We start from the raw sequence: 57,671 nt of genomic DNA, 5'->3' as shown, positions 1-57,671 counted from the left end.
TGGAGATCGGTGACGGCTTTGCGGTAGTGGAGCAAAAAGGCTCCGAGCATCGCGACGAGATGACCCCGGCGGGCTTTGCCAGCAACCATGCGGGCGGCATTCTGGGTGGGATCTCGTCGGGTCAGGATATCGTGGTGAGCATGGCGCTCAAGCCCACCTCCAGCATCACTGTGCCTGGCAAGACCATCAATACCGAAGGCGAGGCTATCGAGATGATCACCAAGGGTCGTCACGATCCTTGTGTCGGCATCCGTGCCGTGCCCATCGCCGAAGCCATGCTGGCGCTGGTGTTGATGGATCATCTGTTGCGCCATCGTGCCCAGAATCAGGGGGTGTTGACTCATACCCCACAGCTGCGCTGATCGCTGTTGCTGCACATCGACTGATCGCACCCTGTTCGGGGAACAAGTTCGACAATACCAAAAAGGCGACCTTCGGGTCGCCTTTGCTATTTCAAGTGGCGGCTTATCCCGTCAATGCTTGCGGAGAGTGCGGGTCAGCAGATCCGCGGCGCCCGGGTCGGCATTGAGGCGACACCTGGGGGGCGAGAACTTGTTGTGGGGTTTGGGCAAGGCATGAATGGCCTCGTTGACTTTGAGGATCTGTTCTTCGCTCACGCTGTTTTTGGCAAACATCAGGCTGACCGGCTGGTGGTGTAGCAACAGTTGGCAGCTGATAAACTCTTCGGCCCCCAGCTGGGCCAGCCGGTAGCGGGCATATTGCCACTCCATGATGATGCCATCGAGGCGGCGGGCCAGCAGCAGATCGATCATCCGCTCATCGGCGTTGTATTCGGTCGCCATTTTAAGCGCCGGGCAGCTATCCATCTGATGCATGGGGCGGGTGCCGCGCAACTTGCCTATCTTGAGCCCCTTCTCGTTGCACAACGCGGGCAGATTATCGAGCTGCGCCCAGCGATCCTGATGGCCGGGAATCGGGTCATTGCTCAGCAGCACATAGGCACTCTGGCGGTAGGGGGTCGAGAAGCGGGCATAGCTCTGGCGCTCCGGCAGAGGGAGGGCGGCCATCGCCACATCCAGCTGATCGTGTTCTACCAGATGCAGTGCCCGCGCCCAGGGAAGCTCGCGAAACTTGGGGGCAAAGCCCGCCTGGGTAAGGATCTGGCGGGTCAGGCTGACATCCAGCCCATCCAGCTCACCTCGGTTGTTGATTTGGCTGAAGGGGGGCCAGTGACTCCAGGCCACGGTCAGGGTCTGACTGGCCTGCAGGGCAGGGCTTAGCAGCAGAAGCAGCAGGCCAATCCTTGCCTGCCAGCTGCCGCGGGGACGATATGGCGTGGTCATAGCTAAACCTCGTTATTGTGTTCTTTTATCCCGTGCTTTTGCCCTGCGAGCCATGCCTGCGAGGGCTGATATTGTGTTGCCAGTTAATAGTGTGGTGCGTGCTACATCAATCAACGGGATTATTCGGGGGGCAGGAGGGGGATTTTCTCTTCGTGCTGGGAGGAGCATCACATTTTTCTCGTTTATCCCGGGCAACTCCGTTAGACTGCGCCTCTATTCTTTCCCCTTTGCTCTGCTCCCCGGGGAAATCGTTGTTTTCTCAATAGGCCCAGATCTTGTGAGATGGCATCGGCTCAGCAGAGGAGCCCCACCACAAATCCCCGGCGCCCCTATCTCTAGCAGGTAATTATGAGTTTTACTTCCCTCGGTCTGGCCGAACCCTTGTTGCGTGCCGTTGCCGAACAAGGCTACGACACCCCGTCTCCCATTCAGCAGCAAGCGATCCCCGCCGTTCTGGCTGGCCGCGATCTGATGGCGGCGGCCCAAACAGGGACCGGCAAGACCGCAGGCTTTACCCTGCCGATGCTGCAACGTCTGATGGAGAGCAAGCGCAAGGTCTCTCCGAACCGCGTCCGTGCGCTGGTACTGACCCCGACCCGTGAGCTGGCCGCCCAGGTGGGCGAGAGCGTGCGTAACTACGGCAAACACCTGCCGATGCGCAGCCACGTGGTCTTCGGCGGCGTCAGCATCAATCCGCAGATGATGGCGACCCGCCGTGGTCTGGACGTGCTGGTGGCCTGTCCGGGCCGTCTGATCGATCTCTACAACCAGAATGCCGTCAAATTTGACGAGGTGGAGATCCTGGTACTGGATGAAGCAGATCGCATGCTCGACATGGGTTTTATCCGCGACATCCGCCGCATCCTGACCCTGCTGCCGAAGAAGCGTCAGAACCTGCTCTTCTCCGCCACCTTCGCCGATGAAATTCGCGAGCTGGCCACTGGTCTACTGGACAACCCGGCAGTCATTGAAGTCGCCCCGCGCAACAGCACCGCCGAGCGTATCGAACAGCTGGTGCACCCGTGCGACAAGGCCAACAAGATTGCCCTGCTGAGCCACCTGATCTCTAGCAACAACTGGCAGCAGGTGCTGGTCTTTACCCGTACCAAGCACATCGCCAACCGGGTTGCCGAGAAGCTTGAAAAAGACGGCATCAGTGCCGCCGCAATCCACGGCAACAAGAGCCAGGGTGCCCGTACCCGCGCCTTGGCGGGCTTCAAGGATGGCAGTGTGCGCGTGATGGTGGCGACCGACATCGCCGCCCGTGGTCTGGACATCGACAAGTTGCCGCAAGTGGTCAACTTCGAGTTGCCCAACGTGGCGGAAGATTACGTTCACCGCATCGGTCGTACCGGCCGTGCTGGCGCTGCCGGTCATGCCATCTCGCTGGTGGCTGCCGATGAAGGCAAGCTTATCAAGGCGATCGAGCGTCTGACCAAGCAGAACATCCCGTGCGAGCAGGTGGCCGGTTTTGAAGCCTCCCGCGAGACCCTGGACAACATCGCCCGTGGTATCGGTGCGCCGCTTCGCAAAGAGCCCCGCGATCCGAGCGAGCAGCGCCGTGCGCCGCGTCCGCAAGGTCAAGGCCAGCGTCAAGGGGTCGGTCGTTCCGCCTCCAATGGCAATGCGGGTGGTGCCCGTACCGGTAACGGTGGCAAGCCCAAGCCGCAAGGTGGTCAGCGTCCGGCTGATGGTGCCGGCAAACCGGCTCAGGCCCGTCGTCCACGTCGCGCTACCCACAACCAGTAAGCGGCTCGGGAGCTTGACTCCCCAGCTATGCGGTTGACTGAAAAAGCCCTGCCAGATTGGCAGGGCTTTTTGTTTTTTCAGCCATACAATCGGCGCTGTGTGGTGCAGTGAGAGCAACGCTAGATGGCGGAGAGGTACTGCTTTTGCATCGCCAGCCAGCGGCCGTTATTGATAAACGCCAGCTGTACCTTGAGCAGGGCCGCAATTTCCGCCCGGTGCTTTTTATCGAGGTAGAGAAAGACCTGCTCTTTGGTGATCTTCTGCCAGGGGGACGCCAGTGCAGGTTGAGAGGCAGGGCGCATCTTGATGAGCCAGTCCACTTTGCCTCGATGTAGTTGGGCAAGCCCTTGCTTCTCATCGTTCAACCAGATGACCTGATAGTTGCCGAGGAAGCGTTCGCACCACTGGATGCCACGCAGGCAGCCAATCACGGTACCCTTGGCAGGGGGCCAGCTCGGGTTATCCCGTGGCTGACCATAAATCGCCGCCTCCGAGATGGGGGCACCGATCTGCAGCAAGTGGGGATAGGTCTGATCAAAGCCCTTGATCCGGGCCATATCGCCATCGACTGCATGGTCTGCCTCAATCAACTTTTCGCAGCGGGCATAGGTGCAGGGGATCAACTGAAAGTCGATGCCAGCCCGGCCAAACCAGTCATGAATAAAAGGGCGCAATATCGCAGTGTGTTCGACCGCTGCCGCCAGCTTTAGCGGGGTTGCGTGGGCAACGGGAGTCAGCCCGACAAGCAGTAACCAGCCAATCCACTTCATATCGTACTCCTGAATCGGGCTTGTTTAAGCAGCACTGTTGCGACTATCTGTGCAGTGAAGAATAGCCGATGGGGATGGCTGGCAGACCGCTTCGCCAGCTATTCGTGACGGCCGGGTCAGGGGAGCAGCGCCGTGATCAGGATATGGGCCGCGCTCACCAGGATCACCGTGAAGGTCAGCCCCATTCCCGCCACCCGATAACGGAAGTTCTCCGGCGTGCGGCTCATGCCAAATGCATGGCAGAGGCGCCCAAGCAGCAAGGCGCTCCCCAACAGATGGATAAGCCAGGGGGTCTGGTTGCCGGTTTCGACGAAATAGATGAGCAGCAGGGCGAGGGGGACATACTCGGCAAAGTTGGCGTGTACCCGCATGGCGCGCAACATGGCGGGGTCATCCCCATGCCCCAGCGCCACCTTGCGGCTATGGCGGGTGCGAATGGTTCGAATGCTCAGCAACACAAACAGCAGAGCGAGCAGGGCCGCGTAAACAGGCAGTATGGTCATGGTATCTGGCTCCTTGTGTGATGATATCGAGTAGCTGGTGTTCAGAGACGCGATATTGCTCGGCATCTCAATGGCTTGCCTTGAGGGTAGCAGCAAACTGCTTTAGCACGACCGTCATCTATTCACTTGCCATCTGCCAAGCGCAGGCGCAAAACAAACAGCCCTGCCGAGGTGGCAGGGCTGTATTTTGACCGTGTTGATGGTGGGCTGCGCCCCGTCATTACCCCTCGTAAGGGAGGGAGGAGTGGTGCAGCACGATGCGCACCTTGCCATCATCCCCCTTCTTGAAACCCCAGGTCTTGTCGACTGTAGTTTCCTTGTTGTCGCGATCTACCAGATGCACCTTGCCCATGGTCAGCGCCATGTCGCCGTTGATATAGACGGCGGCATTGTCATAGCGATAGCTCTGCCAGTTTTTCAGGGCGAACCCTTTGTCGGTGGGGTAGGCGCTGTTGTTGCCGACAAAGTAGGCCAGCGCCCCCTCGCGGTTGGTGCGAAAGGTCTGCTCGCCACCGGCAAGGGTGGGTTTGAACAGCACCGGCCCTTGCTGGTTGCCATAAGCCCTGTCGAGCACCGACTCGGCGGTCGCCTTGGCGCGCTCAATCCCACCGGCGCGATAGTCATCGCTGATCTTGATAAGCGCCGCGCCCCAACCATCCTGCGCGGCCTTGATCTCCGCCTCGGTAATATTGTTGTTGGCGATTTCGGCTGCGCTAAGTGCGCCGCTGGCGGCAAGCAGGACGAGGGCAAGGGTGCTCCTCTTGAGGTGCAACATCATTGTTTTCAAACTCCTGATAGCGATAAACGAGCGGGCAGTGTAGCGAAGGGGCATGAACGGTTTTTGAACTGATTATTCAGGGTTGTGTAGTAAAAAGGTCGGTATATAGCTGAAGGTTTGGGTGTTTGTTTGGTAGGGCCGCTCTCTTAATTAATGGCGGATGCCTGTATCCAATTGATTTCTTTTCCAACAAAAAGCCCCGTCAAGTTAATTGGCGGGGCTTGGCTATTTGGGTCATTCAGTATCGGGGATTACAGCGCTGGCAGCATTCCAAGGCTGACGCTGATCTGGACGCCGACGATCAGCACGCCCATGGCGGCGGCCACTCCAAGCGCCACTACGCCACCTGGGGCGCGGTAGTGGTGGGCAGGTGCCTGTTTGCGGCTCTGCCATACCAGCGCCACCGGCAGCAGTACCGCGAGGATCGCCAGCGCAATGGCAGCGTAGCCGAGCGCCATGATAAAGCCCTGTGGGAAGTAGAGGGCAAACAGCAATGGCGGCACGAAGGTGATGAGGCCAGTCTGACTGCGGCCCTGCCAGTTGTCCTTGCGGCGGGTTACCTTGGCCATAAAGTCGAACAGTCCCAGCGTCACCCCGAGGAAGGAGGTGGCGAGCGCCAGATCGGCAAACAGGTGCATCGCCTGATTAAACGCAGGCCAGCTCACCAGTTTGCCAACGTTGGCCAGCAGGCTGTCCAGCGCGCCACCGGTTTGCAGCAGGGCTTGCTGGCCGAGCAGACCGAGGATCGCCACCTGCCACAGCACGTAGAGGATCAGCGGCAGGGCTGAGCCCCAGACAAAGACCCGACGCAGCTGTTTTGGGCAGTCACCGAGGTAGAGCATCACGCTCGGAATGGAGCCATGAAAGCCGAACGAGGTGAAGATGACCGGCAGGCCCGCCAGCAACAGGCCCTGACCCAGCGGCATCGAGAGTAGATGCTGCCCTTCGGTGCGGGGCAGCAGCAACGCCAGCACCACCACCATGATCACCAGTTTGACGGTGAACATCAGCCGGTTGAGGTAATCCACCGAGCGGGTGCCGACACAGACCATGCCGCCAAACAGCAGGGTAAAGGCCCAGGCGGCCTGCTCCTGGCTGAGGGTCATGCCTGCATCGGCCAGCGCCTGTGCCAGCAGGCTGCTACCGCCGCTGATGTAGGCGGAGGCCAGCGAGTAGAACAGCATCAGGATACAGAAGGAGGCGATGCGCTTGCCCCAGGGGCCGAGCAGATGATCCGCCAGCTGGTGCAGGTACCACTTGCCGGTGTTGAGGCTTGCCTCTACTTGCAGCATGGCGGTGAAGGCCATCAGGGCCCAGAGGCCGACCATCAACATCAGGGTGGCGGGGCCGCCGAGGGAGGAGGAGGCCAGCGGCAGGGCCAGCATGCCGGCACCTATGGTGGTGCCGGCAATCAACAGGGTACAACCCAGGGTTTTGGTATTCATGTTATCCATCCGAACGTAGCGGTGTCAGTGCAAACAGGCGATGTCAGCAGTGACGTCAACAAGAGGGGGCCGATTGGCGTTATCAGAAGGTGCCTCCGGTGATAGGGCCGGAGGCTAGCAATATCGGAATGGGAACATCTGTACCTAAAACCTGTCAGTTGTAAAAGATGGTTGCCACGTTAGCGGATCAAAATAGCGGAAACAACCCCTTTTATACGGATCTTGTGCTGGCTTGTGGCAATAAGTGGAAATAAATGATGACATCGGTAGCTAATTGCAGAAAAAAGCACCGAAAAAGTGACTGGCCGGGGCTCATTGATACAGATCAGCCAAGTGGCAACTTTACGGATAGGGGGCAGGGAGTGCCTTGTCGTGGCGTTGGCGTTTAGTTGCGGGGTGAAAGGTGTGTGGAGGCCGGTTGTTTAGTCGGCCAGACGGTAGAGAAAACAAAGCGGGCGGGTAGGGTTGTGGGGAAAAACAATAAGGCAGCCAATGCTGGCAGCCTTATTGTCATCTGTTCGCTTTACCCACCCATTGACAACAAATCGGGTCTGCTGCGGTCAGGTTAGCGACGGCGCTTGAGGGTACGGCTCACATAGTGCAGCCCGGTCTGGTATTCGCCGTTCACCGCCTTGAGTGCCAGCTCCAGCGCCTGGCTCGCCAGGGCATCGTGCTGCTGGGGCAGGGAGTTGATGCCAAAGGGGAGGAAGTCGAGCAGCCGATCGTCCCCGAAGGTGGCCATGGCGAGCTGGCTCATATCGATCTCTTGCTCCAACAGGTAGTCGAGTACCCCCTCCATCAGGATATAGGAGGTAGTGATTAGCGCTTCGGGCAGTTGACCCAGCTGCTGGTGCAGATCTTTGATCAGGCGATACCCCTCAAGGCGAGAGAAGTGATCCCCCTCGCACAGGTGGCGAGCCGCGCTGTGACTGGCGACGGTGACGAACTTGTCGGCGGCCATCGCCCGGTCGATGGCGAGGATCTGGCTGCCCTGCGCCTGCAATTTACCGTAAAAGGGGTCGTCCGGGGGCAGGCAGCTGGCCACCAGCAGGGCATCCACATGGCGGCTCACAAGCATCTGGGCCAGCTCTTTTTCGGTGGCGGGCTCATCTTCCGAGCAGACGATGAGCAGCTGATATCCCTGCGCCCGGGCCCCCTGTTCCAGCCGTTTGGCCAGCTTGGCGTAACTGGCGTTCTCAAGGTCGGGCAGGATAAAGCCGAGGGTCTTGGTCTGGCCGCCGCGCAGGGAGGCGGCGCGGCTGTCCGGCTGATAGTTATGGGCGGTGACCACGGCCATCACCTTGTCGCGGGTAGCCTGACTGATGCGGTATTGGTCGGCCTTGCCATTGATCACATAGCTTGCCGTGGTGCGCGAGACACCGGCGAGGGCGGCGATTTCATCCAGTTTCATCATATTGGCTCTGTTTGAGTTGCAAGGCCCACGGTCACTGCCGGGTGAGGGCACCGAAAAGTGTGCGCGGGATCATATCATTGAAAAGCACTCTTTGTGGGTACTTGATCAATTCGCTGAAACGATTCAGTCTGAGTGTAAGTGAAACGATTCAGCCTGTCAGCAACGAAGAGACCCAGTGGCCTGAAAATCGGGCCCCGATCACAGTGAACCGTGTTCGGGTCTATTGTCAGCTGGCGAGTTATCCGAATGTTCAATTGTGACGTACCGGTGTGGCCGGAACCTGATGGAGAGTCTCTATGTTGAAGTTGGCGCGAGAGCAGATCTTGCTGGGGCAGTCGGTGGCGACCAAGGCCGAGGCGATTGCCCTGTTGGCAGGCAAACTGACCGAGGCCGGTCTGGTTGAGGCGGGCTATGTCGATGGCATGCTGGCCCGTGAAGCGCAGCATGCCACCTACCTTGGCAGCGGCATCGCCATTCCCCACGGCACCACCGACACCCGTCATCTGGTGAAGAGCACCGGCGTCATGGTGGCTCAGTTCCCCCACGGCATCGAGTGGGACGAGGGGCAGATTGCCTATGTCGCCATCGGTATCGCTGCCAAGTCGGACGAGCATCTGGGCATTTTGCGCCAGCTCACCCATGTGCTGGGTGACGAGCAGGCGGCAGCCCAGCTCAAAGAGGCCACCGATGCAGACACCATCATCAATATCCTGGCCGGCGCCACTGCCGCCAAAGAGGTGCAATACCTGACCCTGGCCGACTTCCCGGCCGATGATCGCGACCAACTGTTGCTGGGGGCGGCCGCCCGCGCCAAGTCCGCCGGTTGGGGCGATGCCGCCATGGTAAGCGCACTGCTGGCTAGCGAACCTGCCTATCTGGGCGAGGGCATCTGGCTGGCCCGCGCCAATGTTCAGCAAACAGCATCGGCCCAGACCGGCTGGGTGCTGGCCACCCCGAGTAGCGCCCTCATGGCAGGGGAGCAGCCGGTCAGCGCCATGTTGCTGTTGTGCGCCGCAGATAGCAGCCATCTGCCGCAACTGGAGAATCTGGCCAAACTGGCGGCTGCCGGCCAACTCGCTACGCTGGCGGGCGGCGAGGGACTGGCCATGCTGCAAGCGGGCCCCGCGAGCGGTCTTTCCGAAACCTTCACCATCATCAACCCCCACGGTTTGCACGCCCGCCCGGGCGCCATGCTGGTCAAGGTGGCCAAAGAGTTTGAATCAGATATCCGGGTTGCCAATCTGGATGGCAGCGGCGAGGCGGTCTCGGCCAAGAGCCTGATGAAGGTGATCGGCCTTGGCGTCAAATGCGGGCACCGTCTGGCATTTCGCGCCGAAGGGGCAGATGCCGAAGCGGCCCTCAAGGGGATCGGTGAGGCGATCGCCGCTGGTCTTGGCGAGGGGGCACACTGATGAAGATTGTCACCATTACCCTCAACCCCGCCCTCGATCTCACCACCCGCCTCGAGGCGATGAGCCTGGGTGAGGTCAATCTGGTGAGCGAGGCCAACCTGCGCGCGGCGGGCAAGGGGATCAACGTCGCCATGGTGCTCAAGGATCTGGGCCGCGAGGTGGGCGTGACCGGCTGGCTTGGCGCAGACAATGAGCAGAGCTTTGTCTCCCTGTTTGCTGAGCGGGCGCTGGATGATCACTTTGTCCGTGTCGTGGGCAGCACCCGCATCAACGTCAAGATCTCCGAGCAGTCTGGTCGGGTCACCGATCTCAACCTGCCGGGGCTCACCATCCAGCAAGGGGAGGTGAGCGCGCTGGAGCAGGCCATCGACGAGTTGGCTGCGCATGCTGAGTGGTTCGTGCTGGCGGGCAGCCTGCCCAAAGGGGTGGCCCCCGATTACTGCGCCCATCTGATCCGCCTGCTCAAGGCCAAGGGCAAGCAGGTGATCTTTGATTGCAGCGGCGCGGCCTTAAGCGAAGGGATCAAGGCGGCGCCGACCCTGGTCAAACCCAATCTGGAGGAGCTGAGCCAGTGGGCAGGCCGCCCCATCAAGACCCTGAGCGAGCAGGCCGAGTGTGCCCGCGCGCTGCAGGCAAGCGGCATCCCCAACGTGGTGATCTCCAACGGCGCCGACGGCCTGATCTGGTTTGCCACAGATGCCGTCTGGCAGGCCATTCCGCCGCGGATGCAGGTGGTCAGCACCGTGGGTGCTGGCGACTCCCTGGTCGCCGGTCTTGCACATGGTCTCAGCCTTGGCTGGGCGCCGGAGCAGACACTGCGGCTGGCCACCGCCGTCTCGGCACTGGCGGTCAGTCAGGTGGCGGTCGGCTTTGACGATATCAATGTGCTCAACCCTTTACTTGAACAGGTGCGCGTAGAGCGTCTGGATGAGCTGGCACCGGTTCAGTGCAATACCCCCTCAATGGAAAACTCAGGAGATGCCCAATGAAAGCAATCTTGGTTACGGCTTGCCCGGCGGGCATTGCAACCAGCTTTCTCGCTGCAAAACGGATAGAACAGCAGGCCAAACTGGCTGGCTGGGAACTCACCCTCGACGTCGGTTCCAGCGTGCAACCGCGCTAGGTGCCGAACAAAGAGCAGATTGCCGCCACCGATCTGGTGCTGGTTGTCGCAAGCGGCCCGGTGGATCTCGCCGCCTATGATGGCAAGCGGGTCTATCAGGGCAGCATGGATCTCGCGCTGCAGGATCCGGCTGCCTTGCTGGAGGCAGCCGCCAGCGGCGCCAGTGTCTATCGCCATCAAGCCGCCTCCGCCGTTGCCAATGCTGTCGCCAAACCGGCCGCCGCTGGCAAGCGCATCGTCGCAGTCACCGCATGCCCGACCGGTGTGGCTCACACCTTTATGTCGGCGGAAGCGCTGGAGACCATGGCCAAACAGCTGGGTTATCAGATCCGCGTCGAGACCCAAGGCTCGGTCGGTGCCCAGAATGCCCTGACTGCCGAGGAGATTGCCGCTGCCGATCTGGTATTCCTCGCCACCGATATCGAAGTGGATATGGCCCGTTTCGATGGCAAGCCGGTCTATCGCACCAGCACGGGCGCGGCGCTCAAGAAAACCCGCGCCGAGCTGGACAAGGCGTGGAGTGAGGCGAAAACCTATCGCCACAGCGGCGCCAGCCAGCTCAAGAAAGAGGAAAAAACCGGCCCCTACAAGCATCTGCTGACCGGTGTCTCCTTCATGCTGCCCATGGTGGTGGCGGGCGGCCTTATCATCGCGCTCTCGTTTGTGTTCGGTATTGAAGCGTTCAAGGTGGAAGGCACTCTTGCCGCCGCGCTGATGAAGATCGGTGGTGGCTCAGCCTTTGCCCTGATGATCCCGGTGCTGGCCGGTTACATTGCCTACTCCATCGCTGACCGTCCGGGTCTCGCCCCCGGCATGATCGGCGGCATGCTGGCAAGCTCGCTGGGTGCCGGTTTCCTTGGCGGCATCGTGGCCGGTTTCCTGGCCGGTTACAGTGCCAAGTACCTGAGCGACAAGGTACGTCTGCCGAATACCCTGGAAGCGCTCAAGCCGATCCTGATCATTCCGCTCTTTGCCAGCCTCTTTACCGGCCTGGTGATGATCTACGTAGTGGGTGGCCCGGTGGCTGGCATCATGAATGCCATGACCGAGTTCCTCAACAACATGGGCTCTGCCAACGCCGTGCTGCTGGGTGTGATCATCGGGGCCATGATGTGCTTCGACATGGGCGGCCCGGTCAACAAGGCGGCTTACGCCTTCGGGGTAGGCCTGCTGGCTTCCAAAACCTATGCCCCGATGGCTGCGGTGATGGCCGCTGGTATGGTGCCGGCACTGGGGATGGGGATCGCCACCTTCCTGGCCCGTACCAAGTTCATCAAGGCGGAGCAGGAAGCGGGCAAAGCCTCCTTCGTGCTGGGCCTGTGCTTTATCTCCGAGGGCGCCATCCCGTTTGCCGCCAAGGATCCGATGCGGGTCATCCCGGCCTGCATGGTCGGCGGTGCCCTGACCGGTGCGCTCTCCATGCTGTTCGGCTGCGAACTGATGGCACCCCACGGTGGTCTGTTTGTGCTCTTTATCCCGCACGCCATCAGCAACGTTATGATGTATATCGTGGCCATTGCCGCAGGCTCGCTGTTGACCGGTGTCTCCTACGCCATGCTCAAACGCGGCGAAGAGCAGGCCAAACTGGCCACGGCATAAGCCTTGCCACCCGGCAACACGTCATAATCAAGAGCGGCCTGCGTGCCGCTTTTTGTTTTGCCGGTGATATAGGTGAGTTGTGAGGTGGGGATTGCAGGTAGGCTGAGTTTAAAAATCCCAGCCGGGCTGTGCTTGCAGTTCACTGGGAGCGCCTTCCTGTGCCTTGCGGCGGGCGGCGTCGACCCGCGCCTTGCGGTTGCGGCACAGGCGCATCACCTCTTGTTGCTGGGCAGGGGTCATAGTGAGCCAGTTGAAACGCTCTTCGCGATTGCGCAGGCACCCCTTGCAGTAGCCCTTGTTGTTCACTTCGCAGACCCCGATGCAGGGGCTTTGCAACGGGAATATTTCGAGCTGTTCCATTCATTACCTCGCACATCCTGTCACCTTGTTATAACCCAGCGGATCCCCTTTGGAGAAATCCTGCTTCAAGTGATTGATGTCGTTTGCTTTCCCCCTGCAAATTTGGCATCTTCCCCGCCGAGCATGGCTCTTGGCGTTATATGAGGACATATGAACAAACACGCGTACTGGCTGACCGCCGCAGTGCTGGGACTGGCCGGTTGTGCGGGCAACTCTGACAAAGCAGAAGTGCCCAAAAAACAGACCGACAACAGATGCTTTCTTAACTGCGAGGTGCCGGAAAATCTGGGCAAGCAGTATCTGGACGGGACCCTGCCAGAGGATCTGGTGAGGGTGGAGCGGGTCAATAGCCGTGCGCGTGCCGACTACAGCAAGTTTGGCCCGCAAAGCAGACTGGTATTGCAGCGCTCCGGCAAAATGACCCGCCGTTATGGCGAGCTCTATCACCAGCTCTCCCGCTGGGTGGCGGGCGGCGGCAATCCTGCCGACATCACCCGTTACGGTATCAGCCTCGCTCAGCTGGGCGGCGCCGATCGCATGGGTAACGTGCTGTTTACCGGTTACTACTCGCCGGTGCTGGAAGTGCGCCACCGCCCGGATGCCAAGTACAAATATCCCATCTATGCCATGCCCAAATGTGGCGGTCGCTGTCCGACCCGGGCCGAGATCCATCAGGGGGCCCTGGCCAACCGCGGGCTGGAGCTGGGTTACAGCAAATCCCTTATCGACAACTTCCTGATGGATGTGCAGGGCTCGGGCTTTGTCCACTACGGGGATGACGATCGGCTGCAATATCTGGGCTACAGCGGCAAGAACGGCCACGGTTACGTGAGTATTGGTCGGGTACTGATCGACCGCGGTGAAGTGCCCAAAGAGCAGATGTCGATGAAGGCCATCAAGGAGTGGGCCAACCGACAGCCGGAGGAGAGCGTCAAGGAGCTGGTGGAGCAGAACCCCTCCTATGTCTTCTTCGAGCGTCGACCCACCAATGATGTGATCGGCGCCGCCGGTATCCCGCTGCTGCCGCTGGCGGCTGTTGCCGCCGACAAGACCCTGCTGCCGATGGGTACCCCGATCCTCGCCGAAGTCCCCCTGCTCGATAAAGAGGGCAACTGGACCGGCAAGCACCAGCTGCGCTTGTTGATTGCGCTGGATGTGGGCGGGGCGGTGAAGAAGGGGCACCTCGATCTCTACCACGGTATGGGTGAGAAGGCCGGTGTCGCAGCCGGTCACTACAAGCACTTTGGCCGAGTCTGGAAGTTGGGTTTGCACCACGGGCCGACTGCCGCCCCCTGGTTGTAATCCTCTGAGGCTTTGGGCGTCTGTCATCGGGCGCCCGGGCAATGTGAAGAGACAAAAAAGCCGCCGGATTGCTCCGGCGGCTTTCTATTTTGTGCGAGTTGCCAGTCTGTGGCTGCGTCAGCTCTTCTGGATATCCAGCCGGATGGCGCCGACCGGTTTGCAGCAGCAGGGGAGGCACTCCCCCTGGGCGACGAATGCCAGCGGCACATTGGGGTAGTGCACCTTGCCAGCCATCAGCGGAGTGCGGCAGGCGCCGCAATAGCCGCTGCGACACTGGAACTCCACATGATGACCATGGCGCTCCAGGGTCTCCAACACGCTTTCGCCGGGATGGGCGTGCAGCACGGCACCATCCCGGGTATGTACCCGTGGTGCCACGACCGCATGCTGTTCGGCAGGTGCGTGCGGGGCAGGGGTCAGCGTGTTGGTGGCGTCACTCACAGCTCGAAATCACCCAGGTCGTCGGCATTGACTTCGCTGTCGATCTGACCGACCAGATAGGAGCTGACCTCTACCTCTTGCGGGGCGACCTGCACGTTGTCGGATGACAGCCAGGTGTTGATCCAGGGGATCGGGTTCTGCTTGGTGCCGGCAAAGGCTGGCTGCAGGCCGACCGCACTCATGCGCAGGTTGGTGATGTACTCCACGTACTGGCAGAGGATGTCCTTGTTCAGGCCGATCATGGAGCCGTCCTGGAACAGGTACTCGGCCCACTCTTTCTCCTGAATGGCCGCTTCCTTGAAGATCTCGAAGCAGGCCTGTTCGCACTCGGCGGCGATCTCGGCCATCTCCGGGTCATCCTGGCCGGTGCGCATCAGGTTCAGCATGTGCTGGGTGCCGGTGAGATGCAGCGCTTCGTCGCGGGCGATCATCTTGATGATCTTGGCGTTGCCTTCCATCAGTTCGCGCTCGGCGAAGGCAAAGGAGCAGGCGAAGCTGACATAGAAGCGAATTGCTTCCAGCGCGTTGACACTCATCAGGCAGAGATAGAGCTTCTTCTTGAGCTCGCGCAAGGTGATGGTCACTTCGCGGCCAGCGACGGTGTGGGTCCCTTCACCATGCAGGTTGTAGAGGGCGGTCGCTTCGATCAGGTCGTCGTAGAAGTGGCTGATGGAGCCGGCGCGCTTCAAGATCTGCTCGTTGGTCACGATGTCGTCGAACACCTGGGCGGGGGTGTTGACGATATTGCGGATGATATGGGTGTAGGAGCGAGAGTGGATGGTCTCCGAGAAGGCCCAGGTCTCAATCCAGGTTTCCAGCTCCGGAATGGAGACCAGCGGCAGCAGCGCCACGTTGGGGCTGCGGCCCTGAATGGAGTCCAGCAGAGTCTGGTACTTCAGGTTGGAGATGAAGATGTGCTGCTCGTGAGGCGGCAGGGCCTGATAGTCGATGCGATCACGGGAGACATCCACCTCTTCCGGGCGCCAGAAGAAGGAGAGCTGCTTCTCGATCAGCCGCTCGAACACTTCGTGCTTTTGTTGATCATAACGGGCTACGTTGACCGATTGGCCAAAAAACATCGGCTCTTTGAGCTGGTCGTTTTGGGTTTGGCAGAAAGTTGAATAGGCCATGGTTACCAGAATATGTGAATAGAGAAAACAGGGGAGCGGGAGCTTCATGCTCCCGCCCGGTTATCAGTTCTTGCCGTGACTTAGATTTTGCAAGCCCCGCCAGCGCAACCGTCATCTTGCAGGTCGGTCTGGGCATCGTCTGCACCATCACGGGTGTTGTGATAGTACAGGGTCTTGAGGCCGTATTTGTAGGCGGTCAGCAAGTCCTTGAGCAGCTGTTTCATCGGGACCTTGTTGCCTTCGAAACGGGCAGGGTCGTAGTTGGTGTTGGCGGAGATCGCCTGATCCACAAACTTTTGCATGATACCGACCAGCTGCAGGTAGCCGTCAACGCTCGGTTGCTTCCAGAGCAATTCGTATTGATCTTTCAGGCGATCATACTCGGGCACCACCTGTTTGAGAATGCCGTCTTTGGAGGCCTTGACCGACACCAGACCGCGCGGCGGCTCGATACCGTTGGTGGCGTTGGAGATCTGGCTGGAGGTCTCGCTTGGCATCAGGGCGGTCAGGGTGGAGTTGCGCAAGCCCACTGACTTGATCTCTTCACGCAGACTTTCCCAATCCAGATGCAGCGGCTCGTTACACAGCGCATCCAGATCCTTCTTGTAGGTGTCGATGGGCAGGATGCCCTGGGCATAAGTGGTCTCGCCAAACAGCGGGCAGGGGCCGAACTCGCGGGCCAACTGCACGGAGGCTTTCAGCAGGTAGTACTGAATGGCCTCGAAGGTGCGGTGAGTCAGTGCCAGACCAGTGCCGTCAGAGTAGCGGGCACCATTTTTGGCCAGGTAGTAGGCGTAGTTGATGACGCCGATCCCCAGGGTGCGACGACCCATGCTGCCCTTCTTGGCGGCGGCAATCGGGTAGTCCTGATAGTCGAGCAGAGCATCGAGGGCGCGCACGGCCAGATCGGCCATCTCTTCCAGATCTTCCAGCTTCTCGATGGCACCTAGGTTGAAGGCGGAGAGGGTGCACAGGGCGATTTCGCCACTCTCGTCGTCGATGTTGTTGAGCGGCTTGGTCGGCAGCGCAATTTCGAGGCAAAGGTTGGACTGGCGTACCGGCGCCACGCTTGGGTCGAACGGGCTGTGGGTGTTGCAGTGATCCACGTTCTGGATGTAGATGCGACCGGTACCGGCACGCTCCTGCATCATCAGGGAGAAGAGGTCTACCGCTTTCAGGGTCTTCTTGCGAATAGCCGGATCCTGCTCGTACTTGACGTAGAGCTCTTCGAACTTGTCCTGATCGGCAAAGAAGGCATCGTACAGACCCGGCGCATCGGACGGGGAGAACAGTGTGATGTCACCGCCCTTGATGAGGCGCTGGTACATCAGCTTGTTGATCTGCACGCCGTAGTCCATGTGACGAACACGGTTCTCTTCCACGCCGCGGTTGTTCTTCAGCACCAGCAGGCTTTCTACTTCGGTGTGCCACAGCGGGTAGAACAGGGTGGCCGCACCGCCGCGCACGCCGCCCTGGGAGCAGCACTTCACGGCAGTCTGGAAGTATTTGTAGAAGGGGATGCAACCGGTGTGGAACGCTTCGCCGCCACGGATAGGGCTGCCCAGACCGCGGATGCGCCCAGCGTTGATGCCGATACCGGCGCGCTGGGAAACGTAACGCACGATGGAGCTGGCGGTGGCGTTGATGGAGTCCAGGCTGTCATCGCACTCGATCAGTACGCAGGAGCTGAACTGACGGGTCGGGGTGCGTACGCCGCTCATGATCGGGGTCGGCAGGGAGATCTTGAAGGTCGAGACCGCATCATAGAAGCGCTTGATGTAGTCCAGACGGGTATCTTTCGGATACTTGGAGAAGAGGCAGGCCGCTACCAGGATGTAAAGGAACTGCGGGCTCTCGTAGATCTCGCCGGTGACGCGGTTCTGGACCAGATATTTGCCTTCCAGCTGTTTGACTGCCGCGTAGGAGAAATCCATGTCGCGCCAGTGATCCAGATGGGTGTTCAGCTCTTCGAATTCGGTCTGGGTGTAGTCTTCCAGCAGGTGCTTGTCGTACTTGCCCATGTCGACCAGACGAGCCACGTGCTGGTAGAGGTGGGGCGGTTCGAACTGGCCGTAGGCCTTCTTGCGCAAGTGGAAGATGGCCAGACGGGCTGCCATGTACTGGTAGTCCGGAGTCTGCTCGGAGATGAGGTCAGCCGTTGCCTTGATGATGGTTTCGTGAATGTCGGCGGTACGGATACCGTCATAGAACTGGATGTGGGATTTGAGCTCAACCTGGGAGACCGACACGTTGTCGAGCCCTTCGGCGGCCCAGTCCAGCACGCGGTGAATTTTATCCAGATCGATGGGTTCTTTGTGTCCGTTACGCTTCGTCACAAACAAGTTCATTGGCTGATGACCTTCAGTTGATTCCCGAAAAACCATCGCACAATGGTGCCACCCAGGCCCCGGTGGTGTGCGGGAGTTGGGTAGAGATTGTGCGATGAATCACAAGATGTAGTGTTATTTTAAGTTCGAGCTACAAGATAGTGAGGTCAGCCCGCCATTGCAATGTGTGGATAAGTGACGAGCTGTGGATAAATTGTGAGTCTTGCCTCATCAGTTAGTGACCGCTCACAGTGAGCGGGTTTTCATTCGTCCGCTCCGCTAAATGCAAGCCTCCCGATCGAAGATGGAAAATTTAAATAACTTTTTTTGCTTGCGAAACGAGGGGCTTTTTACTAGCAAACGGCGGCTGATTATCCCTTATGCAACAAGGGTCAAAAGCTGTCCAGTTGTCGCAGCCGCGGGCTCAGCGTGGCAAGGGCTTTGCATCAGATGACGGTGGTTTGTGGCCGCTTTGTGACGGCTGTGAGCTTGTCAGATGGGTATCCAATAGACAGAAAGCTGCCTTTATTATCTATGAATAGAGGCGTGATGGTGGCGCAGAATAGAGGCGTGATGGTGGCGCAGGACGCGGGAGCGTAAAGGAAGAGATGCAAGGGGCGGAGAGTCTCTTCGCCCCGTTATCGCATGTCAGCCGGTAAGGCTGCGCGTTACGCTTTGGCCGTCAACTCATAGCGCAGCCAGTGGTGCAGGGCCTGCACGGTATCAAACTGCAGATCGGCGCCCCACTGGGCGGGATCTTCCTCATCATTGAGATAGCCCCAGCCAGCGACCGCGGTGCGCATGCCAGCATTTCGGCCCGCTTCGATATCCCGTACATGATCCCCCACATAGAGGCAGTGAGCCGCCTCGACCCCCAGCTTCTCGCAGGCAAAGAACATGGGGGCGGGGTCGGGCTTGCGTACTGGCAGGGTGTCGGCGCTGACGGTGACGCCGCAACTGGCAAGCTCTGGCAGGGCCGCCAGCAGCGGCTCGGTGAGAAAGCCCGGCTTGTTGGTGACGATGCCCCAGGGGAGCTGTTTCTTGTCGAGCCACTCGATAAGATCCACCATTCCCTCATAGGGGCGGGTACCGACGCAGAGATTGGCCGCGTAGTAGTCGAGCAGGGCATTGCGCAGGCGCGTGGCCCCCAGCTCCTCAAGCAGTTCGTCGCCAAGGCCCGCTTTCAGCAGCCCGAGCGCCCCGTGGGAGGTGGTCTGACGAATGATGTCGTCAGAGAGCGGCGCAAAGCCTTCGTTTATCAGTACATGGTTGACGGCGGCCCCCAGATCCGGGGCTGTGTCGAGCAGGGTGCCATCCAGATCGAACAGCACACAGCGCAGGGGCAGAGGGTGAGAGGCGCTCATCAACCGTGCTCCGGGCGGACAAACTCCACCATATAGTTGACGTCGACATTTTTGCCGAGCTTGAACTGGTTGGTGAGGGGGGCGTAGTGGACGCCGCTCATGTCCCGCACCAGCAGGCCAGCCGCTTCACCCATGCGACACAGTTCGGCCGGGGTGATGAATTTTTTGTGATCGTGGGTACCCTTGGGCACCATCTTCATCAGGTATTCGGCCCCGATGATCATCATCAGATAGGATTTGGGGTTGCGGTTGATGGTGGAGACGAACACCCGGCCGCCCGGGCGTACCAAAGTCGCGATGGCGCGCAGCACGGAGGCGGGGTCCGGCACATGCTCCAGCATCTCCATGCAGGTGACCACGTCATACTGGCCCGGTACTTCGGCGGCATGGGCTTCGGCGGTGATCTGGCGGTACTCGAGCTCGACACCCTGCTCCAGAGCGTGCAAGCGGGCGACGCCGAGGGGCTCCTTGCCCATGTCGATGCCGGTGACCCTGGCGCCACGGCGGGCCATGCTCTCGGAGAGAATGCCACCACCACATCCTATATCGAGAATGCGCTTGCCAAACAGACCGCCACTTTTGTCGGTGATCCAGTCAAGGCGTACCGGATTGATTTGATGCAGGGGTTTGAATTCACCTTCCATGTCCCACCAGCGGGAGGCGATGGCTTCAAACTTGGCGATTTCTGTCAGATCGACATTGGCATCACTGTTCATTTTTCGAAGATCCTGTGGCAGGGCGCCCGCTTCTGAGTTATGGGCGCAATCTATTGTCCTGGCGGGCATTATAACGGACGGACTTTGTCACACCAGCCCGATCTGATACCCGATTTGTGGCTTAAGGTATTTGGCTCAGTGTGTTACCATGTCGCGCTGTTTAAGCCAAAGAACAACTAATTAGGGATAAGGCTTTCTATGAGCGATCTGGCCAGAGAGATCACGCCGGTCAACATCGAAGAAGAGCTCAAGAGTTCCTATCTTGATTACGCCATGAGCGTGATCGTAGGACGAGCTCTGCCGGATGTGCGTGATGGCTTGAAACCGGTTCACCGCCGCGTTCTGTTTGCTATGAACGAGTTGGGGAACGACTGGAACAAGCCCTATAAAAAATCGGCCCGTGTGGTCGGTGACGTAATCGGTAAATATCACCCGCACGGCGATAGCGCTGTGTATGACACCATTGTCCGGATGGCGCAGGATTTCTCCATGCGTTACATGCTGGTCGATGGTCAGGGCAACTTCGGTTCAGTCGACGGCGACAGCGCCGCGGCGATGCGTTATACCGAAGTGCGGATGGCCCGCATCTCCCACGAGCTGCTGGCCGATCTGGACAAAGAGACCGTGGACTGGGTGCCGAACTATGACGGCACCGAGATGATCCCGGCGGTCATGCCTACCAAGGTTCCCAACCTGCTGGTCAACGGCTCCTCCGGTATCGCGGTGGGCATGGCGACCAACATTCCGCCTCACAACCTCACCGAGATTGTCAATGGCTGTCTGGCGCTGATCGAAAACGGCGACCTCACCATTGACGAGCTGATGACCTACATCACCGGCCCGGATTTCCCCACTGGCGGCATTATCAACGGTCGTTCCGGCATCGTGCAGGCGTACCGTACCGGTCGTGGCTCCATCTATGTGCGGGCCAAAGCTGAAGTGGAAGTGGACGAGAAGACCAGTCGCGAGACCATTATCGTTCACGAGATCCCCTATCAGGTGAACAAGGCTCGACTGATCGAGAAGATCGCCGAGCTGGTCAAAGAGAAGAAGATCGAGGGCATCAGTGCCCTGCGCGATGAGTCTGACAAAGACGGCATGCGCATCGTTATCGAGATCAAGCGCGGCGAGTCCGGCGAGATTGTGCTGAACAATCTCTACAAGCACACCCAGATGCAGACCACGTTCGGCATCAACATGGTGGCGCTCGATAACAACCAGCCCAAGGTGATGAACCTTAAAGAGATCCTGGATGCGTTCCTGCTGCACCGCCGTGAAGTGGTGACTCGCCGGACCGTGTTCGAACTGCGCAAGGCGCGGGATCGGGCGCACATTTTGGAAGGTCTGGCGGTTGCGCTGGCCAACATTGATCCCATCATCGAGCTGATCCGTCACAGCGCGACCCCGGCCGACGCGAAAGCGGGCCTGGTTGCCAAGGGCTGGGAACTCGGCAACGTGGCCGCCATGCTGGAAAAAGCGGGCGACGACGCGGCACGGCCAGAGTGGCTGGAGCCCGAGTTCGGTATCCGTGAAGGTCAATACTTCCTGACCGAACAGCAAGCCCAGGCCATCCTTGACCTGCGTCTGCACAAGCTGACCGGCCTCGAGCACGAGAAGATCCTGGAAGAGTACCAATCTCTGCTGGATCTCATCGCCGAGCTGCTGCACATCCTGGCGAGCCCGGCTCGTCTGATGGAAGTGATCCGTGATGAACTGCTGGCTGTGCGTGAGCAGTATGGCGACGAGCGTCGTACCGAGATCAGCATGTCCAGTGCCGAGATCAACATCGAAGATCTGATCACCCCGGAAGACGTGGTGGTTACCCTGTCTCACCAGGGCTATGTGAAGTATCAGCCGCTCTCCGACTACGAGGCCCAGCGCCGTGGTGGTCGTGGCAAGTCGGCCACCCGGATCAAGGAAGAGGACTTTGTGGAGCGTCTGCTGGTGGCCAACACCCACGACACCATTCTGTGCTTCTCCACCCGTGGCAAGGTCTACTGGCTCAAGGTTTACCAGCTGCCGGAGGCGTCCCGTGGCGCCCGTGGTCGTCCGATCATCAACCTGCTGCCGCTGGAAGAGGGTGAGCGTATCACCGCTATCCTGCCGGTGAAGGAATATGACGCCGAGAAGTATGTCTTCTTCGCTACCGCCAACGGTACCGTGAAGAAGACCAGCCTCTCAGACTTCAGCCGTCCGCTCTCCTCCGGTATCCGCGCCATCAACCTCAAAGAGGGTGATGAGCTGATCGGGGTGGATATCACCGACGGCAGCAACGAGATCATGCTCTTCTCCGATGCAGGTAAAGTCGTTCGCTTCGCGGAAGGCCGCGGTCGCGCCGATGCCGATGTCAGCGATGACGTTGAAACCGACGACGATGCCGGCAATGACGATGATGGCAGCGACAACGGCGAAGGCACCGAAAGCAAGGGTACCTTCAAGGGCGTGCGTCCGATGGGTCGTACCGCCGCCGGTGTACGCGGCATCAAGCTGGGCGCCGGTGACAAGGTGGTTTCTCTCATCGTTCCGCGCGGCGAAGGTGCCATCCTCACCGCCACCGAGAACGGTTACGGCAAGCGGACTGCGTTGGCCGAATACCCGACCAAGAGCCGTGGTACCCAGGGCGTTATCTCCATCAAGGTGGATGAGCGTAATGGCAAGGTGATCGATGCGATCCAGGTCGAAGATACCGACCAGATCATGCTGATCACCAACGGCGGTACTCTGGTGCGTACCCGTGTTGCCGAGGTGAGTGTCATTGGCCGTAACACCGGCGGTGTCCGTCTGATCCGTACCGGTGAAGACGAGACCGTGGTTGGCCTGCAGCGCATCGCCGAGAGCGACGAAGACGAGAACGACGCTTTGGCCGTTGACGGTGAGGTATCTGAAGGTACCGATACCGCGACCGGCACTGATGCGGTCGATGCTGGGGAAGCGGGCGACGAGTAATCGTCACCTGTTACCCGAGCAACGTCTCTGAGCAAAAAGAGCGACCCTGATGGTCGCTCTTTTTATTTGTCTGCTTTTTATGACAGGCAGATGAAAGTAGGGCAGGGTGCTGGCCTGCTCATTCCAGCAGCCACATTCTGGCGCTGCGGGCGGGAATGGCGACCCGTACCCACTGGCTCTGCACGTTGACCACGGCACCTTGGTCGAGCACGTCACGATAGTTGCGATACCAGTTCATCTCGAACCTGGCGGTATCGAGCCAATACTCCTGCTCATAGTCGCACTTGTTGATACCGACCAGCCCCTGTTTGCCCCGTTTGAACAGCACGAAGCAGTCACCGCTGCCGATCAACTGCATCGGTTGACCCTGCACCGCATTGTGGAAGCGGATCATCCCCTTGAGATCGGCGCGCTGGTAGTAATCCTGCCAGCGCAGTCCATCCTTGGCCTGGGTCTCGCCGTGATCCGAATAGACCAGCGGCGAGCCACCATCGCGGCCGAGCAGGTAGGCATAGGCCAGCTTCTCGTCAGTCTGGCTTAAGATCTGATAGCGGAAGCCGTCGTTGGTGGGGATGTCGTGGGTCACGGCAAAGGTGACGGCGCGACTGCCCGGTAGCGCCTGACCGTAGGCGCCCGGATCCGCCAGCAGGTTCATGCTGCCGCCATACCCCAGCGCGCCGCGCAGGGAGGCAAACAGCGGAAAGTCATAGGCTCCCTGGCCGCTGCTGTCGAGGTAGGGTTTGAGGAAGCGCTCGTAATCGGTGCTGCCTGCGCCCCCTGTGGTGATCACCTCGCCAAACACGTGCATCCCCTGTTTGATCTCGGGGGTGAACACGGCATTGATCTGGTAATCGCTCATGTGTTTGACCGCATCGACCCGAAAACCCTTGATCCCCATCCCCTTGAGCGCCTTGAGGTAGGCCTGTTGCTGGCTAACCACCCAGTTGTTGGGATCCAGATCCGGCAGCCCCTTGTCACCGGCACCGCCACAGAGTCGCCAATACTGGACATGACCCGGATCGCTCCAGTCACTGATGCACCCTTCGGGATGAAAATCCTGACCGGAGAGGAAGTTTTGCCCCAGATCGCCAAACAGTTTCTGGCGCTCGAAATAGGCCGGGTTGCTGGCGTAGCTTTGCAGCAGCTCGTTGCCGGGATAGTTGAGGTCCTGGCGTTTCCAGCTCTCATTGGCCATGTGGTTGAGTACCACGTCGGCGTAGACGCCGATCCCCCGCGCCTTCATGGCGGCGATCAGCTGCTCGAGATCCTGCTTGTTGCCAAGGGGTGAGTCGACAAGACGCAGATCCTGCGGCTGGTAACGAGCCCACCACTCGTTGCCTGATGACTTGAGAGGCGGCGAGATGAGTACCTGTTTGTAACCGGCCGACTTGATAAGGTCGGCTTTGGCGGTCACTTCACTGTACTTCCAGTTGAAGGCGTGCAGTATGACGTCGGCGTGCGCCAAGGGGGCGATCAGCATGCCTGCGATCGCCCATATTCCCGCTGTGTGTTTCATTATTGTGTCCCTGTTTTTATAGATGCCTGAATGGGCAACCCAGCTTTGGCGGGAACAGAGTGAGCTGCAATCCACAACCAGCAGATTTGTGACCGCTTTCAGAGTGATTTCGCCGAATATGTGAACTGTTTCGGCTTTTCCTCGCCACCGCCAGTTGCCTTTTTACAAGTGATTTTTTTGTCATTTCCCTGTCATTCCTAGTCGCTATCCTGCCGGGCGAGTGGTGCGTTGTTGCCATCACCTTCACCGTCAGGAGCTGCATATGACCAGTTGGATCACGTGGGAAATTTGGTGGAGCCGGGTATGGAGCGAGTCAGAGGTGCCGCAGTATGAAGAGGATGAGCACGAAGTGGCCCATGAACCCTCGCGGCTGCCGGTTGAAATGGTGCAACAGGGGCGGGATCAGCGCGCAGGTTAAGGTGTTAGCACGGTCTTTACCGGATAGCGCGATCCTGTCGTGACATGGCTACTTCGTTGGAAAATTCTGAAAAGCGGGGTTTCCACAGGATGTGTTGCGGCAGGCCTTCCTCTCAACCTCTCTTGGCACGCCTGATGTGTGAAGGGCGTGAGCAGGGGGATTAGAAGAGCGACAGCTGCTCCCCGGGGCGGATAAACCCATCCAGCCTGAGCTGAATATGACGTTTGCCCAGATCGAGGCGCTTGCTGATAAGGCGAAAGCGCTGGGCCAGCAGATCGGCAAAGTGCCCCTCACCGCGCATGCGGGTACCGAAGGCGGTACTGTTGAGCCCGCCACCGCGGCTGGCTCGCAACTGATTCAAAATAGCCTCCTTCTGGCCCGGATAGTGGGTATCGAGCCAGTCACCAAATAGCGGCGCCAGCTCGTGGGGCAGGCGCAGCAGGATGTAATCGGCGCAACTGGCGCCAGCCTCGGCGGCCGATTTGATGATCTGCTCCAGCTCCGGTTCATTGAGCCGCGGGATCATGGGGGCGGCCAGTACCCCCACCTGCACGCCAGCGTTGGCCAGCTTCTCGATCACTTTCAAGCGGCCTGCACCTGTGCTGGCGCGGGGCTCCAGCTGTCGGCGCAGGGTTTCGTTCAAGGTCGTCACCGACACCATCACCTGACACAGTCTCTCTCTGGCCAGCTCGGTCAACAGATCGAGGTCGCGCAAGATCATGGCGCTCTTGGTAATGAGCCCGACCGGATGGCGGTGGGCCAGCATCACCTCCAGCAACTGCCGAGTGAGGCGATAGCGCTGCTCGATGGGTTGATAGGGGTCGGTATTGGCGCCAATGAAAATGGTCTGTGGCTGATAGGCAGGTTTGGCAAACTCCCGGCGCAGCAGGTCGGCTGCATTGCGTTTGGCAAACAGCTTGCTCTCGAAATCGAGACCGGGGGAGAGCTCCAGATAGGCATGGCTGGGTCTGGCATAGCAGTAGATGCAGCCATGTTCGCACCCCTGATAAGGGTTGATGGAGCGCCCAAAGGGGACATCCGGCGAGCTGTTGTAGCTGATGATGCTGCGTGCATCGATCTCCCGTACCTCGGTGCCAGGCACAGAAGGAGTGAAGGTGGCATCCCAATCGGACGATTGCCAGCCGTCATCGACCGCTTCGACAAGGGGGCCGCTAAAACGGTGATCGATATTGTGGGGGCTGCCTCGTCCTGCCATGGTGTGCACCGATACTGTTTATACATACAGTTATTTTGCAGGGGCCCCGGATAAATGACAACAACTGCTGATCGAGCGGGTGCAAAAAGGGTTGTCGTAGGGCTCTCTTGCTTGATCGCAAAGCTACATTTCGTTTACATAGACGAAATGAGAACTGGATCACGGAAATCATCATGAGACCCACCACTTCCCGCTGGTTGTTTATCGGTCTGCTTGCCCTTGTTATCTGGCGTCTGCTTCCGCTCTCCACCGAGCAGGAGATGGCTGCTGCCAACCGTGCCTGGCGTACCGGTCACTTCGATGAGGCGACCCGGATCTGGTTGCCACTGGCGGCGCAGGGGCAACCCCGGGCGCAAGCCTTGATGGGCTGGAGCCATGAGGTGGGGCAGGGGAGCGAGCAGGATATCCATCAGGCCATCAGCTTCTATCTGCAGTCGGCGCAGGCGGGGGATGCCTTCGGCCAATACCGGCTGGCAGAGCTCTATCTGCGTGGTGTTGGGGTAGAGCGAGATCTGCGCCAAGCCTTTCACTGGATGGATCAGGCCGCCCGTAACGGTGACGTCCCGGCCATGCTGAAAGTCGGCGTCCTTCATCTGATGGGGGTCAGCGGCAGGGTCGATCTGCCTCAGGCGAAACAGTGGCTCTATCAGGCAGCACAAAAGGGCAACAAGCTGGCGCTTCAGGTGCTGCAAGAGCTGGCGCTGGCAGAAGAGGGGAGCAGTGACTTTGACTTCAACTGGCAATCCCTGCTTGGCGAATAGTCGGCAGACGACTCATTTGACTGTAGAAAATATCTGCAAATCCGATACAGCACGCCCGACTTCTGGTAGCATGGGGCCGTTTTGGCTTGGTTTGTCACGTTAGACATGTGGTTTACGTGTCAGGCCGTCTTCGCAAAGTGCTGTGGAGAACCAAAACATCACCTTATTTGAATCTCTTTTCCATCCCGCATGTGACCTTTGGTAGGGGTCACCACTGTATAAGGAAACACATAATGCCAATCATTACTCTGCCTGACGGCAGCCAACGTCAATTTGCCCACTCTGTTTCCGTCATGGATGTGGCTGCGGACATCGGTCCCGGTCTCGCCAAGGCGTGCATTGCCGGTCGGGTAAACGGTGAACTGGTAGATGCGTGCGAGCTGATCGAAGCCGATGCTGCGCTGGCCATTATCACCGCCAAAGACGAAGAAGGTCTGGACATCCTGCGCCACTCCTGCGCCCACTTGCTGGGTCATGCTATCAAGCAACTTTGGCCCCAGACCAAGATGGCCATCGGTCCTGTCATCGACAACGGCTTCTACTATGACGTTGATCTTGACCGTACCCTGACCGATGAAGATCTGGCTGCCCTGGAAGAGCGCATGCTGGCGCTGGTAGCCAAGGATTACGACGTTATCAAGAAAAAGGTCTCCTGGCAGGAAGCGCGCGACGTGTTCGCTGCCCGTGGCGAGACCTACAAGGTCGAAATCCTGGATCAGAACATTGCCCGTGATGACCAGCCAGGTCTCTATCATCACGAAGAGTACATCGACATGTGTCGCGGCCCGCACGTGCCCAACATGCGTCACTGCCACCACTTCAAGTTGCTGAAGATGTCCGGCGCCTACTGGCGTGGCGACTCCAACAACAAGATGCTGCAGCGTATCTACGGTACCGCCTGGGCTGACAAGAAGCAACTCAAGGCCTATCTGCAGCGTCTGGAAGAGGCCGCCAAGCGCGACCACCGCAAGATCGGCAAACAGCTCGACCTGTATCACATGCAGGAAGAAGCACCCGGTATGGTGTTCTGGCACAACGATGGCTGGACCATCTTCCGTGAGCTGGAAACCTTTATCCGCGGCAAGCTCAAAGAGTACGACTATCAGGAAGTGAAAGGTCCGTTCATGATGGACCGCGTCCTGTGGGAGCGTTCAGGTCACTGGGAGAAGTATGCCCAGGCCATGTTCACCACCCAGTCCGAAAACCGCGAGTACGCCATCAAGCCGATGAACTGCCCGGGTCACGTCCAGATTTTCAACCAGGGTCTGAAGTCCTACCGTGATTTGCCGCTGCGTATGGCCGAGTTTGGTTCCTGCCACCGCAACGAGCCGTCCGGTTCCCTGCACGGTCTGATGCGGGTGCGCGGTTTCACTCAGGATGACGCTCACATCTTCTGTACCGAAGAGCAGATCATGGAAGAGGTCTCCGGCTGTATTCGTATGGTCTATGACGTCTACGGTACCTTTGGCTTCGAGAACATCGTGGTCAAGCTCTCCACTCGTCCCGAGCAGCGTATCGGCTCTGACGAGATGTGGGATCGCGCCGAGAAAGCGCTGGCCGAAGCGCTGGAGCTCAACGGTCTGAAGTACGATCTGCAGCCGGGTGAAGGGGCGTTCTACGGTCCCAAAATTGAATTTACCCTGCACGATTGCCTTGATCGTGCGTGGCAATGTGGTACCGTGCAGCTCGACTTTGCCCTGCCTGGTCGTCTGGGTGCCACTTATGTGGGCGAAAACAACGATCGCCATGTACCTGTGATGATCCACCGGGCCATCCTGGGTTCTATCGAGCGCTTCATCGGTATTCTGACTGAAGAGTACGCCGGTCTGTTCCCGACCTGGTTGGCACCGACTCAGGCTGTGGTCATGAATATCACGGACAATCAGGCCGATTATGCGGTGAAAGTAGCCAAAGCATTGAATGATGCGGGCCTTCGCGCAAAAGCGGACTTGAGAAATGAGAAGATTGGCTTTAAAATCCGCGAGCATACTTTGAAGCGAGTACCTTTCATGCTGGTCTGCGGTGATAAAGAAGTTGAAGCCGGTAAGATTGCAGTACGGACTCGTAAAGGGGCTGACCTGGGCACTTATCCTGTTGAAGAGTTCATCGCTCTGCTGACCCAGGAAGTTCAGACCCGCGGACAAAAGAAAGTGGAGGAATAAGCTATAAAAGGCGGAAAAAAACTGGGCAAGCAACCGCAAGCCCGCGCTCACCGGATCAATGAAGAGATCCGTCTGAAAGAAGTTCGTTTGGCTGGTCTGGATGGCGAAGCTCTTGGCATCGTATCTATCCAGGAAGCACTGAACTTGGCCGCAGAGGCCGAAGTGGATCTGGTCGAGATCAGTCCGAACGCCGAGCCGCCCGTTTGCCGGATCATGGATTACGGCAAATTCCTCTACGAAAAGAGCAAAACCACCAAAGAACAGAAGAAAAAGCAGAAAGTCGTCCAGGTCAAGGAAATCAAATTCCGTCCTGGCACTGACGAAGGCGACTATCAGGTAAAACTACGCAACCTGGTTCGCTTTCTGGAAGACGGGGACAAGGCTAAGGTCACCCTGCGCTTCCGTGGTCGTGAAATGGCCCACCAGGATCTTGGTATCAAGGTTCTGGAGCGCGTCAAGAACGATCTGGAAGAGTTGGCCGTAGTCGAGTCGTTCCCGAAAGTCGAAGGCCGTCAAGCTGTGATGGTCCTCGCACCTAAGAAGAAATCTTAAGGCCCACAAGAAATTGACTCATGGGGCAAGCCCCATGAGTTGGTTCGCCTTGCGATTTTGTTGTCACTCACAATGCGGAGTATGAAATGCCGAAGATGAAAACCAACCGGGGTGCTGCAAAGCGCTTCAAAAAGACTGGCTCGGGTCGCTTCAAGTGCAAGCACAACCACCTGCGTCACATCCTGACCAAGAAGAGCAGCAAGCGTAAGCGTCAGCTGGGGCCGAAATTCATGGTTTCTGCTGCCGACCACAAACGTGTTGTCGCTTGTCTGCCGTACGCATAAGGGGGGATGTGAAAAATGCCAAGAGTTAAACGTGGTGTGACTGCTCGAGCTCGTCACAAGAAAGTAATGAAAGCCGCCAAAGGTTACTACGGCGCCCGTTCCCGTGTTTACCGCGTAGCGGTACAAGCGGTAACCAAAGCTGGTCAGTATGCCTACCGTGACCGTCGCCAGAAAAAGCGTCAGTTTCGTCAGCTGTGGATTGCGCGTATCAACGCTGCAGCCCGTCAGAACGGTCTGTCCTACAGCCGTCTGATCAACGGTCTGAAGAAGGCTTCTATCGAGATCGATCGCAAGATCCTGTCCGATATCGCTGTTCACGACAAGCTGGCTTTCACCGCCCTGGTTGAAAAAGCTAAAGCAGCTCTGGTCTAATCCAGCTCTGTTATAAAAAATAAAGGAGGCTCGGGCCTCCTTTTTTGTATCTGTTATTCACGGTTTTACACCACGTTTTCCTTTCTCCCGTCCACGTTTTGTCCACAGTTTTACATGGGTTGCAGATTTCTCCACACAAAGAGATATGTGCAAGAACACTAATTCTATAAATAGTTCATATGCCAACAAACATGATGCTCCTTTCACTATTTTAATAGTGGCGGTAAGCCAATGAGACTCGCTTGATATAACAAAATGATTTGTAGGGAGAAAAGCCCACCTTAGCTATGGTCAGCGAAGGGGCTTTTTTTGTATTATTCCCCTCTTGACCTTATTTAGCCTAAAGGCTCCTGTACCGGGAGTGGTGACGAGGAAGACATGCAACAGCTTGAAGAAGTAGTCGGCCAAGCCAGAGCCGAAATTGAGGGCGTGAGCGATATCGCGACCCTCGACGAAATCCGGGTCAAATATCTGGGTAAAAAGGGCTTTTTTACCGAGCAGATGAAGGGCCTGGGTGCCTTGTCTGCCGAAGAGCGTCCCGCCGCGGGCGCCGTGATCAACCAGGCCAAACAGCAGGTTCAGGATGTGCTGAACGAGCGTCGTGAAGCGCTCGAAGTCGCCGTGCTGAACCAGAAGCTGGCTGCCGAGACTATCGACGTCAGCCTGCCGGGTCGCCGCATCGAGAATGGCGGTCTGCATCCTGTAACCCGCACCATAGAGCGCATCGAGCGCCTGTTTGGCGAGATGGGCTTCAAGGTTGCCCGTGGTCCCGAGATTGAAGATGGCTTCCACAACTTCGATGCGCTGAACATTCCGGCTCATCACCCGGCGCGTACCGATCACGATACCTTCTACTTCAATCCTGATCTGATGCTGCGTACCCACACCTCGGGCGTGCAGATCCGCACCATGGAACATCAGCAGCCGCCGATCCGCATCATTGCACCGGGCCGCGTTTATCGTAACGACTACGATATGACCCACACCCCGATGTTCCATCAGGTTGAAGGTCTGCTGGTTGACGAGCATGCCAGCTTTACCGAGCTGAAGGGCATCCTGCACGACTTCCTGCGCAACTACTTCGAGGAAGACCTGACCATTCGCTTCCGTCCTTCCTACTTCCCGTTCACCGAGCCGAGCGCCGAAGTCGACGTGATGGGCAAGAACGGCAAGTGGCTGGAAGTGCTGGGCTGCGGCATGGTGCACCCGAACGTGCTGCGTTCGGTCGGCATCGATCCGGAAAAATACTCCGGTTTTGCCTTCGGCATGGGCGTTGAGCGCCTGACCATGCTGCGTTACGGGGTCAACGACCTGCGTGCCTTCTTCGAAAACGACCTGCGCTTTCTCAAGCAGTTCAAGTAAGGGCGAGAGAACATGAAATTCAGTAAATCCTGGGTGATGGAGTGGGTCCGCACCGAGTTGAGTGACAATGCACTGGCCGAGCAGATCACCATGGCCGGTCTGGAAGTGGACGCCGTGGAAGCGGTGGCTGGCCAGTTCAACAATGTGGTCGTGGGTGAAGTGGTCGAGTGCGCCCAGCATCCTGACGCCGACAAACTGCGGGTGACCAAGGTCAACGTGGGTGAAGCCGAGCTGCTGGACATCGTCTGCGGCGCGCCAAACTGCCGTCAGGGCCTGAAAGTGTGCGTGGCCAAAGTAGGGGCGACTCTGCCGGGTGATTTCACCATCAAGAAAGCTAAACTACGCGGCCAGCCGTCTCACGGCATGCTCTGCTCTTTCAGCGAGCTGGGTATCGACGTTGAAGCCGATGGCATCATCGAGCTGCCGGCCGATGCCCCCATCGGTACCGATATTCGCGACTACCTCAATCTGAACGACGTCTCCATCGACGTGGATCTGACCCCGAACCGTGCCGACTGCCTCGGTATTGCTGGTCTGGCCCGTGAAATTGGTGTGCTCAACAGCGTGGACGTGGTCGAGCCGACCTGGGCACCGGTTGTGGCCACCATTGATGCAACTTTCCCGATCCGGGTTGAAGCGCCAGCCGATTGCCCCCGTTATCTGGGGCGCGTTATCAAGGGGCTTAACCTGCAGGCCCAGAGTCCGCTCTGGATGCAAGAGAAGCTGCGCCGTGGCGGCATTCGCTCCATCGACGCCATCGTCGACATCACCAACTATCTGCTGCTGGAATACGGTCAGCCGATGCACGCCTTCGATCTGGCTACCCTGGAAGGGGAACTGGTGGTACGTCGTGCCCACGCTGACGAGCCGATGACCCTGCTCGACGGCAACGAAGTGAAGCTCAAAGAGACCACCTTGGTGATTGCCGATGCCAAAGGTCCTGCCTGCATGGCCGGTATCTTCGGTGGCAACCGCACCGGTGTATCCGAGACCACTACCGACATCCTGCTGGAGTGCGCCTTCTTTGCGCCGCTCTCCATCACTGGCCGTGCTCGTGCTTACGGTCTGCACACCGACTCCTCCCACCGCTTCGAGCGCGGGGTGGATCCGCAGCTGCAAGCCAAGGTGATGGACCGTGCAACTCGCCTGCTGCTGGACATCTGCGGCGGCGAAGCGGGTCCGGTCATAGAGGTCAAATCCGATGCCCATCTGCCGAAAGCGGCCCCCATCAAGCTGCGTCGCAGCAAGCTCGACAAGGTGATCGGTATCAGCGTGGCGGATGCTCAGGTGGTCGAGATCCTGACTCGCCTTGGCATGCAGGTCACTGTGGATGCTGACGGTTGGACTGCGCTGGCACCCTCCTGGCGTTTCGATATCGCCATCGAGGAAGACCTCATCGAGGAAGTGGCTCGCATCTACGGCTACAACAACATCCCGAACCTGAAACCCGCAGCCTCTCTGGCGATGGTGGAGCAGGCAGAAGGGCAGGTGACCCTGAAGCGCGTGCGCGACCTGCTGGTTGACCGCGGTTTCCAGGAAGCGATCACCTACAGCTTCGTTGATCCCAAGACCCAGCAAACCCTGTTCCCGCAGAGCGATGCCATCGTGCTGCCGAACCCGATCTCGGTCGAGATGTCCGCCATGCGTGTCTCTCTGTTCCCGGGTCTGGTGCAGGCCGTCGTTTACAACCAGAACCGTCAGCAGCCGCGCGTGCGTCTGTTCGAGCAGGGTCTGCGTTTCATCAAGGATGAAAGCGCCGAGAACGGCATCCGTCAGGAGCCGATGCTGGCCGGTATCATCACTGGCAACCAGAGCGACGAGCACTGGGATATCAAAACCCGTGCAGCCGACTTCTTTGATTTGAAAGGGGATCTGGAAGCGGTGCTGGACTTGACCGCCGAAGGGGCCACCTTTACCTTCGAGCGCACCGAGCACAGCGCCCTGCACCCGGGCCAGAGCGCAGCCATCCTGCGTAATGGCGAGATCATCGGCCACATCGGCGTGATCCACCCGAGCCTCGAGAAGAAGCTGGGCCTCAAGAGCCGCGCGGTGATGTTTGAGCTGGAGCTGGACAAGCTGACCCCGGCCAAGGTGCCGGTTGCAGCCGAAGTTTCCAAGTTCCCGGCGAACCGTCGCGACATCGCCGTCGTGGTCGATCGTCAGGTTCTGGCAGGTGATGTGCTTGCGGTAATTAAAAAAGTTGGCGGAAATCAGGTAGTTGGAATAAACTTGTTTGACGTATACCAGGGTGCTGGTATGGCAGAGGACAAGAAGAGCCTGGCCATCAGTCTTGTATTGCAAGACACCCAGCGCACCCTGGAGGAGAAAGAGATTGCCGAGACCGTAGACAATGTCGTGCGGGCCCTTGGTGAAGAGTTGAATGCATCCTTGAGGGATTGATCTATGGCGCTTACCAAAGCCGACATTGCAGAGCACCTGTTCACCCAGCTCGGGATGAGCAAGCGTGAAGCCAAAGATATGGTGGAAGCCTTCTTTGAGGAAATCCGACAGGCGCTTGAGCGTGGTGAACAAGTCAAGATTTCAGGCTTCGGTAACTTTGACCTTCGTGAGAAGAATCAGCGTCCCGGACGCAACCCCAAGACGGGCGAGGATATTCCGATCAGCGCCCGCCGCGTGGTGACCTTCCGGCCTGGCCAGAAGCTCAAGGCCAGGGTAGAAAATGTTGAACCCAACGAGTGATAAAAAGCCAGGCAGATGCCTGGCTTTTGTTTTCAGATGACCAAATTCCCCGTTTTTCTTCTGGGTGCCGTGCTGGCACTGCCATTGCACGCCAAGCCTTTGCAGACAACAGTGCTGCCGTTGGCGCCGGCGACCCAAGCTTATGTAAATTCACTGAGTCAGCTTTCGCTCTGCTATCCTGCGACGCTTCCTCCACCATACCTGATGGCCGAGGGGGGACTGCTCAAGGATCGCCTCGCCCGGTTGCAGGAGCTGTTCCCGATTCCGCTTGTGCTCAAAGAGCTGCCCGATTGGCAGACATTGCGCAATGGGCTCGCAGAGGGTGACTGCGACATCATTCCCTATGTCGGAACCCGCAAGAAGGCCGTGGAGGGCATGCGGTTAAGTCGTCCGATGATGGAGACCGATGCCGCCATCCTCTACAAGGGTGAAAATCTCAAACAGGCCCGCTTTCTGGTCTACTCGGTGGCAGACTCTGCCCGCCTGCTGCACGAGCTCTATCCCCAGGCACGCATTATTTCCCTAAAAAGCGGAGAGAAGGTCTACGACGCGCTGCAGAGTGGCAAGGGTGATGCCTATCTGGGGGACTATCTGCAACTGCGCTATCTGATGCGCGAGTTTCCTGCCGATGGGTTGCGCCTGCGCCGCCTGTTTGGTGAGGATCGGATCATCAGCTATCGCCTGATGATGCGCGATCAGCCTGAGTTGGCCAATCTGGTGGACACCCTGATCCGTCATATGCCCGCCGGTACTATCTATACCGATCTGGCTCGCTATCTCGATCAGGGGTCGCTCTATGTCAACCAGCCCCACTTCAGCGATACCGAGCAGGCCTGGTTATCCGGCCGCGGGCGCACCATTCGCCTGGTGGTCAATCCCGAGTTGATGCCCTATAGCGGCGTCAATGATCTGGGGGAGCCGAAAGGGTGGAGCGCGGATGTGCTGCGCTGGGTCACCCAGGAGACCGGCCTGAAATACAAGCTGGTGCCTGCCGCTAGCAAGGCGGAGGCCGTAGAAAAGCTGCGCCGTGGTGAGGCGGATATGATGGCCGGCTTGCCGGAATCTCCGGCATTGACGGATCAGTTCATTTTCAGTCGGACGATCTCCACCAACCGGTTTGCCTTGATCAGCAAGCGCAAGCTGGCTGCCGATCGCATGGCGCAGCTCAAGCGGCAGCGTATTCTGGTGCCGGAGTCCCTCTACGATCCCTCCTTGCTCGCCCTGCTCGGTGATCAGGAGTGGGTTCGCACCGACGGCCTCGAGCAGGGGCTTGCCGCGATCAAACAGGGCAAGGCTGACGCCATGCTGAGCGAGCTTTATCAGCTGCAATATCCCCAGCGTACCAACTTGCTGGACGGGCTCGATATCGAGGAGCTGGAAGATCGCTTCAGCCTTGGCTTTGCCATCAACAAGAGTCAGACCGAACTGGCCGGGGTGATGGATCGCAACCTGATGGCACTGACCAGCACCCAGATCGACGAACTTAACCAGCGCTGGCGCCGCTTGCTCGTCGTGCAGCAGCCCGGCGTGAGCTACGCCGCCTGGTTTGGCTCCATCGCCATGGCACTGCTGATCAGCGGCATTGTCATCGGCGGGATCTGGCGCTCTCGCCAGCAACTGGCACGGGAAGTCGCCCAGCGTCACGCCGCCGAGAAGGCGCTGGCCATCGAGAGCGAGCTGCGGGAAACCATGTTTCAGGCGTTGCCGGTGCCCGTCTATCTGCGCAATAGCCAGGGCAAGGTGATCAAATCCAATAAACAGGGGCGACGTCTGGCCCTGCGCTATTCGCAGCAGTTGATGCTGCCGCCGGTGCAGCCTCAGAAGAGTGAAGGGGAGCTGGTGCTGGGGGATCAGGTCTTCGCCTATGCCCAGCATCCGCTGCGGCTGGACAAGCAGGCACCTGCCACCGATCTCATCGCCCTGTCGGATATCAGTGTGCTGCGTGAGCAGGCCCGTTTTTTGCGTCAGGCAGAGCGCCGCCTGCGCGCCCTGACCAATACCGTTCCCGGCGTGGTGCTGCAGTTTATGTTCGAGCGGGGACGGGTAGGGGGTATTGAGTTTATCAGCCGGGGCTGTTACGAGCTGCTGGGGCTGGCGAGCCAGCAGATCCGTCGTGAGCCCAAACGGGTGCTCATTATGCTGGAGCGCGAGGATCGCCGCCGGGTAAGCCGTGAGATGTTCGCCATGTTGCAGGCTGGCAAACCCTTCGCGTTCACCATGCGCTATTACCATCCGACCAAGGGTCTGCGCTGGTTGCAGCTCTATGGCCGTGGCCGCAGTCAACCACAGGGTTGGCGGATCTATGCGGTGATGCAGGATGCCACTACCAGGGTCGAGCAGGATCAGGCATTGCAGCACTCCCATGAGCAGGCGCAACAGGCAGTTCTGGCCAAGGGGCGCTTTTTGGCCGCCATCAGCCACGAGATCCGCACGCCGATGAACGCCATGCTCGGCTTGCTGGAGTGGCTGGCCAGTACTCCTTTGTCGAGAGAGCAGGATTCGGCGCTGGCGCGGGTGCGTCAGGCGGGGGATGAGTTGCTCGGCCTGCTCAACGATGTGCTCGACTTTAGCCGCAACGAGAACAGCAAACTCTCCCTCTCGCCCCAGCCCACCGATTTTGCCGAGCTGTGCGAGCACGTGGCGGCGGTGCACTGGACCAAGGCGCGGGCCAAGGGATTGCAATTGCGCCTTAAGTTGGATCCGGCTCTGCCTGCCCTGCAGACCCTCGACCCTCACCGGGTACGGCAAGTGCTCCACAACCTGCTCTCCAATGCCATCAAGTTCAGCCTGCGTGGGGAAGTGGTGCTGTGGGCCGAGGTGGTCGCATCGACCTTGCGCTTTGGTGTGGATGATCAGGGACCGGGGATCACCGCCAAGATGCGCACCACGCTCTTTATGCCGTTCGAGCAGTTTGCCGTTGAAGGGCAGCTGCGGGCGCCGGGCACAGGTCTTGGTTTGGCGATCTGCAAGCAGCTGATCGAGCAGATGGGGGGGCTTATCGATGTCGAGGGGCGTGTCGGTGGCGGTAGCCGCTTCTATTGCGAGTTGCCCCTGAAGCGGGTGCAGCAGGAGCCGGACTGGCAGCCCAATGTGCGGCAACTGGCACTCTCTTTACCCCACGATGAGGCGCAAGCGCTGTCGCCCTGGCTCAGCCGATTGGGGATTGCCACCGTCAGCAACGCTGTTGATACGCTGCAAGCGGAGGTGGACGAGAAGGGGCTCTACTATTGGGCCTGGCAAGGGGAGTCCTGGGTTCCCGGGACCATCATCACCCTGCTGCAGCCACGGCTGACCCCGGATCAACCGGTCGCAGGCACCCAGCCCGGGCTTGGCATGCGGGTTCTGCTGGTTGAAGATCACGATGTCAATCGCGAGCTGATCAGCCTGCAACTGGGGCAACTTGGTGCCAGCGTTATCACTGCCGCCAACGGGCAGCTGGCGCTGGAGATGCTGGCGCAGCAGGAGGTGGATTTTGTGCTGACCGATCTGCAGATGCCGGTGATGAACGGGGCCGAGCTGTGCAGGCAATTGCGCCAATCCGCTCGTTGGGCCCGTCTGCCGGTCTATGTGATCACCGCAGATCTCAGTGATCAGGCGGCAAGGGAGCTGCAATCCTGCGGTTGCGATGGCCATCTGGACAAGCCGGTCGCCCTCAAGGAGCTGGCGACCTTGCTGCGCCATATTGCCAAAGAGGGGAGCAATGTTGTCGCCCCGACACCGGTTGCCTCGCTGCTGACCGATGAACTGGCCGCCCTTTATCTGAAGGCTACCCGTGATGATTTGGCCGAACTTGAGCGCTGCAGCACAGAAGAAGATGAAGTTGGCGTGAATGCTGCTTTACACAAGTTGAAGGGGGCCGCCAGAATGGTAGGGGCGACTGCGTTGGTGGCGGTCATTGAAGAGTGGCAACAGGCGCCCCATCCGATGCTGCAAGCCAGATTGAACCGGGCACTGGATGAGTTCAGCCAGCAGTTTTCAAAGAGGGCTCAAGATGATCATCACTGATGAAGAATTACTGGCGTTGCTCGATTCGGAAGAGCATGAGGCGGCAGGATTTTGCCCCATTGTGCTCTATGCCCTCGACAGCACCGCCCATGAGTTGGCCAGCACCATGACATTGCCCTCCTATGTCACGCTGCACCGTACCCGACCGGATGCCTGCTGGCAGTGGGAAGGGTTGTTTGCGGCAGGTGCCATTGCCCTTTACGACCCCGCCGCTCATCAGCAGGCGGACTATTTCCCCCAGTTGCAGCAGCATGAGGGGATCTACGCTATCGGCGAGGATTGGCTGGGGGGGCTTGCCGCCAGTTACCGTAACTGGTGCAACTGGCTGGCCGCTAACAAGGTGCTGCTGCTCGAGGATCACCCGTTTCAGGGGATGCAATTGCAACAGACAATCGCCGGGTTGGGGCTCTCCTGTCAGTGGGTACAGGATGAATCGGCCTGTCTTGCGGCATTGTCGGCGGGCGACATCAGCCTGCTGGTGTGCGATCTCAGTCTGGTGGAGCAAGATGCCATCAGTCTGCTGATGAACCAGCCCCAGTTGCAGGAGGCCGGGCTGCCCATTGTGCTGCTTTCGGCCCATGAGCAGACGCTGATCGACGGTGCCCGCCGCCTGCTGCACGATGCCGGTTTCAACATTCTGGCGGCACTGGCAAAGCCGCTTGATTGCGACGAGCTGCTAAGGTTGCTGCGTCGACTCTATCTGGGCCCGCTGCGTCAACAGCGCTTGAGCGGCCAGCGCCGCACCATCCGCCGGTGGCAGGGGGAGGTGCAGGGTCAGCTAGGGCTGCTCTCCAGTCCCGCGACCCCTCATCCGGTCTGGCTGGCGGTAACGGGTTTACCCAGCCGCTGGGAGGCGCTCAAGGATTGGCTGACGGAGCAGTCGCGTACCCCAGCCGAACTGACCCTGCTGATCCACCGTCGTGACCACCTGCTCGGCAATGCCGATCGCTTCGCGCTGGTGCTGCAAGCCAGTCTGGCGGGGAGCAAGCTTGCGCTGCTGCTCGATAACAGCCAGCATCTGCCATTCGATCTGCTGGAGCGTTTGCCGCTGCAAGCCTTGCTGCTGGGGCAGGGGATCTTGCCGGAGATGGAGTCCTTGACCGGTGACTCCCTGCTGGGACGCTTTATGGCCCGGGTTCGGGAGCTGGGGATCGCCGTCTATCTGGATGATCCTTACAACCTGCTCGACGTCGAGGTGTGGCGAGAGCGCGGTATGACGGGGCGCTGGTAAGCCATGCCGCGCTACCTCTGCTGGCCCATGCACCGGGAGCGCCTTGGCAAAGGACTGGAGGGCTGGCCCCATCCGGTTTCCCGGGCCGCGCTGCCACTGGCTATGGAGGTCTCCGGGGTGCCTTGCTTGCTGCGCGAGCTGCATGGGGTGGCGCCTGCCCGTATGCTGGCTGCTTACGATGCATTGAGTGAAGAGAGCATCTATCTGCGCTTTATGCGTCCGAAACGGACACCGCCACCGGAACAGGTGGCCCAATTTCTCAATTACCATCCCGAACAACAGGTCTCGCTGTTGCTGACTGATCTGGCCGGTGAGCCGCTGGCTCAGGCGCAATCAATCCGCCGCCGCCTTCATCCCGATCGGGCGGAGTTTTCTTGCATCGTGGCGGATCACTTTCAGCACAAGGGGGCGGGGCGACGGATTCTGCTGGCGCTGGCACTGCTGGCCAGGGCGGACGGGATCAGGGAGTGGACGGCGGAAGTGCTGGCCCAGAACCGGCCCATGCTGACCCTGCTCAAGCGCCTTGGCTTGCCGCTGACCCTGGTAACCGGGCGGGAGATGGTCTTTGTCAGGCTGGATCTGTCGGTACTGGATGCCTGGTTACCCGCACCGCCATCGGCGCCGCTTAAGACCAAGGGCGAATAGTGACACTTTTTTCCCTGTGCTAAGGTCACATTTATTGTGCGGGGATAGACGGAGCAGCTTATGGCGCAGTCATATAAACATATCGTGATCCTGACCGGAGCGGGGATCTCTGCCGAATCCGGCATCAAGACTTTTCGTGCCTGCGACGGTTTGTGGGAAGAGCACAAGGTCGAGGATGTGGCGACCCCCGAGGGGTATGCCCGGGATCCCGAACTGGTGCTGCGCTTTTACAACTCTCGCCGCAAACAGCTGCAACAGCCCCAGGTTCACCCCAATCCGGCCCACTATGCGCTGGCCCGCCTCGAGCGACTGCTGCCCGGTTCGGTGACCCTGGTCACCCAGAACATCGACAATTTGCACGAGAGCGCTGGCAGCAAGAACCTTATCCATATGCACGGCGAGCTGCTCAAGGCCCGCTGCCCCGAGTCCGGTCAGGTGATCGAGTGGCGTGGCGATCTCCATCAGGACGAGCTCTGCTCCTGTTGCCAGTTCCCCCAGCCGATGCGTCCCCATGTGGTCTGGTTTGGCGAAATGCCGCTCGGGCTGGATCGCATCTACAGCGCGCTTGCCCAGTGCGATCTCTTTATCTCCATCGGCACCTCTGGCGCCGTCTATCCGGCCGCCGGTTTTGTACACGAAGCGGGATTGAACGGGGCACACACCATCGAGCTCAATCTCGAACCGAGCGAGGTAGGTAGCCAGTTTGACGAAAAACGCTATGGCCCAGCCTCCCTGCTGGTGCCCGCCTATGTCGATGAGTTGCTGGAGGCGTGCGGCATTCATCAACCGAGGCAAGTCGAGGGGCACAACTGGATGGAGATGCGCGGTCCCTGAGCTACTGTGCGACGGGACAGTTGCAATGGTTCGGTGAAATCGCCACACTGGCAACCATTTAAAAAATGGGACGCAGTTGGCGCAAATTACCATGACCGCAGTAAAGCAATGGATCGCTTTCTTTCTCCTGATGCTGGCCAGTGCCAGCGCATCGGCCTCCATCCCCCTGATGACCCTGGTACTGCCAGATGGCCAGCAGGTGACCCTCGATGAGGCGGCTCTCTCTGCCTTGCCACAGACCGAATTCACTACGACTACCCCCTGGACTCAGGGCACCCACCACTATCGTGGGCCGACCTTGTCAGCCGTGCTGGCGGCGCAAGGGATCCCGGATGCTCGCAAGATCGCCATTTCGGCCCTCAACGGCTATCAGCAGGTGGTGGATCTGGCCCTGTTCGACGGCGTGCCGCTGACCCTGGTGCGTCAGGAGGACGGCAAACCGCTGACCCGGCGCAACAAGGGGCCGCTCTGGCTGCTCATCCCGTTCACCACCTATCCCAAGCTGGACGTGCCAGCCATTCACAACTGCATGGTGTGGCAGGTGACCCGCATCGAGATCGTCGATTGATGGGGCTATCCCGCCAAAATCTGCTGTTGGTTGCGGTATCGCTGCTGTTTCTGCTCTCGTCGGGCAGCAGCCTCTATCTGCAGTATCGGCAGGAGCAGCTGGTCGATACCTTCTACCGCAATGTCCACTGGAACATCAGCCAGGTAATGCTCGAATCCCAGCGTTTCCTCTACGACCTGCAGCTCTACCGGGCTGGCAGACTGTCGATGGAGACCCTGAGCCTCGATTACGATCTGCTGTGGAACCGGCTCGATATCTTCCTCATCAGCAGTGAAACCGCCGAGATGCGCCAGCGGCACGGGCTCGGCAAAGTGCTGGCCACCCTGTTCGAGCAGATCAAGCAGCTCGAACCCCAGATGGAGGCTGGTGCGCTGCGCGAGGGGGCTGAGCTTGCCCGTTTGCAGGAGGCGATCGCCAGCCAGACCCGTCTTATCGAACAGATAGGGGATCAGATCCTCTCCGGCCAGGAGCGGGAGCATTCGGTCAGCCAGATCCGCAACAGCCTGTTCTGGCTGCAGGTCTGGCAACTGATCCTGCTGCTGACCGGTGGCGCTCTGGTCGCAGCCCTCATTCGCGCCAATCTGGCGAACCGCCGGCTTGCCCTGCTCGATCCCCTGACCCAGCTTGGCAACCGCCGTGCCCTGCAGGAACAGCTCTCTCGTGCTCTGCATGCTGATGATGTGAGCGCTTTGGTGGTGCTCGATCTCAAGCGCTTCAAGCAGGTCAATGATCTGCTGGGTTATCAGGTCGGTGATCGGCTGTTGCAGATGGTGGCCAACAAGCTGCAGCAGGCCCATGGCAGCCACGCTTACCGGCTCGGAGGAGATGAATTTGCCGTGGTGTTGACCAAGGCGAATGATGCGCTGGAAACCGCCATTCATGAGCTGGTGGATCTGCTCCATTTCGAGTTCGTGACCCGAGAGTGCAGCTTCGATCTGGCCTGTCGGCTCGGGGTCGCCAAGGCGCAACAACAGGATGCCGCCCGGCTGCTGGATCAGGCCATCCTGGCCCTCAACCAGGCCAAGCGTAGCCAGGAGGGGGCGATCAGCTGGTTTGAGCCTGCCATGCTGCAGCAGCTGCAGTTGAGTCATCAGCTGCGAGAGTGGTTGGCGGGGCGCGAGCCAGCACCGCTGCGAGTGGCATTGCAGGCGCTGACGGACGGGCAGGGCAACGAGATGTGGCAATTGGCGCTTGAGTGGCGTGAGCAGGGAGTCCCATGCCATATGCGCTGGCTGCAGGAGTGCGGCGTACTGGGGCCCGTGCTGGCCCGTGTGCTGCAAACGCACGAGGCGCAGTATGCCGATGGTCGGGCACTGCTGGTCCCGCTCGACAATCAGGCCCAGCTGATCCATCTACTGGCCTATCTGCCGGGGTCTTCCCACACGCCGCTGGTGTTGCTGATACCAACGCTGCAGCCGGATGGTGTCTTGCTGGCGGGATTGCGGCAGCAGGGTTGCACTCTGGCGCTCAGAGAGATTGGCAGCACCACCTCGGCGCAGCTGGCAGCCGGCTGGCCTGTTCGCTACTGGTTGCCGCAGGGTGATGATGATGGCGAGTTGTTGCAGCCTCTGGCCAGACGATTGGGACTGGTGCCACTGCAAGTGCTGGCAGCCAGGGAGACCCGGTCGCTGGCCTGAGGGCAAAAAGCGGTATTGCACCGGCAAGAGACAGAATGAAACAAGGCGACCTCGGGGTCGCCTTGTTCTTTTGTTGCCCCTGAAAATCAGGGGCGGGGCGCGCAGGATTGTCTGATCACCAGGTCAGGGTCGACGGTGATCAGGTGGTTCTCCACCGCTTCGCCGTTGATCCGCGCCAACAGGCGGGTGACGGCGAGGCGACCCAGCTCCTCTTTGGGCTGGTTGACGGTGGTGAGCGGCGGCGACATAAATTCGGCCAGCGCCACATTGTCATAGCCAACGATGGAGATATCCCGCGGGATCACCAGCCCCGCCTGATGGGCGGCACTGATGGCCCCCATCGCCATCATGTCGTTGCAGACAAAGAGGGCGGTGGGGCGCTCGGGCAATGCCAGCAGACGAGTCATCGCCTGATGGCCGCTGGCGCAATCAAAGTCCCCCTCCTGGATCCACTCTTGATTGATCGTGAGCCCTGCCTCCTGCAACGCCTGTTCAAAGCCAGCTTGGCGCTGGTTGGCGGGGGCGCGGCTGTGGGGGCCTGTGATACAACCGATGGCGGTATGGCCCAGCTCAATCAGATGGCGGGTCGCGAGATAACCACCGTGGAAGGAGTTGTCGGCGATAAGATCCACATCCTCGCTGACCAGCCCCCAATCCATCACCACCACCGGCAGGCTCTTGAGCCAGTCGAGCTGGTTGAAGACCTCTTGTTGGCCTTCGCTACACATGATCAGCAGGCCATCGACCCGCTTGCGCAGCATCATCTTGAGGTAGGAGAGAGCGGTTTCCGCCTGACCCTCGGTGTTGCCCAGCATCAGGTTGTAGCCCTGCTCGAAGCAGTAACGCTCCACCCCGCGCACCACCTCGGCAAAGAAGGGGTTGCTGGAGGTGGTGACCAGCATGCCGATACTGTTGGTCTCCTTCACCTTGAGGCTGCGGGCCACCAGACTCGGGGCATAGTTGAGCTCGCGCATGGCGGCGAAGACCCGCTCGCGGGTCTCCTCGGCCACAAAGCGGGTCTCGTTGATGACGTGGGAGACGGTGGTGGTCGAGACCCCCGCCAGCGCCGCCACCTCCTTGATATTGGCCATCAGTGCCCCTGCGCAGTCTGCTCAAGCAGGAAGGCGTCAACTTCCTGCTTGCTCGGGATCGAGCTCTGGGCACCGAATCGGGTGACGGAGAGCGCCGCCGCCCCGTGGGCAAAGCGCACCGCGCTGTGGAAATCGGCACCCGCCAGTTCCGCCGCCAGCAGGGCGCCGTTGAAGGTATCGCCCGCGGCAGTGGTATCCACCGCCTTGACCCGAAAGCCCGGGATCAGCTGTTGCTGCTGGGCGTTGCTGCAGTAAACCCCCTGGGAGCCTAGGGTGATCATCACATCCGCAATGCCCATCTGGTGGAAGCGGGCTGCCGCCTCGCGGGCACTCGCTTCATCGGTGACTTTCACGCCGGTCAACAGCTCGGCTTCGGTCTGGTTGGGGGTGATAAGGTCCACCAGTGCCAGCAGTTCGCTCGAGAGCGGACGGGCAGGGGCGGGGTTGAGCACCACCCGGGTGCCGTTGGCGCGAGCCAGCCGTGCAGCTTCATGGACGCTCTCGAGCGGTACTTCCAGCTGCAACAGCAGGGTGTGGGCGTCGGCGATCATGGCTTCGTGGTTTTTCACCACGGCAGGGGTGATGGCACCGTTGGCCTCGGCGGAGATGCCGATGCTGTTCTCCCCCTCATCGCTCACATAAATGATGGCGATGCCGGTCGGGAGCTTGGGATCGAGTTCGACGGCGCTCACGTCAATACCGTCTTTGGCAAAACCGCTCTTCATCTGGTGGCCGATGGCGTCATCACCGATGCGGGCGATAAAGGAGACGGGGGCGCCAAGGCGGGCGGCAGCGACTGCCTGATTAGCCCCCTTGCCACCGGGCACCACCTGATAGCTGTGGCCGGTCAGGGTTTCACCCGGGCGAGGAAAGTGGGGAACGCGCAGCACATGGTCTGCATTGACACTGCCCAGAACGACGAGACGATTCATGTTGACTACTCCTGATGCATCTTGGCTTGAACACAGTGATTGAGTGAGCCCAAGCCGGGAGGCACCTGAACGAGAGGGAAAGGGGAGGCGAACCTCCCCTCGAGCATTTACTTGCTAACTACTTGCAGCGGTACCGGAATGGATTTCTCCACCGGCTGGCCCTTGAGCACCTTGTCGGCAGTCTCGACGCCAATGGCACCGATCAGCGCGGGCTGCTGAGCCACAGTGGCGGCCAGTTTACCCTTGGCAACGGCGGCTTTGCCATCGTCAGTGCCGTCGAAGCCGACGATCATCACCTCTTTACCGGCAGCCTGCACGGCGCGGATGGCACCCAGCGCCATTTCGTCGTTCTGGGCAAAGACTGCTTGAACGGTCGGGTGGGCAGCCAGCAGGTTTTCCATGACGTTCAGACCCTTGGTGCGGTCAAAGTCGGCAGGCTGGGAAGCCAGGACCTGCAGCTTGTTGGCCGCCACGGCCAGGGCAAAACCTTCGCCACGGTCACGGGCGGCGGAGGTACCGGCAATCCCTTCGAGCTGGATCACCTTGGCACCGGTACCCAGTTTCTCGGTGATAAAGTCACCGGCAAGCTTGCCGCCCGCCACGTTGTCGGAGGCGATATGGGCCTTGACCTCACCCTGCGCAGCGCCGCGGTCCAGGGTCAGTACCGGAATGCTGGCGCGGTTGGCCAGACGAATGGCGTTGCCCACCGCTTCGGAGTCGGTGGGGTTGATCAGGATGGCGCCGACCTTGCGTACGGTGAGATCTTCCATGTTGGAGAGCTCTTTGGCCGGGTCATTCTGGGAATCCAGTACCACCAGCTCGTAGCCAAGCTCTTTGGCTTTTGCTTCGGCCCCCTCTTTCATGGTGACGAAGAAGGGGTTGTTGAGGGTGGAGACCACCATGGCCAGGGTTTGATCGGCGGCCTGGGCAGTGCCCAGCACGGACATGATGGCGGCAGCGAGCAGGGTATTGAGCTTTTTCATCATTTCATTCCTTGTGTGTGGCTTGTCTTATCAACGATTGCTTTTGTTATCGATCATCACGGCAAGCAAGATCACGCTGGCCTTGGCGATCATCTGGTAATAGGAGGATACGTCGAGCAGGTTGAGGGCGTTATTCAGGAAGCCGATGATCAAGGCACCGATCAGGGTCCCCATGATGCGCCCCTTGCCCCCCATCAGGCTGGTACCACCCAGCACCACTGCGGCGATGGCATCCAGCTCGTAACCCATGCCCGCCGTCGGCTGGGCAGAGGAGAGGCGAGAGGTTACGATAAGCCCTGCCAGCGCCGAGAGCGCGCCGCACAGACCATACACCGCCAGCTTCACCCGATCCACATTGATACCGGAGAGGCGGGTGGCAGACTCGTTACCGCCCAGCGCGTAGATGTAGCGACCGAGACGGGTATGGTTGAGCATGAACCAGGCGAGCAGGAAGACGGTGGCCATCAGCCAGATGGGCACCGGCAGACCGAACAGGTAACCGGTACCGAGCCAGGCGAAGTGATCGGCGCCGTCACTGAAACCGGTGGAGATGGGGCGCCCCTCGGTATAGACCATGGTGATACCGCGCAGAGCGGTCATGGTGACCAGGGTAGCGATAAATGCCTGTACCTTGCCCTTGGCAATGATGAGGCCGCTGACGCCGCCCAGCAGGGCACCGGCACCCAGAGTGAGGGGGACCACCAGCCAGATCGGCAGCTCCATGGCGACCATGGTGGCAGCCAGCGCGCCGCACAGGGCCAGTACCGAGCCGACCGACAGATCGATACCGGCGGTGAGAATAACCAGCGTCATGCCGACCGCCATGATGGCGTTGACCGAGGTCTGGCGCAGGATGTTGAGCAGGTTGTCGGCGGTGAAGAAGTTGGGGCTCAGAAAGGAGACCACACCAATCAGGACCAGCAGCGCGACCAGGGATTTATTCTCGATCCACCACGCCTTGCTCATGACGCCACGGCGGGAAAGGGTTTGGGTTGTCATTGGGATGCCTCTTGCTCTGCTTGCCACTGTTTACCGACTGCCGCCGCCATCAGCTTCTCCTGATTGGCATCGCGGGTGTTGAACTCTGCGCTGATGCGCCCTTCGTGCATCACCATGATGCGATCGCTCATGCCGAGCACTTCCGGCATCTCGGAGGAGACCAGAATGATGCTCATCCCCTCCTTCTTGAACTGGTTGATCAGCTGATAAATTTCCTTTTTCGCCCCCACATCGACGCCGCGGGTCGGCTCGTCGAGGATCAGTACCTTGGGCCGGGTCAGCAGTCCCTTGGCGATGGCCACCTTCTGCTGGTTGCCGCCGGAGAGCAGCTTGATCAGCTGATCCTGACTCGGGGTCTTGATGTTGAACAGACGCACATAGTCGCTCACTGCCTGCCGTTCGGCCTTGCCGTCAATCTTGCCGTTGCTGATGAACTCGTCGAGGGCGCAGAGACTCATGTTCTCCCGCACCGACAGCTCCAGCACCAGTCCATCGCCTTTGCGATCTTCGGAGATATAGGCGATGCCTGCGGCCAACCCATCGGCCGGGCTTTTGGGCACCAGCGCATGGCCGTCCACTGCCACTTCACCGGCGCTGATGGGGCTGGCGCCGTAGATCAGCTTCATCAGCTCGGTACGGCCGGAGCCCATCAGGCCGCTAAAGCCCAGAATTTCACCCTGACGCAGGGAGAAGCTCACCCCGCGCACACCGGGACCGGCCAGATCTTTCACCTGCAGGCTGACGGGGCCAAGCTCGCGCTCAAGACGCGGATACTGCTCTTCCAGCCGGCGGCCCACCATCATCTCGATGATCTTGTCTTCATCCAGATCGCTCACCGCCTTTTCGCCAATCCACTTGCCATCGCGCAGCACAGTGACCCGATCGCAGATCTCGAAGATCTCCTTGAGGCGGTGGGAGATATAGACGATGCCGCAACCTTGCTCACGCAGCTCGCGGATAACCTTGAACAGCTGTTCGGTTTCGGTATCGGTCAACGCATCGGTCGGCTCGTCCATGATGATGACGCTGGCATCGAACGACAGCGCCTTGGCGATCTCCACCATCTGCTGTTCGCCGATGGAGAGATCCCCGAGTCGGGTATCCGGCCCGTGTTTGACGCCAAGTCGCGCCAGCAGGGTGCTTGCCCGCTCGCGCAGCTGTTTGTGGTCGATGCTGCCAAAACGGGTACGCGGTTCGCGACCCAAGAAGATGTTGGCGGCAATCGACAACTCCGGCAGCAGGTTCAGCTCCTGGTGGATGATGCTGATCCCCTGATCCTGAGAATCGCGCGGCCCCTTGAAGTGGACCGGCTGGCCGCGGTAGCTGACGCTGCCCGCATCGGCCTGATAGATGCCGGTCAGCACCTTCATCAGGGTGGATTTACCGGCGCCATTTTCACCGAGCAGGGCCATCACCTGGCCCGGATAGACCCGCAGACCCGCTTCGTCGAGGGCGCGCACACCGGGGAAGGTCTTGACGATCCCGGTCAGCTCCAGAATGGGTGAGAGGGGGGAGGTTGTGCTCATTTGCAGCTTCCTTGAAGAGGCCTTCTTTGAAGAATGTCAGAACGCCACACCGGCGCAGAGGATCAGGTTGGCGTAGGGAGTCACCTCGCCGCTGCGCACGATCGCCTTGCTCTGGCGGGAGCGGGTCTTGAACTCCTCGTGCAGGCAGTATTCGATGGCGATGGGCTTGCCCTGGGCGGCTGCGTGGGCCTCAAGCTGATCGACCAGCGCCTGATGGGCGGCGGGGCTGATCTGCTTGATCTCGCTTGCCATGATCACCTTCTCAACCACCAGATCGGTGAGCAGGGCGGTCAGTACGGTTGCAAGGCTGGGCGTCCCCGCCATCAGCGCCAGATCGATCCGCTCCGGACCTGCCGGAATGGGCAAGCCTGCATCGCAGACGGTGATCTCGTCGGTGTGGCCCATCTGTGCCACCAGAGCACTCAGGGGAGCATTGAGCAGTACGCCTCGTTTCATACAGCACCTCATCAGGCCTTGGCCCGTCAATCTGTGAACCGCTAGGCAACCGGTTACGCAACCGGTTGCGTCATGGCGCAAAGATAGGCTTTTTACCGGGGAAGGGCCACGGCAAAACCACGGAAATGTGAAAACGATCTCAAAGGCGGGAGAAGAAGTGCAGGGGAGGAGGCAGGAAGGGTGTCAGCAGAGCCCTGACACCCTTGTTATTCATCGAGCTATTGATTTTATGGTTAGTTGGCAAGTGCCTTGGCGACCGCCGGACGGCTCAGCATGCGCTGATAATGATCGGCAACCTTGGGGAATTCACTGATCTCGACCCCATCGCTTTTCAGCCAGCCTGCGACCACGAACAGATAGATGTCCGCCACGCTGAACTGCTCGCCCAGCACCCAGGGTCCTGCCAGATAGTGCTGCTCAATCTGGGCAAAGCCATCGCGCATATTGCTGGCGACTTTCTGCTGCATGGCGGCAATGGCTTGCTCGTCATCGGCCCAGCGGCTGCCACGGCGACCGTGGGCATGGGAGACATGTACGGTGGAGGCGAGGAAGCTGTTGACCTCCTGCATGCGGGCCAGCAGGAACGGGTTGTCCAGCGGCGCCAGTTTGGCATCGGGGAAGCGCTGCGCCACATAGAGCAGCAGGGCTGGGGTCTCGGTTAGGGTGCCCTGCTCGGTGACAAGGGCAGGCACCCGCCCTTTGGGGTTGATGGCAAGATATGCGGGGTCACGCTGCTCCCCTGCGGCGAGGTTGACGAGACGGGGTTGGAACGGAGCATTCGCTTCCAGCAGGGCAATCTGCACGGCCATGGCACAAGTGCCGGGAGCGAAATAGAGAGTCAGAGCGGACATGAATACTCCTGATTGGCTCAGGCCACCCGCGATATTGGCGAAAGATTGCTTCGCGGAGCACCACGGGCAGTCATGAAAAAAGAGAGGGGGCAACGCTTGCCTCCCCGACCAATCTACACCCCTAAAGGACGATGAAAAAGTGCAGAATTAATCGGCTTTGGCCACCTGAAATTCCTCGACCAATACACGTCGAACCAGAACCTGCCGAAGTTGATGGGAACGCTGATGTATCTGGAATAGATAGCGGCGGTAGGTAGACCGCCGCCGCTGTTTTACTCTGTCACAATCTAGGGGTCATCATATGATGTGTTCGCAATTATTCTAGGGTCGGAAGGCGACTGCGATTGCGTCGCAGCATCACTGTGGAGCGATTCTCAGTACCTCTGAGATCAGCCGGATATTCGGAGATCACATAACCAGTATCGATCGTTTCGAAAGACAATGGTGCTCCAACCGGAGAGCGATCCGCACGCCGTACTTGCAAACTGTTCGACTCAATCCACAGCGCTGCTGCGTGGTTTGGCGCTGCGATAAGGGTTGCCTCGTCGGTCTCCGAGCGAAACTGGGTCACAGATTGTGTTGTTGAGTATCCCAGCTCGATGCTGAGTGAAACACTTGCTTTCGTACTGAAACCACCTGCATCTATACCGCTTTCATAACCGACGGTAATACCCGTATTGATGGAGAACGTCTGGCTGCTTTCTTTTGACACACCTGTTGTGATGGATGTTGATGCGGATTGCTCGGTTTGCGTCGTGTTGTCGATAAACAGTACCAATGAGTAGTCGACGCTGCGTTCAACTGTGTAGAACGGAGAGTTCCTCACTCGCCATTCCACGTTTTTTGTGTCATCACGTACAGCTGTAAATGGCACGGTGACGATTCGATCAACTTTGGGATTGGTGTGTGTTGGCGGCTTGGTTCGACCCGTGAGTATGGGTTTATCGATGGAGTGGGTTACTACTTCGGTTGGCAATGGCAGTCGGAGATTATAAGCGACGGAAGCGCTGTCAGGCTTTTGGTGACTGTCGCGACCAACGAAACTGTTGACGGCAAAAATTCCATCTGGCGTATCCAGAAAAGACTTACTAGCGTCGATTTGCCAGACGCCAAAATCACGGTCTGCCCCCGAGCCGGTGTCATCCCAGATCAAATTGCCAATTTTTCCATCGCAAACGAGCTCTTCGGCCACACACATTACTTGAAGCCCTGTAGGGGCGTTGTATCCAGTGACAAAGATATCGCCCAGTGCGACATAGCCTGCAGGCGGAACTGGCCGCCAGCAAGAGCCATCAGCTTTGGCACCACTGCCACGATCTGTCCAAATTAAGTCAAACCTAATCGGCTGTGCCAAGGCGGGCTGTTGATTCGGTTTGGACACGTTTTTCACGCACAATGACGCAAACTTTCCGTTGGGATTATCGTAATTGTTCACTCCGATGCTACCCAGTGCATAAAAACCTGCTGGCGGGATCGGGTGATAAAATCCGATGTCATGGTCAGCACCGCTGCCGCGATCATTCCAGCGATATTCATACTCGGTGGTAAAGGCCAGCTCTAGATCGCCGAACTGCATTACACGAGCAACCATCGTATCAGTTTTGGAAATGGCTTCAGTATTGAACGTTGTTTCAGCAATGACGTTTGTTTCCATATTCAAAGTCCTTTTGTTGGATAGTGTGCTCGAGATCTGAATTGGTCGACTCATATGAGATTGAGTACAGGTATCAATGTCAGCGAGCAACAGGAGCAAGCCAAACTGCTTCTATCTCTGGTAGTGAGAAACTGCGTATCACCACGTCTACCTGATGCTGCGTCATCAATGGCCGATATGTGCAATTTGTATGGGCGCATATCGTTCACTAGGTCTTTAAACACAGCTGTCAGAGTGTAAGTCCTGATATATATGGTCATACCTGACAGTTCTGACAGTTCTGACAGTTCTGACAGGTCGGGATAGGAAACTCTTTAAGTTCGTTGGACCTTAGTTGTGCTCGGGGATGGGGTCAGGTGAAGGTGGATCACAGATCCGTGTAGTTAAAGCCTGCTTCTTGGATGGTGAGAGTATGCGCACCAAGATGTAAAAGGGGGCGATTGCCCCCTTAATCCATTAACCCCGTCAGGACCAATTAACCACCGACTTAACCCGCCTTGGCCACCATGGCTTTAAGCTGCAGGAAGTACTGCTCGTAGAGGCGGGAGGCATCACCCACATCGGACTGGAACTCGCCCTTGCGCTTGATCTCGTCGCTCGGGAAGACCATGGGGTTGTTGCGAAACGCCGGGGTGAGCAGGGGAATGGCATCCTTGACCGGGGTGGGGTAGCCAATTGCTTCGGCCACCTTGGCGGCCACATCGGGGCGCATCAGAAAGTTGATCAGGGCGTGGGCCTCTTTCACATGCTTGGCCTTGGCCGGGATGGCGAGGTTATCCATCCACAGTACCGCTCCCTCTTCGGGGTAGGTCATCTGGATGGAGGGGTATTCGCGCTGGGCGCCGTAGGCCGAGCCATTCCACAGCATACCGATATTGACCTCACCGGCGATAAAGGGGTCGGCCGGGTTGTCGGAGTTGAACGCCTTGACGTTGGGCATCAGCTTTTTCAGGTATTCGAACGCTTCGGCAATTTGCTCCTTGTCCTGGGTGTTGGGGCTATAGCCCAGCTGCACCAGCGCGATATGGAACACCTCGCGGGCATCGTCCATCAGCAGCAGGCTCTCTTTCCACTCCGGTGCCCAGAGCTGCTTCCAGCTGGTAACCGGTTGCTCGATGATATCGGTGTTGGTGCCGATCCCGGTTGCGCCCCAGATATAGGGGATGGAGTAGCGGTTGTCCGGGTCGTACTCGTGGTTGAGCAGGGTAGGGTCGAGGTGCTTGAAGTTGGGCAGCTGGGCGCGATCCAGCGGCTGCAGCATCCCCTCTTTGGCCATTTTCGAGATGAAATAGGTGCTGGGCACCACCACGTCATAGCCGTCGCCATGGGTTTTCAGCTTGGCGTAGAGGGTCTCGTTGGATTCGTAGGTGGAGTAGATCACCTTGATGCCGGTCTCTTGCTGGAACTGCTCCAGCAGGCCGTCCGGCACATATTCCGACCAATTGTAGAAGTAGACCACCTTGTCGTCAGCCGCGTGAGCGCTCTGGCTCAGCAGCGGGGTGGTGAGGGTGAGGGCGGCTGCCAGCAGGGCGCCGGCCTTGTGTTGGATTGTCATCAACAACTCCTTGGGGTTATGGGGCCTTGCGGCCCACCGTGACAGAGTTCGCCAAAGGTGGCGGGGACGAAACGGGCAGGGTCACCCCTGCCGTTTACGCAGTAACAGTTGCGCCAGCAGCACCATCCCGAGGGAGGCGACCAGCATCAGGGTGGCCAGGGCGTTGACCTCGGGAGATACCCCCACCTTGACCATGGAGTAGATCTTGAGCGGCAGGATCTCGTAGGCCGGGCCGGTGACAAAGGAGCTCACCACCACGTCGTCCAGCGACAGGGTAAAGGAGAGCAGCCAGCCGGCCATCACCGCCGGCAGGGCCAGCGGCAGTATGATGCGGCGCAGGATGATCCACTCGCCAGCCCCCAGATCCCGCGCGGCTTCCAGCATCCGCACATCAAAACCGCACAGCCGTGAGTAGACGGTGATCACCACGAACGGCAGGCAGAAGGTGATGTGGGCGATCAGCAGCGACCAGAAGCCCAGCGCAATGCCGGTCACCACAAACAGGGTCAGGAGCGAAATGGCCATCACGATATCGGGGGACATCATCACCACGAACAGCATGCCGCTCACGTACTGCTTGCCGCGAAAGCGATAGCGAAACAGCGCCACGGCGGTGAGGGTTCCTATCAGGGTGGCGGCGGTGGCGGTGAGGGCGGCGATGGTCAGGGAGTGCTGGGCCGCCTGCATCAGGCTGGCGCTGGCAAACAGCTTCTCATACCAGCCCAGGGTAAAGCCGCGCCAGTCGATACCATATTTCGACAGGTTGAAGGAGTTGGCGATCAGCACCCCGATGGGCACATAGAGATAGCCAAACACCAGCAGCAGGAACAGAGCCTTCAGTGCGCGCATCATGCCAGCTCCCCCTTCTTGCTGAGCAGTTTGCCCGCCCGCCAGTAGCAGTAGACCAACAGCGCCATCAGTACCGTCAGCATCACGCTGATGGCGGCGCCGAAGGGCCAGTCACGGCTGTTGAGGAACTGGGTCTTGATCAGGTTGCCGATCAGCAGGTGCTTGGCGCCACCCAGCAAGTCGGAGACGTAGAACATCCCCATGGCGGGCAGGAACACCAGCAGACAACCGGCGATGATGCCGGGCAGGGTGAGGGGCAAAATGATCCGCACCAGCCGCTGCCAGCCGTTGGCGCCGAGATCCCGCGCCGCCTCCAGCAAACGGCCATCCAGCTTCTCGATGCTGGAGTAGAGCGGTAGCACCATAAAGGGGAGCAGTACATAGACCAGCCCGATGATGACGGCCACCTCGGTGTACATCATCTGCAGCGGCCGCTCGATAAGCCCCAGATCCAGCAGCCAGCCGTTGATCAGTCCCCGGGTGCCGAGCAGCACTTTCAGCGCATAGGTGCGGATCAGGGAGTTGGTCCAGAACGGCACCACCACCAGAAACAGCAGCAGCGGGCGGATACGCGCTGGCAGATGGGCCAGCAGCCAGGCAAAGGGATAGCCCACCAGCAAGCAGATGCTTGTGGCGAGCAGCGCCAGCCAGAGAGAGTGGAGCAGCACCTCGAAATAGAGGGGGTCCAACAGGCGGCCATAGTTGCTCAGGGTAAAGAGCGGCGTGATAAGCTCGGACTCGTCACGGGTCAGGAAGCTGACGCCGATGATCATCAGGTTGGGCAGGAAGACAAACAGCGTCAGCCAGCCGAGGATCAGCGCGATGGCCCCGTTGCGAAAGCCGTTGTGGGCAAAGCTGTGCGGTACCCGCAGATTAGTGAGGCTCATAGGGCAGCACCACCTCCCAGCTGTCGACCCAGTGGATCGCCACCTCCTGACCCAGACGGTAGTCAAAGTCGGGGTCATCCTCGTCGAAGAACTCGGAGATAAGCAGCTGTTTGCCACTTTCGAGCTCGATCACCGAATCCAGCGTCGCTCCCTTGTAGTTGCGCTCGCGGATATTGCCCCGCAGCGCGCCACTTTGATCGTCATCCTGATCGAGAATGCGCAGATCTTCCGGGCGCAGCAGCACCAGCACCTTGTCATCTGGCTGGAACGGCAAGGTGGTATGGAGCAGGCATTCTCGCCCCTCCACCTCTGCCTGCCAGATACCGGGCTCGCGCTGGCTGATCAGCTTGCCATCCATCACGTTGATCTCGCCGATAAAGCGGGCCACGAACAGGTTGGCTGGCGATTCGTAGATATCGCGCGGGGTGCCGCGCTGGATGATTTGGCACCCCTCCATCACCAGGATGCGATCAGACATGGTGAGCGCCTCTTCCTGATCATGGGTAACGAAGACAAAGGTGATGCCAAGGCGACGTTGCAGCGCCTTGAGCTCGCTCTGCATCTGCTTGCGCAGCTTGTAGTCGAGTGCCGAGAGGGATTCGTCGAGCAGCAGCAGGCGGGGCTTGTTGACCACGGCGCGGGCGATGGCGACCCGTTGCTGCTGGCCGCCGGAGAGCTGATCCGGGCGGCGGTTGGCCAGCTCGGTGAGCTGCACCATGGCGAGGGTCTCCTCGACCCGCTGGCGGATCTCGCTGGCAGGCACTTTCTGCATCTCGAGGCCAAAGGCGACGTTTTCAAACACCGTCATATGGGGGAAGAGCGCATAGCTCTGGAACACGGTGTTGATGTGCCTGTGTTCGGCGGGGATATGGGTGATCTCGTCACCGGCCAGATGGATGGTGCCACCGTCGACCGCTTCGAGCCCGGCCAGCAGGCGCAGCAGGGTGGTCTTGCCACAGCCGGAGGGGCCCAGCAGGGTAAGAAATTCACCATCGTAGATTTCAAGGTCAAGGTCACTCAGGATCACCTTGCCATCGTATTTTTTGCTGATCTTGTTCAGCGCGACAATTACCTGTGGATTGTTCATCATCCGCCAGTCTCACCCCAGCCAGTGGCCATCGTGTTGAAAGAGGGCCGCATTCTATGCAGCCGACACATGAAATTAAAGGCTTTTTGGCCCGAATTAGCCGCAAGTGTGCAGGAAAAACGGCTACGAATAGCAGACCAAATCGCTATAATGTGCCACCTGATTTGGTCGTTTTCGATATTGGATAGTCAATTGAGTAATAAAATGCGTATTGGCGGCTCCCTTGAGCAGTCTCTGAACCAGGGCTACCGCCTTGATCTGAAAGGGGTCATCCAGGAGGGATGGCAACAGACCCGCCGTACCGGATTTGGCCTGCTGCTGGCGATTGTCGGGGTGACGGCGATCTGGATCCTGCTTAGCAATGTGCTGCTGTTGCCCTATCTGGGGGATGACAGCCAGATGAATGTGGCCATGGTACTGAGTCTGCTGATGACGGTGGTGATGGCCCCCATGACCAGCTCCCTCGATATGCTGGGGTTGCAGCAGTCGGTCGGGGTGCGTGCCCGCGCCAACCAGGTGTTCGACTTCTTCCGCCACTTTGTACGCCTCGGCATGTTGAGCCTGCTTGGCAGTCTGCTCACCAGCCTGTTTGGCCCGCTATTCGATCTGCTGGGATTGCCCGCCGTACTCTCTTTCATTCCCTCGGCCCTGATCGGTATGGGGCTGCTCTTTACCGTCCCGCTGGTGCTGGAGCGCGGCCTGACGCCGCCCCAGGCCATTCTGGTCTCTCTCAAGCTCTTTGCGCGCGGCTGGCCCAGCATTGTGCTGTTCCACGGCGTGATGACCGCGCTCTTCTTCCTGGCTCTGATCCCCATGGGGTTGGGGCTTATCTGGGTGGCACCGCTCTATTTCAACTGCAAGGGGATCCTCTATCGGGATCTCTGCGGGGTGGGGGTAGAGGTTAACGAGGTGACAGAAGGCCCTAACCATTTCAATGCATGATGCAAAAGGACGTTGAATGACCCGTCGATATGGAGTGACCAAGGCTGTGCGCCAGAGCCTGTTTGTCAGTCTCTTGCTGCCAGGGCTGGCGCTGGCTGAGCCGATGCTGGATCTGCAATACAGCACCTTCTACAGCCAGATGAAGACCTTTGCCAAAGGGGAGTTTGGTCACGCCAGACTGGGGTTTTATCTGACCGATCCGCAAAATGGTCAGCGCTGCGGCCTCACCTTTGCCCGGGTTGCAACCGACAGCAAGGAGGTCGCGGGCGAGGTAACAATCGATAGCGAATTGCGCCTGCCTTTTGATGAGGATCTCAACCTCGACAAGGGGATCGTGACCGTCGGCCTGAAAGAAGAGCACGCCACATGCGATATGACGGTACAGGTGATGGCCGATGCGCCAAACGGACCCGAGCTGCCGCTGGCCGAGCTGGCGGCCCGTCAGCAGCAGATGCAGTCGCTGCTCGACAAGATGGCGGGCATGGTCGGCAAGCACTTCCTGCCGAAGATGGAAGGGGTACGCATTACCCTGGTGCAGCAGAGCGGAACTGCTTATCTGATTGATGGTGCCCGCCAGGAAGCACTGCCCTGGCAGGAAGGCCACCTGCTGCTGAGCAATGAGCAACTGGCCGCGTTCGCCGCCGGGCAACTACGCCTGCAGGGTGACGTGTTGCGCCTGACCCCCTGGCTGCACAAGGGCTGATGCCGCTGTCACGTTGGTAAGAGGCAGATCAAGAAAGCAAAAAGGAGCGATGATCGCTCCTTTTTTATTGTTTGTGTGCCGTCCTGAATATGGTTTACACCTTTCCCCCCCAATAAATGGAGAACCCGATGGGACAAGGTGTGAAACGGACACAGCGCGATTACTCACTGACTTTTAAACTGGCACTGGTCGAGCAGATTGAAAAAGGCG

49 protein-coding genes and 1 pseudogene (1 of these 50 running past the window's edge) are annotated in these 57,671 nt (G+C 59.3%); 24 read left to right on the top strand and 26 right to left on the bottom strand.

Going from position 1 to position 57,671, the window contains the following annotated elements; translation table 11 throughout:
• A protein-coding gene (gene aroC / locus ACW5XC_RS06985; RefSeq protein ID WP_042053723.1) for a chorismate synthase crosses the window boundary here: on the top strand, positions 1-362 show its 3' end. Its footprint begins 727 nt before the window's first position; only the last 362 of its 1,089 coding nucleotides appear in the window; the start codon falls outside the window, past its left edge; its stop codon occupies positions 360-362.
• A 111-nt stretch (positions 363-473) separates the two neighbouring features.
• On the opposite strand, the gene ACW5XC_RS06980 is transcribed toward aroC, so the two are convergent.
• Positions 474-1,304 carry a substrate-binding periplasmic protein gene (locus ACW5XC_RS06980; RefSeq protein ID WP_042053721.1) on the bottom strand — a complete coding sequence of 277 codons (831 nt, stop codon included), beginning with the start codon at positions 1,302-1,304 and terminating at the stop codon, positions 474-476.
• A 348-nt stretch (positions 1,305-1,652) separates the two neighbouring features.
• On the opposite strand from ACW5XC_RS06980, the gene ACW5XC_RS06975 reads away from it, so the two are divergent.
• Positions 1,653-3,053: a DEAD/DEAH box helicase gene (locus ACW5XC_RS06975; RefSeq protein WP_042053719.1), complete on the top strand. Its 1,401-nt coding sequence runs from the start codon at positions 1,653-1,655 to the stop codon at positions 3,051-3,053.
• Positions 3,054-3,172: 119 nt separating this feature from the next.
• Here ACW5XC_RS06975 and ACW5XC_RS06970 read toward each other — a convergent pair whose 3' ends face one another.
• From ACW5XC_RS06970 to ACW5XC_RS06950, 5 genes are all read right to left on the bottom strand, one after another.
• Positions 3,173-3,823, bottom strand: coding sequence for a hypothetical protein (locus tag ACW5XC_RS06970; protein ID WP_042053718.1), 651 nt, complete (start codon positions 3,821-3,823; stop codon positions 3,173-3,175).
• Positions 3,824-3,939: 116 nt separating this feature from the next.
• On the bottom strand, positions 3,940-4,326 hold the full coding sequence (locus tag ACW5XC_RS06965; protein ID WP_042053716.1) for an MAPEG family protein: 387 nt from the start codon (positions 4,324-4,326) through the stop codon (positions 3,940-3,942).
• Positions 4,327-4,546: 220 nt separating this feature from the next.
• On the bottom strand, positions 4,547-5,104 hold the full coding sequence (locus tag ACW5XC_RS06960) for a hypothetical protein (RefSeq protein ID WP_052451201.1): 558 nt from the start codon (positions 5,102-5,104) through the stop codon (positions 4,547-4,549).
• Between the two features lie 251 nt (positions 5,105-5,355).
• Entirely contained in the window at positions 5,356-6,549 is a 1,194-nt protein-coding gene (locus ACW5XC_RS06955; protein WP_042053715.1) for an aromatic amino acid transport family protein, read from the bottom strand.
• A 565-nt stretch (positions 6,550-7,114) separates the two neighbouring features.
• Positions 7,115-7,963, bottom strand: coding sequence for a LacI family DNA-binding transcriptional regulator (locus tag ACW5XC_RS06950; RefSeq protein ID WP_042053714.1), 849 nt, complete (start codon positions 7,961-7,963; stop codon positions 7,115-7,117).
• 296 nt (positions 7,964-8,259) lie between these two features.
• Here ACW5XC_RS06950 and fruB point away from each other — a divergent pair, with 296 nt between their 5' ends.
• The 3 genes and pseudogenes from fruB to fruA all read left to right on the top strand — a co-directional run bounded on the left by fruB (position 8,260) and on the right by fruA (position 12,097).
• Positions 8,260-9,375 carry a fused PTS fructose transporter subunit IIA/HPr protein gene (gene fruB, locus ACW5XC_RS06945; protein ID WP_042053713.1) on the top strand — a complete coding sequence of 372 codons (1,116 nt, stop codon included), beginning with the start codon at positions 8,260-8,262 and terminating at the stop codon, positions 9,373-9,375.
• Positions 9,375-10,364 carry a 1-phosphofructokinase gene (pfkB, locus tag ACW5XC_RS06940; RefSeq protein ID WP_042053711.1) on the top strand — a complete coding sequence of 330 codons (990 nt, stop codon included), beginning with the start codon at positions 9,375-9,377 and terminating at the stop codon, positions 10,362-10,364. Before fruB ends, pfkB begins: the two co-directional genes overlap by 1 nt.
• A pseudogene (fruA, locus tag ACW5XC_RS06935) lies at positions 10,361-12,097 on the top strand (PTS fructose transporter subunit IIBC). The gene pfkB and the pseudogene fruA overlap by 4 nt, the downstream one beginning before the upstream one ends.
• Before the next feature lie 108 nt (positions 12,098-12,205).
• Here the strand turns inward: fruA and ACW5XC_RS06930 are convergent.
• The gene (locus tag ACW5XC_RS06930) at positions 12,206-12,457 is read right to left on the bottom strand and encodes a DUF1289 domain-containing protein (protein WP_042053709.1); all 252 of its coding nucleotides are present in this window, start codon (positions 12,455-12,457) and stop codon (positions 12,206-12,208) included.
• A 150-nt stretch (positions 12,458-12,607) separates the two neighbouring features.
• Here ACW5XC_RS06930 and mltA point away from each other — a divergent pair, with 150 nt between their 5' ends.
• Positions 12,608-13,759, top strand: a complete 1,152-nt coding sequence (mltA, locus tag ACW5XC_RS06925) for a murein transglycosylase A (protein WP_042053707.1) — start codon at positions 12,608-12,610, stop codon at positions 13,757-13,759.
• A gap of 117 nt (positions 13,760-13,876) precedes the next feature.
• Here the strand turns inward: mltA and yfaE are convergent, their stop codons facing one another.
• From yfaE to ubiG, 5 genes are all read right to left on the bottom strand, one after another.
• Complete coding sequence (gene yfaE / locus ACW5XC_RS06920) at positions 13,877-14,200, bottom strand: class I ribonucleotide reductase maintenance protein YfaE (protein WP_021230069.1); 324 nt, start codon at positions 14,198-14,200, stop codon at positions 13,877-13,879.
• On the bottom strand, positions 14,197-15,330 hold the full coding sequence (gene nrdB, locus ACW5XC_RS06915) for a class Ia ribonucleoside-diphosphate reductase subunit beta (protein WP_005336708.1): 1,134 nt from the start codon (positions 15,328-15,330) through the stop codon (positions 14,197-14,199). Before nrdB ends, yfaE begins: the two co-directional genes overlap by 4 nt.
• 80 nt (positions 15,331-15,410) lie before the next feature.
• Positions 15,411-17,678 (bottom strand): class 1a ribonucleoside-diphosphate reductase subunit alpha, encoded by a 2,268-nt coding sequence (nrdA, locus tag ACW5XC_RS06910; RefSeq protein WP_042053705.1) that lies wholly within the window; start codon positions 17,676-17,678, stop codon positions 15,411-15,413.
• Between the two features lie 647 nt (positions 17,679-18,325).
• On the bottom strand, positions 18,326-19,021 hold the full coding sequence (locus ACW5XC_RS06905) for an HAD family hydrolase (protein WP_042053703.1): 696 nt from the start codon (positions 19,019-19,021) through the stop codon (positions 18,326-18,328).
• Complete coding sequence (ubiG, locus tag ACW5XC_RS06900; RefSeq protein WP_042053701.1) at positions 19,021-19,737, bottom strand: bifunctional 2-polyprenyl-6-hydroxyphenol methylase/3-demethylubiquinol 3-O-methyltransferase UbiG; 717 nt, start codon at positions 19,735-19,737, stop codon at positions 19,021-19,023. Before ubiG ends, ACW5XC_RS06905 begins: the two co-directional genes overlap by 1 nt.
• Positions 19,738-19,935: 198 nt before the next feature.
• On the opposite strand from ubiG, the gene gyrA reads away from it, so the two are divergent.
• The gene (gyrA, locus tag ACW5XC_RS06895; protein ID WP_042053700.1) at positions 19,936-22,683 is read left to right on the top strand and encodes a DNA topoisomerase (ATP-hydrolyzing) subunit A; all 2,748 of its coding nucleotides are present in this window, start codon (positions 19,936-19,938) and stop codon (positions 22,681-22,683) included.
• A 118-nt stretch (positions 22,684-22,801) separates the two neighbouring features.
• Here gyrA and ACW5XC_RS06890 read toward each other — a convergent pair whose 3' ends face one another.
• Positions 22,802-24,199 carry an alpha-amylase family protein gene (locus ACW5XC_RS06890; protein ID WP_042053698.1) on the bottom strand — a complete coding sequence of 466 codons (1,398 nt, stop codon included), beginning with the start codon at positions 24,197-24,199 and terminating at the stop codon, positions 22,802-22,804.
• Positions 24,200-24,461: 262 nt separating this feature from the next.
• Between ACW5XC_RS06890 and ACW5XC_RS06885 the strand changes: the two genes are divergently transcribed.
• Positions 24,462-24,617 carry a hypothetical protein gene (locus ACW5XC_RS06885; RefSeq protein ID WP_178378365.1) on the top strand — a complete coding sequence of 52 codons (156 nt, stop codon included), beginning with the start codon at positions 24,462-24,464 and terminating at the stop codon, positions 24,615-24,617.
• 160 nt (positions 24,618-24,777) lie between these two features.
• Here the strand turns inward: ACW5XC_RS06885 and ACW5XC_RS06880 are convergent, their stop codons facing one another.
• Positions 24,778-25,833: a PA0069 family radical SAM protein gene (locus tag ACW5XC_RS06880; RefSeq protein WP_042053856.1), complete on the bottom strand. Its 1,056-nt coding sequence runs from the start codon at positions 25,831-25,833 to the stop codon at positions 24,778-24,780.
• Positions 25,834-26,006: 173 nt separating this feature from the next.
• Here ACW5XC_RS06880 and ACW5XC_RS06875 point away from each other — a divergent pair, with 173 nt between their 5' ends.
• The 14 genes from ACW5XC_RS06875 to ACW5XC_RS06810 all read left to right on the top strand — a co-directional run bounded on the left by ACW5XC_RS06875 (position 26,007) and on the right by ACW5XC_RS06810 (position 42,946).
• Positions 26,007-26,594, top strand: coding sequence for a tetratricopeptide repeat protein (locus tag ACW5XC_RS06875; protein ID WP_042053696.1), 588 nt, complete (start codon positions 26,007-26,009; stop codon positions 26,592-26,594).
• A 233-nt stretch (positions 26,595-26,827) separates the two neighbouring features.
• Positions 26,828-28,756, top strand: a complete 1,929-nt coding sequence (thrS, locus tag ACW5XC_RS06870; protein WP_042053695.1) for a threonine--tRNA ligase — start codon at positions 26,828-26,830, stop codon at positions 28,754-28,756.
• Between the two features lie 3 nt (positions 28,757-28,759).
• Positions 28,760-29,308, top strand: a complete 549-nt coding sequence (infC, locus tag ACW5XC_RS06865; RefSeq protein ID WP_042026159.1) for a translation initiation factor IF-3 — start codon at positions 28,760-28,762, stop codon at positions 29,306-29,308.
• Between the two features lie 86 nt (positions 29,309-29,394).
• Complete coding sequence (rpmI, locus tag ACW5XC_RS06860; RefSeq protein WP_005336688.1) at positions 29,395-29,592, top strand: 50S ribosomal protein L35; 198 nt, start codon at positions 29,395-29,397, stop codon at positions 29,590-29,592.
• A 15-nt stretch (positions 29,593-29,607) separates the two neighbouring features.
• Complete coding sequence (gene rplT / locus ACW5XC_RS06855; RefSeq protein ID WP_005300683.1) at positions 29,608-29,964, top strand: 50S ribosomal protein L20; 357 nt, start codon at positions 29,608-29,610, stop codon at positions 29,962-29,964.
• Between the two features lie 378 nt (positions 29,965-30,342).
• Positions 30,343-31,326, top strand: a complete 984-nt coding sequence (gene pheS / locus ACW5XC_RS06850) for a phenylalanine--tRNA ligase subunit alpha (RefSeq protein WP_042053694.1) — start codon at positions 30,343-30,345, stop codon at positions 31,324-31,326.
• A gap of 12 nt (positions 31,327-31,338) precedes the next feature.
• Positions 31,339-33,726, top strand: a complete 2,388-nt coding sequence (pheT, locus tag ACW5XC_RS06845; RefSeq protein WP_042053693.1) for a phenylalanine--tRNA ligase subunit beta — start codon at positions 31,339-31,341, stop codon at positions 33,724-33,726.
• Positions 33,727-33,729: 3 nt separating this feature from the next.
• On the top strand, positions 33,730-34,026 hold the full coding sequence (gene ihfA / locus ACW5XC_RS06840; RefSeq protein ID WP_005300715.1) for an integration host factor subunit alpha: 297 nt from the start codon (positions 33,730-33,732) through the stop codon (positions 34,024-34,026).
• 15 nt (positions 34,027-34,041) lie between these two features.
• Entirely contained in the window at positions 34,042-38,031 is a 3,990-nt protein-coding gene (locus ACW5XC_RS06835; protein WP_042053692.1) for a response regulator, read from the top strand.
• Positions 38,018-39,262 carry a response regulator gene (locus ACW5XC_RS06830; protein ID WP_005360600.1) on the top strand — a complete coding sequence of 415 codons (1,245 nt, stop codon included), beginning with the start codon at positions 38,018-38,020 and terminating at the stop codon, positions 39,260-39,262. The genes ACW5XC_RS06835 and ACW5XC_RS06830 overlap by 14 nt, the downstream gene beginning before the upstream one ends.
• A 3-nt stretch (positions 39,263-39,265) precedes the next feature.
• Positions 39,266-39,907, top strand: coding sequence for a GNAT family N-acetyltransferase (locus ACW5XC_RS06825; protein WP_042053691.1), 642 nt, complete (start codon positions 39,266-39,268; stop codon positions 39,905-39,907).
• 60 nt (positions 39,908-39,967) lie between these two features.
• Positions 39,968-40,741: a Sir2 family NAD+-dependent deacetylase gene (gene cobB / locus ACW5XC_RS06820; RefSeq protein ID WP_005336680.1), complete on the top strand. Its 774-nt coding sequence runs from the start codon at positions 39,968-39,970 to the stop codon at positions 40,739-40,741.
• Positions 40,742-40,832: 91 nt separating this feature from the next.
• Entirely contained in the window at positions 40,833-41,309 is a 477-nt protein-coding gene (locus ACW5XC_RS06815; protein WP_042053855.1) for a hypothetical protein, read from the top strand.
• The gene (locus ACW5XC_RS06810; RefSeq protein WP_042053690.1) at positions 41,309-42,946 is read left to right on the top strand and encodes a GGDEF domain-containing protein; all 1,638 of its coding nucleotides are present in this window, start codon (positions 41,309-41,311) and stop codon (positions 42,944-42,946) included. Before ACW5XC_RS06815 ends, ACW5XC_RS06810 begins: the two co-directional genes overlap by 1 nt.
• Before the next feature lie 86 nt (positions 42,947-43,032).
• On the opposite strand, the gene ACW5XC_RS06805 is transcribed toward ACW5XC_RS06810, so the two are convergent.
• From ACW5XC_RS06805 to potA, 12 genes are all read right to left on the bottom strand, one after another.
• Entirely contained in the window at positions 43,033-44,037 is a 1,005-nt protein-coding gene (locus ACW5XC_RS06805) for a substrate-binding domain-containing protein (RefSeq protein ID WP_042053688.1), read from the bottom strand.
• Entirely contained in the window at positions 44,037-44,969 is a 933-nt protein-coding gene (gene rbsK, locus ACW5XC_RS06800) for a ribokinase (protein WP_042053687.1), read from the bottom strand. Before rbsK ends, ACW5XC_RS06805 begins: the two co-directional genes overlap by 1 nt.
• Positions 44,970-45,076: 107 nt before the next feature.
• Complete coding sequence (gene rbsB / locus ACW5XC_RS06795) at positions 45,077-45,952, bottom strand: ribose ABC transporter substrate-binding protein RbsB (RefSeq protein ID WP_005360585.1); 876 nt, start codon at positions 45,950-45,952, stop codon at positions 45,077-45,079.
• A gap of 30 nt (positions 45,953-45,982) precedes the next feature.
• Positions 45,983-46,951 (bottom strand): ribose ABC transporter permease, encoded by a 969-nt coding sequence (gene rbsC / locus ACW5XC_RS06790; RefSeq protein ID WP_042053686.1) that lies wholly within the window; start codon positions 46,949-46,951, stop codon positions 45,983-45,985.
• On the bottom strand, positions 46,948-48,477 hold the full coding sequence (gene rbsA / locus ACW5XC_RS06785) for a ribose ABC transporter ATP-binding protein RbsA (protein ID WP_042053683.1): 1,530 nt from the start codon (positions 48,475-48,477) through the stop codon (positions 46,948-46,950). Before rbsA ends, rbsC begins: the two co-directional genes overlap by 4 nt.
• Positions 48,478-48,513: 36 nt before the next feature.
• Positions 48,514-48,933, bottom strand: a complete 420-nt coding sequence (gene rbsD, locus ACW5XC_RS06780; RefSeq protein ID WP_021230086.1) for a D-ribose pyranase — start codon at positions 48,931-48,933, stop codon at positions 48,514-48,516.
• Positions 48,934-49,166: 233 nt separating this feature from the next.
• Positions 49,167-49,784, bottom strand: a complete 618-nt coding sequence (locus ACW5XC_RS06775) for a glutathione S-transferase family protein (protein ID WP_042053682.1) — start codon at positions 49,782-49,784, stop codon at positions 49,167-49,169.
• Between the two features lie 316 nt (positions 49,785-50,100).
• Positions 50,101-51,438 (bottom strand): Vps62-related protein, encoded by a 1,338-nt coding sequence (locus ACW5XC_RS06770; protein ID WP_052451199.1) that lies wholly within the window; start codon positions 51,436-51,438, stop codon positions 50,101-50,103.
• Positions 51,439-51,925: 487 nt separating this feature from the next.
• Positions 51,926-52,993: an extracellular solute-binding protein gene (locus ACW5XC_RS06765; protein WP_080771382.1), complete on the bottom strand. Its 1,068-nt coding sequence runs from the start codon at positions 52,991-52,993 to the stop codon at positions 51,926-51,928.
• 81 nt (positions 52,994-53,074) lie between these two features.
• Positions 53,075-53,845 carry a spermidine/putrescine ABC transporter permease PotC gene (gene potC / locus ACW5XC_RS06760; RefSeq protein WP_005336644.1) on the bottom strand — a complete coding sequence of 257 codons (771 nt, stop codon included), beginning with the start codon at positions 53,843-53,845 and terminating at the stop codon, positions 53,075-53,077.
• The gene (gene potB, locus ACW5XC_RS06755; protein WP_042053680.1) at positions 53,842-54,729 is read right to left on the bottom strand and encodes a spermidine/putrescine ABC transporter permease PotB; all 888 of its coding nucleotides are present in this window, start codon (positions 54,727-54,729) and stop codon (positions 53,842-53,844) included. The genes potC and potB overlap by 4 nt, the downstream gene beginning before the upstream one ends.
• On the bottom strand, positions 54,716-55,819 hold the full coding sequence (gene potA / locus ACW5XC_RS06750) for a spermidine/putrescine ABC transporter ATP-binding protein PotA (protein WP_042053679.1): 1,104 nt from the start codon (positions 55,817-55,819) through the stop codon (positions 54,716-54,718). The genes potB and potA overlap by 14 nt, the downstream gene beginning before the upstream one ends.
• 201 nt (positions 55,820-56,020) lie before the next feature.
• Between potA and ACW5XC_RS06745 the strand changes: the two genes are divergently transcribed.
• Positions 56,021-56,758: a DUF2189 domain-containing protein gene (locus ACW5XC_RS06745; RefSeq protein WP_005351939.1), complete on the top strand. Its 738-nt coding sequence runs from the start codon at positions 56,021-56,023 to the stop codon at positions 56,756-56,758.
• A 16-nt stretch (positions 56,759-56,774) separates the two neighbouring features.
• Positions 56,775-57,461, top strand: a complete 687-nt coding sequence (locus ACW5XC_RS06740) for a DUF2987 domain-containing protein (RefSeq protein WP_042053677.1) — start codon at positions 56,775-56,777, stop codon at positions 57,459-57,461.
• Positions 57,462-57,671: the final 210 nt, after the last annotated feature.

The organism is Aeromonas sp. 25-AL00135 (assembly GCF_054052385.1).
Note: the sequence above shows the minus strand (reverse complement) of the source record. Positions and strands in the feature narration are given on the sequence as shown.

Coding starts and splice junctions, on each gene's coding strand:
- ACW5XC_RS06980 (WP_042053721.1), bottom strand. CDS start 1,304: ATGACCACGCCATATCGTCCCCGCGGCAGCTGGCAGGCAAGGATTGGC.
- ACW5XC_RS06975 (WP_042053719.1), top strand. CDS start 1,653: ATGAGTTTTACTTCCCTCGGTCTGGCCGAACCCTTGTTGCGTGCCGTT.
- ACW5XC_RS06970 (WP_042053718.1), bottom strand. CDS start 3,823: ATGAAGTGGATTGGCTGGTTACTGCTTGTCGGGCTGACTCCCGTTGCC.
- ACW5XC_RS06965 (WP_042053716.1), bottom strand. CDS start 4,326: ATGACCATACTGCCTGTTTACGCGGCCCTGCTCGCTCTGCTGTTTGTG.
- ACW5XC_RS06960 (WP_052451201.1), bottom strand. CDS start 5,104: ATGATGTTGCACCTCAAGAGGAGCACCCTTGCCCTCGTCCTGCTTGCC.
- ACW5XC_RS06955 (WP_042053715.1), bottom strand. CDS start 6,549: ATGAATACCAAAACCCTGGGTTGTACCCTGTTGATTGCCGGCACCACC.
- ACW5XC_RS06950 (WP_042053714.1), bottom strand. CDS start 7,963: ATGATGAAACTGGATGAAATCGCCGCCCTCGCCGGTGTCTCGCGCACC.
- fruB (WP_042053713.1), top strand. CDS start 8,260: ATGTTGAAGTTGGCGCGAGAGCAGATCTTGCTGGGGCAGTCGGTGGCG.
- pfkB (WP_042053711.1), top strand. CDS start 9,375: ATGAAGATTGTCACCATTACCCTCAACCCCGCCCTCGATCTCACCACC.
- ACW5XC_RS06930 (WP_042053709.1), bottom strand. CDS start 12,457: ATGGAACAGCTCGAAATATTCCCGTTGCAAAGCCCCTGCATCGGGGTC.
- mltA (WP_042053707.1), top strand. CDS start 12,608: ATGAACAAACACGCGTACTGGCTGACCGCCGCAGTGCTGGGACTGGCC.
- nrdB (WP_005336708.1), bottom strand. CDS start 15,330: ATGGCCTATTCAACTTTCTGCCAAACCCAAAACGACCAGCTCAAAGAG.
- nrdA (WP_042053705.1), bottom strand. CDS start 17,678: ATGAACTTGTTTGTGACGAAGCGTAACGGACACAAAGAACCCATCGAT.
- ACW5XC_RS06905 (WP_042053703.1), bottom strand. CDS start 19,021: ATGAGCGCCTCTCACCCTCTGCCCCTGCGCTGTGTGCTGTTCGATCTG.
- ubiG (WP_042053701.1), bottom strand. CDS start 19,737: ATGAACAGTGATGCCAATGTCGATCTGACAGAAATCGCCAAGTTTGAA.
- gyrA (WP_042053700.1), top strand. CDS start 19,936: ATGAGCGATCTGGCCAGAGAGATCACGCCGGTCAACATCGAAGAAGAG.
- ACW5XC_RS06890 (WP_042053698.1), bottom strand. CDS start 24,199: ATGAAACACACAGCGGGAATATGGGCGATCGCAGGCATGCTGATCGCC.
- ACW5XC_RS06885 (WP_178378365.1), top strand. CDS start 24,462: ATGACCAGTTGGATCACGTGGGAAATTTGGTGGAGCCGGGTATGGAGC.
- ACW5XC_RS06880 (WP_042053856.1), bottom strand. CDS start 25,833: ATGGCAGGACGAGGCAGCCCCCACAATATCGATCACCGTTTTAGCGGC.
- ACW5XC_RS06875 (WP_042053696.1), top strand. CDS start 26,007: ATGAGACCCACCACTTCCCGCTGGTTGTTTATCGGTCTGCTTGCCCTT.
- thrS (WP_042053695.1), top strand. CDS start 26,828: ATGCCAATCATTACTCTGCCTGACGGCAGCCAACGTCAATTTGCCCAC.
- rpmI (WP_005336688.1), top strand. CDS start 29,395: ATGCCGAAGATGAAAACCAACCGGGGTGCTGCAAAGCGCTTCAAAAAG.
- rplT (WP_005300683.1), top strand. CDS start 29,608: ATGCCAAGAGTTAAACGTGGTGTGACTGCTCGAGCTCGTCACAAGAAA.
- pheS (WP_042053694.1), top strand. CDS start 30,343: ATGCAACAGCTTGAAGAAGTAGTCGGCCAAGCCAGAGCCGAAATTGAG.
- pheT (WP_042053693.1), top strand. CDS start 31,339: ATGAAATTCAGTAAATCCTGGGTGATGGAGTGGGTCCGCACCGAGTTG.
- ihfA (WP_005300715.1), top strand. CDS start 33,730: ATGGCGCTTACCAAAGCCGACATTGCAGAGCACCTGTTCACCCAGCTC.
- ACW5XC_RS06835 (WP_042053692.1), top strand. CDS start 34,042: ATGCCTGGCTTTTGTTTTCAGATGACCAAATTCCCCGTTTTTCTTCTG.
- ACW5XC_RS06830 (WP_005360600.1), top strand. CDS start 38,018: ATGATCATCACTGATGAAGAATTACTGGCGTTGCTCGATTCGGAAGAG.
- ACW5XC_RS06825 (WP_042053691.1), top strand. CDS start 39,266: ATGCCGCGCTACCTCTGCTGGCCCATGCACCGGGAGCGCCTTGGCAAA.
- cobB (WP_005336680.1), top strand. CDS start 39,968: ATGGCGCAGTCATATAAACATATCGTGATCCTGACCGGAGCGGGGATC.
- ACW5XC_RS06815 (WP_042053855.1), top strand. CDS start 40,833: ATGACCGCAGTAAAGCAATGGATCGCTTTCTTTCTCCTGATGCTGGCC.
- ACW5XC_RS06810 (WP_042053690.1), top strand. CDS start 41,309: ATGGGGCTATCCCGCCAAAATCTGCTGTTGGTTGCGGTATCGCTGCTG.
- ACW5XC_RS06805 (WP_042053688.1), bottom strand. CDS start 44,037: ATGGCCAATATCAAGGAGGTGGCGGCGCTGGCGGGGGTCTCGACCACC.
- rbsK (WP_042053687.1), bottom strand. CDS start 44,969: ATGAATCGTCTCGTCGTTCTGGGCAGTGTCAATGCAGACCATGTGCTG.
- rbsB (WP_005360585.1), bottom strand. CDS start 45,952: ATGAAAAAGCTCAATACCCTGCTCGCTGCCGCCATCATGTCCGTGCTG.
- rbsC (WP_042053686.1), bottom strand. CDS start 46,951: ATGACAACCCAAACCCTTTCCCGCCGTGGCGTCATGAGCAAGGCGTGG.
- rbsA (WP_042053683.1), bottom strand. CDS start 48,477: ATGAGCACAACCTCCCCCCTCTCACCCATTCTGGAGCTGACCGGGATC.
- rbsD (WP_021230086.1), bottom strand. CDS start 48,933: ATGAAACGAGGCGTACTGCTCAATGCTCCCCTGAGTGCTCTGGTGGCA.
- ACW5XC_RS06775 (WP_042053682.1), bottom strand. CDS start 49,784: ATGTCCGCTCTGACTCTCTATTTCGCTCCCGGCACTTGTGCCATGGCC.
- ACW5XC_RS06770 (WP_052451199.1), bottom strand. CDS start 51,438: ATGGAAACAAACGTCATTGCTGAAACAACGTTCAATACTGAAGCCATT.
- ACW5XC_RS06765 (WP_080771382.1), bottom strand. CDS start 52,993: ATGACAATCCAACACAAGGCCGGCGCCCTGCTGGCAGCCGCCCTCACC.
- potC (WP_005336644.1), bottom strand. CDS start 53,845: ATGATGCGCGCACTGAAGGCTCTGTTCCTGCTGCTGGTGTTTGGCTAT.
- potB (WP_042053680.1), bottom strand. CDS start 54,729: ATGAGCCTCACTAATCTGCGGGTACCGCACAGCTTTGCCCACAACGGC.
- potA (WP_042053679.1), bottom strand. CDS start 55,819: ATGATGAACAATCCACAGGTAATTGTCGCGCTGAACAAGATCAGCAAA.
- ACW5XC_RS06745 (WP_005351939.1), top strand. CDS start 56,021: ATGCGTATTGGCGGCTCCCTTGAGCAGTCTCTGAACCAGGGCTACCGC.
- ACW5XC_RS06740 (WP_042053677.1), top strand. CDS start 56,775: ATGACCCGTCGATATGGAGTGACCAAGGCTGTGCGCCAGAGCCTGTTT.